The 57,671-nt window shown below is 45.1% G+C and carries 48 protein-coding genes and 1 other RNA gene (1 of these 49 running past the window's edge); 37 read left to right on the top strand and 12 right to left on the bottom strand.

The annotated features are described in order from the left end of the window. Nucleotides 1-1,311 carry the 3' portion of an ExeA family protein gene (locus L3V33_RS21360; protein ID WP_186733150.1) on the top strand. Its footprint begins 360 nt before the window's first position, so only the last 1,311 of its 1,671 coding nucleotides appear in the window; the start codon falls outside the window, past its left edge; it ends in the stop codon at nt 1,309-1,311. Then, nucleotides 1,311-2,294 carry a general secretion pathway protein GspB gene (locus L3V33_RS21355; RefSeq protein ID WP_237291159.1) on the top strand — a complete coding sequence of 328 codons (984 nt, stop codon included), beginning with the start codon at nt 1,311-1,313 and terminating at the stop codon, nt 2,292-2,294. The genes L3V33_RS21360 and L3V33_RS21355 overlap by 1 nt, the downstream gene beginning before the upstream one ends. A gap of 129 nt (nt 2,295-2,423) precedes the next feature. Here L3V33_RS21355 and L3V33_RS21350 read toward each other — a convergent pair whose 3' ends face one another. The 3 genes from L3V33_RS21350 to L3V33_RS21340 form a co-directional block, all read right to left on the bottom strand. Beyond that, on the bottom strand, nt 2,424-3,035 hold the full coding sequence (locus tag L3V33_RS21350; RefSeq protein WP_054547835.1) for a TIGR04211 family SH3 domain-containing protein: 612 nt from the start codon (nt 3,033-3,035) through the stop codon (nt 2,424-2,426). Between the two features lie 205 nt (nt 3,036-3,240). Further along, the gene (locus L3V33_RS21345) at nt 3,241-4,503 is read right to left on the bottom strand and encodes an inorganic phosphate transporter (protein ID WP_017077661.1); all 1,263 of its coding nucleotides are present in this window, start codon (nt 4,501-4,503) and stop codon (nt 3,241-3,243) included. Nucleotides 4,504-4,631: 128 nt separating this feature from the next. Continuing rightward, nucleotides 4,632-5,312, bottom strand: coding sequence for a TIGR00153 family protein (locus L3V33_RS21340; protein WP_004735960.1), 681 nt, complete (start codon nt 5,310-5,312; stop codon nt 4,632-4,634). A 207-nt stretch (nt 5,313-5,519) separates the two neighbouring features. Between L3V33_RS21340 and L3V33_RS21335 the strand changes: the two genes are divergently transcribed. Further along, entirely contained in the window at nt 5,520-7,037 is a 1,518-nt protein-coding gene (locus tag L3V33_RS21335) for an inorganic triphosphatase (RefSeq protein WP_237291158.1), read from the top strand. Between the two features lie 51 nt (nt 7,038-7,088). On the opposite strand, the gene L3V33_RS21330 is transcribed toward L3V33_RS21335, so the two are convergent. After that, nucleotides 7,089-7,838 carry a potassium channel family protein gene (locus L3V33_RS21330; protein ID WP_237291157.1) on the bottom strand — a complete coding sequence of 250 codons (750 nt, stop codon included), beginning with the start codon at nt 7,836-7,838 and terminating at the stop codon, nt 7,089-7,091. 97 nt (nt 7,839-7,935) lie between these two features. Here L3V33_RS21330 and L3V33_RS21325 point away from each other — a divergent pair, with 97 nt between their 5' ends. The 3 genes from L3V33_RS21325 (at nt 7,936) to hldE (ending at nt 13,847) form a co-directional block, all read left to right on the top strand. Further along, nucleotides 7,936-9,192 carry a methyl-accepting chemotaxis protein gene (locus L3V33_RS21325; protein WP_237291156.1) on the top strand — a complete coding sequence of 419 codons (1,257 nt, stop codon included), beginning with the start codon at nt 7,936-7,938 and terminating at the stop codon, nt 9,190-9,192. A 253-nt stretch (nt 9,193-9,445) separates the two neighbouring features. Then, nucleotides 9,446-12,295 carry a bifunctional [glutamate--ammonia ligase]-adenylyl-L-tyrosine phosphorylase/[glutamate--ammonia-ligase] adenylyltransferase gene (gene glnE / locus L3V33_RS21320; protein WP_237291155.1) on the top strand — a complete coding sequence of 950 codons (2,850 nt, stop codon included), beginning with the start codon at nt 9,446-9,448 and terminating at the stop codon, nt 12,293-12,295. Nucleotides 12,296-12,416: 121 nt separating this feature from the next. Then, nucleotides 12,417-13,847, top strand: a complete 1,431-nt coding sequence (gene hldE, locus L3V33_RS21315; protein WP_114632966.1) for a bifunctional D-glycero-beta-D-manno-heptose-7-phosphate kinase/D-glycero-beta-D-manno-heptose 1-phosphate adenylyltransferase HldE — start codon at nt 12,417-12,419, stop codon at nt 13,845-13,847. A 129-nt stretch (nt 13,848-13,976) separates the two neighbouring features. Here the strand turns inward: hldE and tolC are convergent, their stop codons facing one another. Continuing rightward, nucleotides 13,977-15,287, bottom strand: coding sequence for an outer membrane channel protein TolC (tolC, locus tag L3V33_RS21310; RefSeq protein WP_065207219.1), 1,311 nt, complete (start codon nt 15,285-15,287; stop codon nt 13,977-13,979). Between the two features lie 227 nt (nt 15,288-15,514). Here tolC and nudF point away from each other — a divergent pair, with 227 nt between their 5' ends. The 6 genes from nudF to parC all read left to right on the top strand — a co-directional run bounded on the left by nudF (nt 15,515) and on the right by parC (nt 22,463). Then, a complete protein-coding gene (gene nudF, locus L3V33_RS21305; RefSeq protein ID WP_065207220.1) occupies nt 15,515-16,144 on the top strand; it encodes an ADP-ribose diphosphatase in 630 nt (209 codons plus the stop codon). Between the two features lie 4 nt (nt 16,145-16,148). Further along, nucleotides 16,149-16,589: a DUF1249 family protein gene (locus L3V33_RS21300; protein ID WP_008222561.1), complete on the top strand. Its 441-nt coding sequence runs from the start codon at nt 16,149-16,151 to the stop codon at nt 16,587-16,589. Between the two features lie 60 nt (nt 16,590-16,649). After that, nucleotides 16,650-17,474 carry a 3',5'-cyclic-AMP phosphodiesterase gene (gene cpdA / locus L3V33_RS21295; protein WP_102573282.1) on the top strand — a complete coding sequence of 275 codons (825 nt, stop codon included), beginning with the start codon at nt 16,650-16,652 and terminating at the stop codon, nt 17,472-17,474. 1 nt (nt 17,475) lies between these two features. Next, nucleotides 17,476-18,081 carry an esterase YqiA gene (yqiA, locus tag L3V33_RS21290; RefSeq protein ID WP_237291154.1) on the top strand — a complete coding sequence of 202 codons (606 nt, stop codon included), beginning with the start codon at nt 17,476-17,478 and terminating at the stop codon, nt 18,079-18,081. Between the two features lie 239 nt (nt 18,082-18,320). After that, the gene (parE, locus tag L3V33_RS21285) at nt 18,321-20,201 is read left to right on the top strand and encodes a DNA topoisomerase IV subunit B (RefSeq protein WP_009848965.1); all 1,881 of its coding nucleotides are present in this window, start codon (nt 18,321-18,323) and stop codon (nt 20,199-20,201) included. A 3-nt stretch (nt 20,202-20,204) separates the two neighbouring features. Further along, the gene (gene parC / locus L3V33_RS21280; RefSeq protein WP_237291153.1) at nt 20,205-22,463 is read left to right on the top strand and encodes a DNA topoisomerase IV subunit A; all 2,259 of its coding nucleotides are present in this window, start codon (nt 20,205-20,207) and stop codon (nt 22,461-22,463) included. A 137-nt stretch (nt 22,464-22,600) separates the two neighbouring features. Here parC and degS read toward each other — a convergent pair whose 3' ends face one another. The 3 genes from degS to zapG all read right to left on the bottom strand — a co-directional run bounded on the left by degS (nt 22,601) and on the right by zapG (nt 25,762). Continuing rightward, a complete protein-coding gene (degS, locus tag L3V33_RS21275) occupies nt 22,601-23,665 on the bottom strand; it encodes an outer membrane-stress sensor serine endopeptidase DegS (protein WP_086050091.1) in 1,065 nt (354 codons plus the stop codon). Between the two features lie 158 nt (nt 23,666-23,823). Continuing rightward, nucleotides 23,824-25,179 carry a DegQ family serine endoprotease gene (locus tag L3V33_RS21270; protein WP_237291152.1) on the bottom strand — a complete coding sequence of 452 codons (1,356 nt, stop codon included), beginning with the start codon at nt 25,177-25,179 and terminating at the stop codon, nt 23,824-23,826. Between the two features lie 127 nt (nt 25,180-25,306). Beyond that, nucleotides 25,307-25,762, bottom strand: a complete 456-nt coding sequence (zapG, locus tag L3V33_RS21265) for a Z-ring associated protein ZapG (protein ID WP_102539550.1) — start codon at nt 25,760-25,762, stop codon at nt 25,307-25,309. Between the two features lie 219 nt (nt 25,763-25,981). Here zapG and zapE point away from each other — a divergent pair, with 219 nt between their 5' ends. The 8 genes from zapE (at nt 25,982) to sspB (ending at nt 32,323) form a co-directional block, all read left to right on the top strand. Then, entirely contained in the window at nt 25,982-27,085 is a 1,104-nt protein-coding gene (gene zapE, locus L3V33_RS21260) for a cell division protein ZapE (protein WP_017077674.1), read from the top strand. 246 nt (nt 27,086-27,331) lie between these two features. Further along, entirely contained in the window at nt 27,332-27,760 is a 429-nt protein-coding gene (gene rplM, locus L3V33_RS21255; protein ID WP_010434689.1) for a 50S ribosomal protein L13, read from the top strand. A gap of 15 nt (nt 27,761-27,775) precedes the next feature. Continuing rightward, nucleotides 27,776-28,168, top strand: coding sequence for a 30S ribosomal protein S9 (rpsI, locus tag L3V33_RS21250; protein ID WP_004740758.1), 393 nt, complete (start codon nt 27,776-27,778; stop codon nt 28,166-28,168). A gap of 331 nt (nt 28,169-28,499) precedes the next feature. After that, nucleotides 28,500-29,090 carry a ubiquinol-cytochrome c reductase iron-sulfur subunit gene (gene petA / locus L3V33_RS21245; protein WP_017072804.1) on the top strand — a complete coding sequence of 197 codons (591 nt, stop codon included), beginning with the start codon at nt 28,500-28,502 and terminating at the stop codon, nt 29,088-29,090. After that, nucleotides 29,090-30,355 (top strand): cytochrome bc complex cytochrome b subunit, encoded by a 1,266-nt coding sequence (locus L3V33_RS21240; protein WP_004729830.1) that lies wholly within the window; start codon nt 29,090-29,092, stop codon nt 30,353-30,355. The genes petA and L3V33_RS21240 overlap by 1 nt, the downstream gene beginning before the upstream one ends. Further along, complete coding sequence (locus L3V33_RS21235; protein ID WP_054547824.1) at nt 30,352-31,089, top strand: cytochrome c1; 738 nt, start codon at nt 30,352-30,354, stop codon at nt 31,087-31,089. The genes L3V33_RS21240 and L3V33_RS21235 overlap by 4 nt, the downstream gene beginning before the upstream one ends. Nucleotides 31,090-31,186: 97 nt before the next feature. Beyond that, nucleotides 31,187-31,822 (top strand): stringent starvation protein SspA, encoded by a 636-nt coding sequence (gene sspA, locus L3V33_RS21230; RefSeq protein WP_010434700.1) that lies wholly within the window; start codon nt 31,187-31,189, stop codon nt 31,820-31,822. A 6-nt stretch (nt 31,823-31,828) separates the two neighbouring features. After that, nucleotides 31,829-32,323 (top strand): ClpXP protease specificity-enhancing factor, encoded by a 495-nt coding sequence (gene sspB / locus L3V33_RS21225; protein WP_017087501.1) that lies wholly within the window; start codon nt 31,829-31,831, stop codon nt 32,321-32,323. A 91-nt stretch (nt 32,324-32,414) separates the two neighbouring features. Here the strand turns inward: sspB and L3V33_RS21220 are convergent, their stop codons facing one another. The 4 genes from L3V33_RS21220 to L3V33_RS21205 are packed head-to-tail and all read right to left on the bottom strand — an operon-like array spanning nt 32,415 to nt 35,832. Further along, entirely contained in the window at nt 32,415-33,020 is a 606-nt protein-coding gene (locus tag L3V33_RS21220; protein WP_004729818.1) for a BON domain-containing protein, read from the bottom strand. 16 nt (nt 33,021-33,036) lie between these two features. Beyond that, on the bottom strand, nt 33,037-33,627 hold the full coding sequence (locus L3V33_RS21215; RefSeq protein ID WP_004729817.1) for a phosphoheptose isomerase: 591 nt from the start codon (nt 33,625-33,627) through the stop codon (nt 33,037-33,039). A 2-nt stretch (nt 33,628-33,629) separates the two neighbouring features. Continuing rightward, the gene (locus tag L3V33_RS21210) at nt 33,630-34,028 is read right to left on the bottom strand and encodes a YraN family protein (protein ID WP_017084761.1); all 399 of its coding nucleotides are present in this window, start codon (nt 34,026-34,028) and stop codon (nt 33,630-33,632) included. Beyond that, nucleotides 34,015-35,832 (bottom strand): penicillin-binding protein activator, encoded by a 1,818-nt coding sequence (locus tag L3V33_RS21205; protein ID WP_146457931.1) that lies wholly within the window; start codon nt 35,830-35,832, stop codon nt 34,015-34,017. Before L3V33_RS21205 ends, L3V33_RS21210 begins: the two co-directional genes overlap by 14 nt. A gap of 61 nt (nt 35,833-35,893) precedes the next feature. On the opposite strand from L3V33_RS21205, the gene rsmI reads away from it, so the two are divergent. The 17 genes from rsmI to secA all read left to right on the top strand — a co-directional run bounded on the left by rsmI (nt 35,894) and on the right by secA (nt 57,365). Beyond that, nucleotides 35,894-36,760: a 16S rRNA (cytidine(1402)-2'-O)-methyltransferase gene (gene rsmI / locus L3V33_RS21200; RefSeq protein WP_004735998.1), complete on the top strand. Its 867-nt coding sequence runs from the start codon at nt 35,894-35,896 to the stop codon at nt 36,758-36,760. Nucleotides 36,761-36,953: 193 nt separating this feature from the next. Next, an RNA gene (gene rnpB / locus L3V33_RS21195) (RNase P RNA component class A) lies at nt 36,954-37,393 on the top strand. Between the two features lie 228 nt (nt 37,394-37,621). Next, nucleotides 37,622-38,572, top strand: coding sequence for a 16S rRNA (cytosine(1402)-N(4))-methyltransferase RsmH (rsmH, locus tag L3V33_RS21190; protein WP_054547822.1), 951 nt, complete (start codon nt 37,622-37,624; stop codon nt 38,570-38,572). A 3-nt stretch (nt 38,573-38,575) separates the two neighbouring features. Then, nucleotides 38,576-38,893, top strand: a complete 318-nt coding sequence (ftsL, locus tag L3V33_RS21185; RefSeq protein WP_004735995.1) for a cell division protein FtsL — start codon at nt 38,576-38,578, stop codon at nt 38,891-38,893. Next, nucleotides 38,890-40,647 (top strand): penicillin-binding transpeptidase domain-containing protein, encoded by a 1,758-nt coding sequence (locus L3V33_RS21180; protein ID WP_237291151.1) that lies wholly within the window; start codon nt 38,890-38,892, stop codon nt 40,645-40,647. The genes ftsL and L3V33_RS21180 overlap by 4 nt, the downstream gene beginning before the upstream one ends. Before the next feature lie 18 nt (nt 40,648-40,665). Continuing rightward, nucleotides 40,666-42,150, top strand: a complete 1,485-nt coding sequence (murE, locus tag L3V33_RS21175) for a UDP-N-acetylmuramoyl-L-alanyl-D-glutamate--2,6-diaminopimelate ligase (RefSeq protein ID WP_237291150.1) — start codon at nt 40,666-40,668, stop codon at nt 42,148-42,150. Continuing rightward, complete coding sequence (gene murF, locus L3V33_RS21170; RefSeq protein ID WP_237291149.1) at nt 42,150-43,523, top strand: UDP-N-acetylmuramoyl-tripeptide--D-alanyl-D-alanine ligase; 1,374 nt, start codon at nt 42,150-42,152, stop codon at nt 43,521-43,523. Before murE ends, murF begins: the two co-directional genes overlap by 1 nt. After that, nucleotides 43,520-44,602 carry a phospho-N-acetylmuramoyl-pentapeptide-transferase gene (mraY, locus tag L3V33_RS21165; RefSeq protein WP_054547819.1) on the top strand — a complete coding sequence of 361 codons (1,083 nt, stop codon included), beginning with the start codon at nt 43,520-43,522 and terminating at the stop codon, nt 44,600-44,602. The genes murF and mraY overlap by 4 nt, the downstream gene beginning before the upstream one ends. A gap of 57 nt (nt 44,603-44,659) precedes the next feature. Then, a complete protein-coding gene (gene murD, locus L3V33_RS21160; protein WP_237291148.1) occupies nt 44,660-45,976 on the top strand; it encodes a UDP-N-acetylmuramoyl-L-alanine--D-glutamate ligase in 1,317 nt (438 codons plus the stop codon). A 22-nt stretch (nt 45,977-45,998) separates the two neighbouring features. After that, nucleotides 45,999-47,195, top strand: a complete 1,197-nt coding sequence (ftsW, locus tag L3V33_RS21155; RefSeq protein ID WP_102513244.1) for a cell division protein FtsW — start codon at nt 45,999-46,001, stop codon at nt 47,193-47,195. A gap of 12 nt (nt 47,196-47,207) precedes the next feature. After that, entirely contained in the window at nt 47,208-48,269 is a 1,062-nt protein-coding gene (murG, locus tag L3V33_RS21150; RefSeq protein WP_237291147.1) for an undecaprenyldiphospho-muramoylpentapeptide beta-N-acetylglucosaminyltransferase, read from the top strand. 13 nt (nt 48,270-48,282) lie between these two features. Next, a complete protein-coding gene (murC, locus tag L3V33_RS21145; protein WP_017084769.1) occupies nt 48,283-49,743 on the top strand; it encodes a UDP-N-acetylmuramate--L-alanine ligase in 1,461 nt (486 codons plus the stop codon). A gap of 191 nt (nt 49,744-49,934) precedes the next feature. After that, nucleotides 49,935-50,714, top strand: a complete 780-nt coding sequence (locus L3V33_RS21140) for a cell division protein FtsQ/DivIB (RefSeq protein ID WP_017087509.1) — start codon at nt 49,935-49,937, stop codon at nt 50,712-50,714. Continuing rightward, on the top strand, nt 50,707-51,975 hold the full coding sequence (gene ftsA, locus L3V33_RS21135) for a cell division protein FtsA (RefSeq protein WP_004729844.1): 1,269 nt from the start codon (nt 50,707-50,709) through the stop codon (nt 51,973-51,975). Before L3V33_RS21140 ends, ftsA begins: the two co-directional genes overlap by 8 nt. A gap of 31 nt (nt 51,976-52,006) precedes the next feature. After that, nucleotides 52,007-53,236 carry a cell division protein FtsZ gene (gene ftsZ / locus L3V33_RS21130; RefSeq protein ID WP_017084771.1) on the top strand — a complete coding sequence of 410 codons (1,230 nt, stop codon included), beginning with the start codon at nt 52,007-52,009 and terminating at the stop codon, nt 53,234-53,236. A gap of 96 nt (nt 53,237-53,332) precedes the next feature. After that, a complete protein-coding gene (gene lpxC / locus L3V33_RS21125; protein ID WP_017087510.1) occupies nt 53,333-54,250 on the top strand; it encodes a UDP-3-O-acyl-N-acetylglucosamine deacetylase in 918 nt (305 codons plus the stop codon). Nucleotides 54,251-54,638: 388 nt separating this feature from the next. After that, nucleotides 54,639-57,365 carry a preprotein translocase subunit SecA gene (secA, locus tag L3V33_RS21120; RefSeq protein ID WP_017077687.1) on the top strand — a complete coding sequence of 909 codons (2,727 nt, stop codon included), beginning with the start codon at nt 54,639-54,641 and terminating at the stop codon, nt 57,363-57,365. Nucleotides 57,366-57,671 lie beyond the last annotated feature (306 nt).

Here is a 57,671-nt window from a genome sequence, read left to right as displayed (position 1 = left end):
GAAGGCATTCAAACCTTATTGGTGATTGATGAAGCCCAACATCTCGCAGCTGATGTGCTGGAGCAGCTGCGCCTTCTGACCAATTTAGAAACCGACAGTCGCAAGCTGTTAAAAGTACTGTTGGTCGGCCAGCCGGAATTACAACAGCACTTACAAACCACTCAATTACGTCAGCTAGCACAGCGTATTACAGGTCGCTATCACTTACTGCCTCTTAATACTGAAGAGACAGGCAAGTACATCGCGTTTCGTTTAGAAACGGCGGGTGGCGAGCAGATGCTGTTTTCGAATCGTTCAATCAAGTTGATCGCTCAATATACTCATGGTATTCCAAGGCTCATTAACTTGGTGTGTGACAAAGCCCTGCAATTGGCTTTTCATGATGGTGAGCCATTACCGAACAATGAAACGGTTAACCGAGCGTGTCAGCAGGTTATGTCGTTTCAGGCCGATGTGTATCATGTCGAAAAGCCTCGAGCTTCTCTCGTCGTACCCAAGTTATTCCAATACGCAGGGATTGCTACATTAAGTGTCGGCCTTGCAATCGCGACCTTTAATTTTGCTCCAAGCTATATCAATTCATGGCAGTCGGTTGAGACTTCAAGTGAAATGAAAACAGAAGTGTCTGCACAGACTCAGCGCTCTTTGGTGGCGAATGAACCTCAGTTGGTTGCTGAGCCAAAACCTTCCAAGTTTGCTTTACCACAAGATATTCAACAGCACTTGATGCAGGGAACCAATCGTTCTCTCGCTATTAAGGACTTGTATACGCTCTGGGGATATCAGTCTTCACTGCGTGATGGCTTGTGCTTAAGTGAGCCGCAAAGTGTATTTGTGTGCGAGCAACAACAGTCAAATTTGGATACATTGTTAGATCTTGGCGTACCCGTGGTCCTTAATCTGGATATCGTTCAAGAGCCAGTGTTTGCTGTGCTTTATGGTGCGTCTGAGGAGTCTGTCGAGCTCCTCGTTAACGAAAAGCTTTTGGTGATGCCTAAGCGTACCTTAAAGAAAATCTGGCAAGGTGATTATGTCGCGATTTGGAAACAGCCACTCAGAGAGACGCTCAAAGAGGGTTATCAAGGTGAGGCGATTGCACTACTTGATCTGCTATTGTCTGAAGTTTTGGGTGAAGACGTATCGGGCAGTGATGTATTTGACTATGAGTTAAAAATGAAAATTGAAGCGTTTCAAATGTGGCAAGGCATGTCAGTCGATGGCATTGCAGGAAAACGCACGCTGGCAAGATTACAAAGATTGGCTCAACTCGACTCGCCTAAGTTGATGTCACTCGATGGAGGCGCAAGTTAATGTCACGCATTATGCATGAGCTTAATCAGTCGTCTGCTAAGCAGCCGCCTCTTAACCAAGCGTCTCTTAAACAATCATCTTTTAATAGCCCCAGCTTCAAAGGCTACCAAAATCATCATGTGCCAAGTTCTGTTAAAGGGATTAGCAATAAACGAGGCTCATCGTTAGCCATGGGGCTACTCCTTATCTTGGTGCCTTCTTTGTTGGTGGGTGGTGTTCTGGCTTATCAATCGTATAACCAACAAAAAAATTCGGCTAGCCAAGCTACCTATGTCGCTCTGCCTGAATCAAAATCTCAATCAGACCTTGAGCCTCAAATCGCTGATGCTGATATAGCCAATGTGGATGCTGTGTCAGTGGATGCAGAAGATGAAGTATTATTCGCAGTTCGCCCAGCACCAGTAAGCCAACCTTTGAAAGCACTGCCACGCCAAGAGGTGTATGCGCAGATTGGCTCTGAAAGTACGAATGTCGCTGGTGGAGCTATTGTGCCTGTGGCTAGTTCAGAGAGTAGTGCGCGAACATCAGAAGAGTCAGAGTTATCACTAGCTCAGCAAGAGATTCAGCCAGGTGTAAGCAATGAGAATACGGCTCTGCAATCGGACAGTGATTTACTGCAAGGGCTAGATCTCAGTGAGTTACCACCTGATTTGGCCTTAAAGCTTGAATCAATGATGGGTGAGCAACAAAGCGCACTTGAGCCAATGGACTCACGTCCAGCAGGGCAGGTAGGGTCTCAGGTCATAGAGTTAGAGTCTCACAGCAATAGTTTATCTGGGGTATTACCTAAGCTAGACCTGCAAACTCACATGTATTCGAGTAGTGAAACCAAGCGTTGGGTAAAAGTGAATGGCCAAGAAGTGGCGCAAGGAGATTGGATTGGACAAGACATTCAATTACTGGAGATTAAGCCACAATCAGTGATTATCGAGTTCAATCAACAGAAAATAGAAATCCCCGCTCTGTACGAGTGGAAAGGCTAAAAGCTAGATAGCCCCAGAGACTTAGAGAACAGACAAATAAAAAGGAGCACCGAGGTGCTCCTTTTTGATATTCGATACTGAATTTACTCTGTTTAGCGCAAGATAAGCCAAACAGGTAAAGTGACCAGCTTACGACCAGCCGTTTGGTGACTTTCTGCGACGAGGTATAATGTGTGGCAGGACAAGACCAAGAAGTAGACCAATACCAGCAACACCACCACCATACATAAAGTATTTCAGTAGTAGATCATCTTTTTGAGTGTCTAGCTTAGCGCGTAGCTCACGGTTCTCTGTTTGAGAACTCGTAAGTTGTTGGCTAATCTCGCTGTAGTTTTGCTCAAGTTCAGAAATTTGCTTGTTACGAGAGTCTAGAGAGCTCGCTAGGCCAGCTTTTTCGCTGTCAGCACTTTGACGAGCATTCGCTAGCTTGCCTTTAACTTCAGTCAGCTCTTTCTCTAGCTTAGGCATACGCAGAGCCATGCTTTCTTGAGTGCTTACAAACTTACTTTCTACCCAGCCTTTACGGCCGCGGCTGTCTTGAACCTGGGTGTAACCCGTGCTCTTGTTAGTTTGTAGGTAAGTAATCTTTTCACCAGCATCAACACTACCGATGATACGGAATGTGTTGTTTGGGCCAGAATGCATATAAGTAAATAGTTTGTCAGCAATATAACGGTCTTGTGCAAAGGCAGCTGGAGCCGCAAGCATTGCGAGCAAAACTAAGCTAATCAGTTTTTTCACAGTAAATCCCTTAACGATTCAAATTGGGTAGGCGTATGAGTCAGCCTCAATGAGCAAATAATATTTAGTTTCTTTATGCGGTGCAACAAAGAAGGGAGGCAAAGCCTCCCTTTCTGTGCGTTTGAGTCAATAATGACATGGTATTTACATATCATTACCGAAGCTCACCGTTTTCTGACGCTAATATTTACTAACGCCAGGGCTATTACATAGTAAACATAGCCTGAATTGCGTAGAAGAACACAACAGCAAGTAGAGCACCTGCAGGTAGCGTTACAATCCACGAAGCAACGATGTTACGCACAACGCCTAGGTTGAGTGCTGCGATACCACGAGCAAAACCGACACCTAAAACCGCACCAACCAATGTTTGCGTGGTTGAAATCGGAAGGCCAGTACCAGAAGCCAGTACAACCGTACATGCCGTTGCTAGTTGAGCGGCAAAGCCACGGCTAGGTGTTAGTTCTGTAATACCAGTACCCACGGTTGCCATTACTTTATGACCCATGGTAGCAAGACCAACAACGATACCAATACCACCTAGTGGAAGAATCCACCATGCGATAGTGCTCTTACCTGAGATTTCACCCATGTGCTCAACCGTTGAAACAACAGCAGACAGTGGACCAATCGCATTCGCAACGTCATTTGAACCGTGTGCGAATGCCATCGCACAAGCTGTGATAACCATTAGTACGCTGAAGATACCTTCAACGCCAGCAAAGCCATGGTCTTCTTCGCGATTAGCAAATTTCTTTTGAATGTATAAGTAACCGCCAACCATGACTAGAGCAGAAACACCAGCTGCCCATAACCAGGCTTCAGTGCCGCTTAGGTGAAGGCCAACGTGCTTAAGACCTTTCTTAATTGTTACAAGTGCAATGACCATTGTCGTAATGAACATGTACACAGGCACAAAACGCTTAGCGTTAAACAACGGATTTTCTGTATCGAATATCAGTCGTTGGGCACTGACAAAAATAAGATAGGCGAAGATGCCGGAAATCAACGGTGTGACAATCCAACTACCCACAATACCTTGAACGCTGTTCCAATCTACAGCTTCTGTACCTACAGACACACAAGCAAAACCGATGATTGCACCGATGATCGAGTGAGTCGTTGATACTGGCCAGCCCATGTATGATGCTAGAAGCAACCATGTACCAGCAGCCAGTAGCGCCGACATCATGCCGTACACAAGTACGTCAGGTTGATGAGCGAATAGAGACGTTTCGATAACACCTTTACGGATCGTGTCAGTTACTTCGCCGCCCGCAAGGTAAGCACCTGCGAATTCAAAGATCATTGCGATAATGATCGCTTGTTTTACGGTTAGAGCTTTAGAGCCTACTGAAGTGCCCATTGCATTCGCAACGTCATTTGCACCAATACCAATAGCCATCAAGAAACCGAAAGCTGCTGCAACAATAATCAGGACAGTGCCGTAGTTAGCAAGGATATCCATCGTAATACCTAGTTGTTTGATAACAAGCGGAACAAATTTAGACGCAAAAAACCGCTCAGCGAGAGGAATACTCAGCGCATAAGTGGTTTGGTTAAAAAATGCTCTTCGTTATATAGTTAGCGTATGATTTAAGATCGAGAAAGCATTACTTCAAGACGAGCGCCTACACGCTGTGCTTGATCTGCAATACCACCAACCCATTCAAGAATTTTGTATAAGAACATGATGTCAACTGGATTCATATCGTCTTCAATCGCCATTAATTGTTGGCGTAATTCGATCTGCATCGCGTCCGTGTCATCTTCAATTACATCTAACTGATGAATCATTTCAGCAACGAGTGTTACTTCACGGCCCTTAAAGCCAGTCTCAAGTAATTCGTCTAATTCATTGATTACGTTTTGTGCTTGGTTCGCTGCATCTAGACAGCGTTTAACGTAAGCGATGAAGTTTTCTTGCATTGGAGCAGGAATGACAAGTTGACGACCATATACACGGCCAGCAATGTCTTTCGCTAGGTTTGCGAGTTTGTCTTGTTGAGTTAATAGCTCCAACATATCGGTGCGATCAACTGGCATAAACAAACCACGAGGAAGTTTAAGGCGAATTTCACGTTTTAGTACGTCAGCTTCTTTCTCAAGGTGAGAAATTTGAGCTCGAATTTCTGATGCTTTCTCCCAGTCACCCTTTGAAGAAACTTCAAAGAAATTAACTAGGTGAGAACAACATTCGTTCACGCATACTACGTGACGCTGCAAAGGTTTAATTGGGGACTTTGCAAATAACCCCATAATTGTATTTACTGGCATGGTCATCCAACCTAATAAATAATAACCTTAAAACAACATACACCATATTCATGGTGAAATGTTAAGCGATGGCTACAAAGTCGCGCATGTTAACCTAATCAATGTCTCATTAAAACTGTTTTAGATCATCATAAGGGCGATATTTCTGACTTGCTGAGTTTTCAAATTGGCAATATCCTGTCCCTATCTTCACAGAAAGGTATAACTATGGAAACCGAGATAGAACTGAAGTTTTTTGTTTCTCCTGATTTTTCAGAGACTTTACGCAATAAAATTGCTGAAACTAAAGTACTTCAGCACAGTTGTCGCGAGCTAGGTAACATCTACTTTGACACCCCTGACAACTGGCTACGTAAGCACGATATTGGCTTGCGTATTCGACGTTTTGATGACGTATTTGTACAAACCGTAAAGACGGCTGGTCGTGTGGTTGCTGGTCTGCATCAAAGGCCTGAATACAATGCAGAACACGATAGCAATGAACCTAAGCTAGCCCTACATCCAGAGGATATCTGGCCAGCGGGTAAAGACATCGAAACGTTGCAAGCTGAGCTGACTCCTCTGTTCTCTACCAACTTCACTCGTGAGCAGTGGTTGATTGGTATGCCAGATGGCAGCCAGGTTGAGGTTGCGTTCGACCAAGGCTTCGTTGAGTCAGGCGATCTGCAAGAACCGATTTGCGAAGTCGAATTAGAACTTAAATCGGGTCAAACGGATGCTCTATTTACATTGTCTCGTCAATTTTGCGAACAAGGTGGCATGCGTTTGGGGAATCTCAGCAAAGCCGCTAAGGGTTACCGCCTTGCTCAAGGTTATCAAGGAGATGAAGTCACTCCTTTGACCTTAGTTGATACTGACAAAAGTGATACTGTTGAATCGTGTTTCATTCAATCTTTAGAGCATGCTCTCGCTCATTGGCACTCTCACGAGCAGATCTTCACCGAGCGTCAATCGATTGAAGCGTTACATGAGATAAGCCATTCGCTAAGTTTTATTCGTCAAACCTTCACTATCTATGGTGACATTGTTCCAAGACGTGCGAGTGCTATTTTACGCCAAGAACTTAAGTGGCTTGAGCAAGAACTTGATTGGCTAAAAAGTTATGACCACTTCGAAGATTTGCTCGAAGATAAAGGCCACGTGCTGCGTAAGCTAGATGCACGTAAGTTCTTGGTCGCTGAGCTTAAAGAGATGCAACAGCAACTGCCAGATCGTGAAGATCTTCTGACCTTGCTGAGTTCTGCTCGATACACCGGTTTATTATTAGATCTGAGTCGTTGGATCTTGTCTCGTGGCTGGCAACCTTTCTTAGATGAAAAGGCACGTGAGCAAATGGCTCGTGGTATCGAATGGTTTTCCGTGCAGCAACTCGATCGCACATGGGCCGATTTGATGGAAGCTTTCCCGCCAGAGCGAGTGATGACCAGCCAAGCGTATATTGATCAGCAATACCGTTTGATGCGTAATCTGTATTCTGGCGTTGGTTTCGCGAGCTTGTATGATGACGATGAACGAAACAGCTTCCGTTTGCCATGGGCCGATATGGTGCAAGGCATTGATGACTTGCTGGCACTTAAAACATTGGAGCCTTTGACTGAGAAGTTGGAAGGCGATGAGAAAGTTCAGCTAGAGCGTTGGTTGGCTCGCCAAGAAGTGTCTATTCTGCATGCGATGGAGCAGACACGACAAATCAGCGTTGAGGTTGAGCCATACTGGCAAGACTAAACTCAATACCGATATCAGTATAAGTATGAATTTGAAAATAGGGCTTCGGCCCTATTTTTTTGTTTGTTGCTCGAGCTTTTCTAGTCGCTCTAGTATTTTCTGTTGTTGCTCTATAATCTTTTCAAGATGCTTCTCTTTGTTTTCTGCTCGTTGATTCTCATGGTGAGTGGGGGAGGTGATCAGAGAAGTAATCAAGCCTGAAATCATACCAAAAACACCCACACCGCAAATGATCACCAGAGAGGCGACTAATTTCCCTGAGTTCGTCACGGGGTAATGATCACCGTACCCTACGGTACTGATGGTAACGAAAGCCCACCACAAAGCATCTTGGCCAGTGGTAATGTTGGCATTGGGATCTTTGTGTTCTAACAGCAGGATTGTTCCTGCTCCTATGGTTAGGAGAATAACCAGCAGCAGAATAATTGAGGCGAGTGTGGTTTCTTTGCGATTACGAAACAGCTCTCTAAAAACACGTTTACCCGAGCGGAGCACAAGAATGACACGCAGGATCTGAAAAATGCGAGCGAAACGAAGTGGTTCGATCATTGGGATGCTTGCTAAGAAATCGATCCAGTGTACTTTTAGATATTCTTTCTTATTTTGAGATCTCAATAGATCAATCGTGAGCTGAAAAAGAAAAACACTACAGATTATAAAATCGAGGCCGATAAGAACTTGTTTTGATTCTTTATCAATCGGTGCAAACAATAAGCCTGAGATCACAAATAACGCTAAGAAAGAGAGAATCAGTGATAATAAGCTCATCGGCTTGGTTGTGTCTTTGATACTATTTAACATTCATACGAGGCTCAAAATAAATCGCGAACTTTGACTGACATAGCCACCTCGCGGATATAGAAGCCATCAATATATAAGAATTAATGGAGAACTGACAATGACTAAACTGTCATTCAAGCCGTGGGAAAGGATAATCTCTGACGTTCGTCTCGTTCCAAAAATGGTCATGCTGATGATATTCAGCACTATCTTGATCATTTCGAAGCAGTTATGGGACGCAAGTACGTTTTACGATTCATTGCTTGCTGTAACCAATAATGCGCAAGTTGCACAGCAGCATTATGAGACTTACCTAGTTCAAGTGGCTTGGCAAACAGCCATGATGATCATTGTGTTTGTGGTTCTTCTATTAGCGGCGGCGCGCGTTATGCTTCGCCAAACTCAGTACCTTAATGACGCCATTAAAACCATGGCCGATAAGAATCTATCAATGCCGATTGAAATGGACTGTAAAGATGAATACGGCGATGTGGCACGCGAACTTGAAAAAACTCGCGTCCAACTGAACGACATGATCAAAACTCAAGTGGCCTCTTCAGACGAGTTATTTGCTCTGACAGAAGTGATGACCATTAGCATGTCAGAGACCAAAGATTCGGCTCAAGAAGAGTTCAACGAGATCGATCAGCTAGCGACAGCAATGAGTGAGATGACGTCTACCGTGCAAACTGTCGCTGAGCATGCGCAAAGTGCTTCTTCATTGACTGAACAGGCATCAGGCCAAGCCTTGACCGGTCAGAAGTTCGTTCAAGGCTCAGTTTCTAAGATGAGTGAGTTATCTTCAGATATCGCAGCATCTGCAGCAGCGGTAAACCAAGTAGAAGAGCGCGTTGACTCAATTGGTAGCGTTGTGGGTACTATCCAAGGTATTTCAGAACAAACGAACCTGTTAGCACTGAACGCAGCGATTGAAGCCGCGCGTGCCGGTGAAGCGGGACGTGGTTTTGCGGTTGTTGCCGATGAGGTTCGTAACCTTGCGCAGCGTACTCAACAAGCGACAGTCGAGATTCAAGACATGATCAGTCACCTACAAAGCAGCGCTAACTCTGCCGTAGAGCTGATGGAGAAGAGTGTTGTAGAAGCGGCTGAAGGCGTTGACCTGGTAACCAATGCTGGTTCAGAGCTAGATGGCATCGTAAGCCAAGTCAACCAAATTAATGATATGAACTTCCAGATCGCGACCGCTGCAGGCCAACAGAGCAGTGTTGCTGAAGAGATGAGTGTTAACCTAACGAATGTTCGTGAGCTTGTTGAAGCGTCTGTAGTGGTCGTTGGTGAACTGTTAGAGACTTCTCAGCTCATGGAAACCAACGCACAAGAACTGGACGGTAAGATTAAACAATTTAAGGTTTAATCATGGGGTCTTGGCCTTTACTCCTCAGAGGTACTTCTAGTATTCGATAGCTAGGAAAGACCCGATTCGATAAGTTAACCGATAAAACGCCCACATTGCTAATGTGGGCGTTTTTTATTGGCGTAACTTTGGTATAACTTATCCTTAGATATTAAAACAGGTTCTCAAAGCTCGTTGTTAAACTTGCCTGTTAAAACTATTTACTAAAGAACAGAACCAATTGTTCGGCGCGCAGCTTACACAAGGAAGAAACATGCCATTGCCTTCTCAACTCACCACGCATTCCCAGTCTGCTTTTGAGCAATTATTAGAGCATCAAAGTGAAGCCATCAATGCTTGGCCAGAGCCAATGATTGAAGATCTTAAACGTGTACTCGGTTTAAGTTGTTTTGTTGCTGATTGTTTACAGCGTGATACGGTTTTATCCAACTCTCTACCTGATATGCTGGCATGTGAAGAGCGTGCTGAAGGGTATCGTCAGCGATTAGCCGAGTTACTTTCAGGTTGTGCCGATGAAATGAGTGGCCAGCGTGTGCTGCGTCAATTCCGTAATCGAGAAATGACCTACATTGCTTGGCGTGATTTTTTAGGCGAGTGGGAGCTAGAGCAGAGCTTAATCCATCTATCGATGTTGGCAGAGGCGATGATCTTCGAGACCTATCAGTGGCAGTACGATATTTGTTGTAAAGAGTGGGGCACACCTTGCAATGAGCAAGGTGAAGCGCAGCCAATGTTGATCATTGGCATGGGCAAGCTCGGTGGTGGTGAGCTTAACTTCTCTTCTGATATCGATCTGATTTTTACTTACCCTGAAAATGGTGAAACCCAAGGGGCACGACGAAGTATCGCCAACGCCCAATTTTTCACGCGTTTAGGGCAACGGATTATCAAGGCGCTTGATCAGCAAACCTTTGATGGATTCTGTTATCGAGTAGACATGCGTCTGCGTCCATTCGGTGAGAGTGGTCCACTGGTCATGAGTTACGCTGCGCTAGAAGATTACTATCAAGAACAAGGCCGAGATTGGGAGCGCTACGCGATGGTTAAGGCGCGAGTGATGGGTAGTGAAATGTACCCTGAATATCAAGAGCTTCGCCAGATGCTGCGCCCGTTTGTGTTTCGTCGTTATATCGATTTCAGTGCCATTCAATCTCTGCGTCGAATGAAGTCGATGATCAGCAGTGAAGTTCGCCGTCGTGGCCTCTCCAATAACATCAAGCTTGGTTCTGGTGGTATTCGTGAAGTTGAATTTATTGCGCAAGTTTTTCAATTGATTCGTGGCGGGCGCGAGCCTAGTTTGCGTGGTCGAGGGTTACTAGAAACGTTAAGTGCTATTGAGTCTCTCAATTTATTAGAGACCAAAGAAGTCGGTCATTTACGTGAGGCTTACCTGTTTTTACGTCGCCTTGAAAACCTATTGCAAGCGATGTCTGACAAGCAAACTCAAACCTTACCAGATGGTGAGCTTGAGCAACTGCAGCTCGCTGTCGCAATGCAGTTTGCTGATTGGGATAGTTTGATTACGGCAACTCGTGTTCATATGGCGAATGTACATACTGTGTTCGAAGATCTGATTGGTGTCGATGAAGACGACGCCAATCCAATCGCGAGTCACTTTAGTGAATTGTGGGATATGGCCCATAAGCAAGACGTGATTGAGCAGGTTCTTGAGCATGACATCGCGATTGCTAACCCGATGGAAGCGGCGAAAACCATTATCCAATTTAAAGCGGATTTAGCGAAGAAAACCCTTGGCCCACGTGGGCGGGAGGTTTTAAATCGCTTGATGCCTAAAGTGTTCCAAGCGTTGTACACCGCCAAGGATGCAGAGTTTGGTTTATCTCGGGTGTTGCACCTTCTCCATAAAATAGTCACGCGTACCACTTACCTTGAGCTATTGGATGAGCACCCAGCCGCGTTAACTCAGTTAGTTCGTTTATGTACTGCGAGCCCGATGATTTCGGAGCAGCTTGGCCGTTATCCAATTCTATTAGATGAACTTATTGACCCTCAACAACTCTATAATCCAGTACCTTTAGAGTCTTACAAGACTGAGTTGAGAGATTACCTAGCTCGAATTCCTGAAGATGATATGGAGCAACAGATGGAAGGTCTGCGTCAGTTTAAGCAGACTTGTATCTTGAGGATTGCAGCCGCGGATATTGCGGGCGCATTACCTGTTATGAAGGTCAGTGATCACCTTACCTATTTAGCCGAAGCGATTGTTGAGGCGGGTATTAACCAAGCTTGGTTACAAGTATCGGCCAAGTTTGGTGAACCGACTCATGTAAAAGATCGTGAAGGCCGCGGCTTCGCAGTTGTTGGTTATGGCAAAGTTGGCGGCTGGGAGCTGGGCTACAACTCCGATCTCGATATCGTGTTCATGCACGACTGCCCGGTACACATCTATACTGACGGTAAGAAAGAGATTGATGGACGCCAGTTCTATTTAAGGTTGGCACAGCGAATTATTCATATTTTCTCAACGAGAACCGCTTCCGGTATTTTGTATGAGGTCGATACTCGTCTACGCCCTTCTGGTGCCTCTGGTCTATTGGTTAGTCCAACGGATGCATTTGACGAGTATCAGCACAATGATGCGTGGACTTGGGAGCACCAAGCTCTAACTCGCGCTCGCATGATCTACGGTGATGACTTATTGGCTTCTGCATTTAACAAAACTCGCCATGAGGTTCTGTGCTTGGCTCGTGATGAGGCAACGCTCAAAAAGTCCGTTGTGGATATGCGTGAAAAAATGCGCGGTCATTTAGGCGGTAAAAAAGCCGATCGATTCATGTTGAAACAAGATGCGGGCGGTATTACTGATATTGAGTTCTTGGCGCAATACTTAGTGCTGAGATACAGCAACGAAAAACCTAAGCTCACCCGTTGGTGTGACAATGTACGAATCTTTGAAAGCTTGTTGTCACAGGGGATTATGGATGAGCAGCAAGGCATCGCATTAACCAACGTCTATACGACGTTAAGAGATGAGATCCATCACCGTAATCTACTCAACCTTGATGCGGATGTGGCGATTGAGAAGTTTGAGATGGAAAGGGAACATGTTGTTCAAGCATGGAAGCAATGGATGGAAGCATAACCAAGTCATAGCGTAGTGACTGATGTGTCTATCTTGATAGGCTTTTACTCATTTTTATATGGTTTAGCCACTGTAATCAGTGTGCTAGACTCTAGCCAGATTCGATTTTTGGAGATCCATAATGAAACCAATTCTACCTGACTACAGCCAATCAGGCGTTCTTGTTGTCGGTGACGTAATGCTTGACCGTTACTGGTATGGCCCAACTGGCCGTATTTCACCAGAAGCACCTGTACCCGTTGTGAAAGTAGAAAATAACGAAGAGCGTCCTGGTGGTGCTGCCAACGTAGCAATGAATATTGCCTCTCTTGGTGGGCATGCTCATATCGTTGGTTTGACTGGAAAAGATGAGCCTGCTGAGGTGTTAAAAAACACCCTAGGTGCATTAAAAGTTAAATGTGATTTCGTTGAGTTAGAGGATTATCCAACCATCACTAAATTGCGAGTGATGAGCCGAGGACAACAGCTAATCCGCCTTGATTTTGAAGACAAATTTGAGAACACGGATCCCGAGCTTGTTTTGTCTCGCATGGAGCAAGCGCTTCCTAATGTACGTTCGGTAATCCTATCTGATTACGCAAAAGGTGCCTTGGAGCATGTGCAGAGCTTCATTCAAAAAGCACGTGCGGCAAAGGTTCCTGTATTCATTGACCCGAAAGGCGCAGACTTTGAACGTTACCGTGGTGCGACTTTGCTTACGCCAAATATGGCTGAGTTCGAGTTGGTTGCGGGTAAAGTAAAATCTGAAGATGAAATGATCGAAAAAGGACTCGCGTTAATCGAAGAGTTTGATTTCGAGGCTTTGTTGGTAACGCGCAGCGAACATGGTATGACTTTGCTTCGCAAAGGTTTAGAGCCATTCCACTTGCCGACTCAAGCGAAAGAAGTGTATGACGTGACAGGCGCGGGTGATACGGTGATCTCGGTACTCGCGGCTTCTGTTGCTGCTGGTAAGCCACTGGATGAAGCGTGTGCATTAGCGAACGCTGCGGCTGGTGTGGTAGTTGGCAAACTTGGTACATCGACGTTGTCTACGATTGAATTAGCGGAAGCGATTCATGGTAGCCAAGACACTGACTACGGCGTGATCTCTGAAGCGGCACTGGTTGAAGCGGTGAAGCGTGCTCGTGCGAAAGGCGAGACAGTGGTTATGACCAATGGCTGCTTTGATATTCTGCATGCCGGCCATGTTTCTTACATGAACCACGCGGCTGAGCTGGGTGATCGTTTGATCGTTGCAGTGAATACCGATGAATCAGTCAAACGTTTGAAAGGTCCAGGTCGCCCTGTGAACCCAACTGATCGTCGTATGGCGGTATTGGCTGGCTTAGGCGCTGTTGATTGGGTGGTTCCGTTTTCTGAAGATACACCTCAACGTTTGATCTCTGAGGTTCTACCAAGCATTCTAGTGAAAGGTGGTGATTACAAACCTGAAGAGATAGCTGGTGGTGAAGAAGTGATTGCGGCTGGTGGTGAAGTGAAAGTACTTAACTTTGAAGATGGTTGCTCTACGACTGAAATCATTAAAGCGATTAAAGGTGGTCGAGGCTAACTTTTAGCCTTCTCGTTTTCTAGTCTCAAGGCTTAACCTTTGAGTTAGGCTGAGAATTAGCTTTCAATAGATAATAAAAATGCCGCTCAATGAGCGGCATTTTTGTAACGGTAACTGAGTAATTAAGAATTACTTACTTGCTACTTTTAGACCTGCGTTTACATCAACGATGTCTTGTTCGCTTAGCGTACCGACGGCTTGACGAAGCTGAAGCACACTTAGGATGTAGTTGTAACGAGCATCTGAAAGGTTTTTGTTCGCATCGTATAGACGACGAGTCGAATCTAGTACGTCAACGATAGTACGAGTACCGACATCAAAACCTGCTTCTGTTGCTTCTAGAGCAGACTGAGCAGAGACAACAGACTGTTCGTAAGCACGTAGAGCGCCGATCGAAGCTGTGATGTTGTTATTGAATGCACGAACGTCTTTTACAACGCTACGATAAGTGGCTTCTAGATCTTCACTTGCTGCAACGTAGTTGTATTCAGCCTGTTTAGTCAAAGAAGTTGTATTACCACCCGTATATAGAGGTACAACTAAGTTCAAACCTAGGTTTAGGTTATCTTGGTCGTAATTATTTGAGCTATTTGATTGATCCGCAAGAGAGTAACTACCATCTAACGTCAAGCTTGGTAGGTGACCAGAACTTGCTAGTGTGATGTTATCTTTCGCTACATCTTGAGAAATACGAGATGCTAAAAGGCTCAGGTTCTTTTGCTCTGCTTGTTCAACAAGTGCTGCTGCAGATTCAGAAGATTTGCTTGCTGAGAAACGATCAGTGTCTAGGATGCTTAGGTTAGAGTGTTCCTGACCTGTAATCTCACGTAGACCTTCGTAGTTATTAATCAGAGTGTTCTCTGCTAAAACTTCATCAGCTAAAACGCCATCGTACTGAGCTTGCGCATCATGTACATCGGTGATTGCTGAAAGACCTACTTCAAAGCGCTGCTTTGTTTGTTCTAGTTGACGAGCAACAGCGGCTTTCTCTGCACGAACAAATTCTAGGTTATCTTGAGCTCGAAGTACTTCAAAGTATGCCGTTGCTACACGTAGGATCAAAGCTTGTTGCTCTGCCGCGTACGCTGAATCAGATTGACGAGCAGTTTTCTCTGCCGTATCTAGCGTGATCCATGAAGAGCGTTGGTAGAGCTCTTGAGAAAAGTAAATCCCAGCTCCCCATTGGTTATTGTCATTGTTTTTATCGCTTAAATCACCACGGTTGATATCGTAGTTAGCTCTTAAATCAATTTGTGGTAGCAAATCACTACGGCTTGACGTTACTGCTTCAAAAGCGGCATCGCGCTGCGCTGCGGAACGAAGAAGTTGTGGATCGTTCTGTTTTGCTTGGTCGTAAACTTCAGCTAGCGTATCAGCAAAAGCTGATGAACTCAGGCTGCCGATTGCTGCACTGATAAATAGTGGAAGCAGTTTTTTCATTTTCCTATTCCTGCCTTTAATGGAATTTTCTTCAAAAGAGTTTAACCCAGTTTGGTGGTAATTTACTCGAAACTTTGCACTTTTTTACATTTAACTATCCACTTGTGCAATATTTATTTTTTAAAACTTAACTTTAATTATAAATTTTATATAAAAAGTTGAACCTTATCCTTGGTAGTTAACTCGGACAATGAGTAAACTATAAAGATCACTTAGTGAGGTACCAAATGCAACAGTATGACAATCAACGACATGAGTTTACTCCTCAAGATGTGGAAATAGTCTCAAAAGAGACGCTGTTTCGTGGTTTTTTCAAAATGGTTAAATACACATTTAAACATAAGCTGTTTGAGGGGGGCTGGAGCCAACCAATAGAGCGCGAGATGTTTGAACGTGGACATGCTGCCGCTTTGTTACCTTATGATCCTATTCGTGATGAAGTGGTGATCGTTGAACAGATCCGTGTTGGTGCTCTAGAGCATGAGAACCCATGGCAATACGAAATTGTTGCTGGGATTATTGATACCGATGAATCACCACAAGATGTCGCCCGACGTGAAGCGATGGAAGAAGCGGGCGTTGAAGTCGGATCTGTATTGCCTATCACTTCGTATTACCCTTCATCTGGCGGTTGTTCAGAAAAGCTCGACGTATTTGTTGGCTGTGTTGATGCAACGACAGCCAAAGGGGTACACGGATTGGACTACGAAGGTGAGGACATTCGTGTGCAAGTGATGAGTCGCGAAGCGGCTTATCAGTTGGTAAAAGACGGTGTGTTTGAAAATGGCGCCACGATCATTGCACTACAGTGGCTACAATTGAACTACCAAGAATTACAGTCAGAGTGGATAGATTAACGTCATGCCAAATATAGCAGTCAAAAAACCGTATCATGTTGATCTTGCTGAATTGATGCGAGTTTACGAGACTAACTATGCCAAACTTAACGCTCTGTTACCGGTTGGGCATGAGGTTGGTGACGTTCGCTGTTACCAAGCCGTTAATATGGTGTATCAATTGACAGTGAATGAGGTCACAAAATACACCACTTTAATAGATATATGTCAGAGTGACGCGATGCCAGTGTTTCCTTTGCCAAAAATGTCTGTCAGGCTATATCACGACGCTCGAGTTGCAGAAGTGTGCGCTAGCGGGGATTTTTCGCGAGTCAAAGCGAAATATGACTACCCCAACACTAAGCTTTTGCAAAAGGACGAGAAATTTCAATTGAATAAATTTCTTGGGGAATGGTTAACGTTTTGTTTAAAAACGGGTATCAGCCGAACCCCAATTGCCTTTTAATTGAACCTACTTAAACAACACTTTTAAAGTCTAAACAGTAACGTATCTGGATTTGTTATTTTGGAATTATCACACACTTCAAAATTTGATGAGAGCACTATTAAGCTTGTGCAGCTAACGGACACGCATTTATTTGCGCCGAGCAATGGCAGCTTATTAAGCATCAACACTCAAGATAGCTTTCGTGCTGTAGTCGATGGCATTGTTAGTCAGGGCTTTGACTATCAAGCGATTCTAGCAACTGGTGATATCTCTCAAGATCACAGTGCTGAGTCGTACCAGAAATTTGAGTCAGGGATAGAGCCTTTGGAAAAGCCATGTTACTGGCTACCCGGGAACCATGACTTCAAACCTAATATGGGCAGTGTTTTACCATCTCCACAAATACAGTGTGTTGAGCATGTCTTGCTAGGCGATAACTGGCAGATGGTTATGCTGGACTCGCAAGTGGTAGGTGTACCTCACGGGCGCCTTAGTGATCAACAACTTGATCTACTAGAACAAAAGCTGACTGCATTCCCTGAGCGTAACACCTTGGTTTTGCTGCACCACCACCCTTTACTGGTCGGTAGTGCGTGGCTTGATCAACATAACCTGAAAGATGCTGAGCAGTTTTGGGATGTGGTTCAACAGCACACCAATGTGAAAGCGGTACTTTGTGGTCACGTTCATCAAGATATGAATCGCAATCATCATGGTGTACAAGTCATGGCAACTCCATCGACTTGTGTTCAATTCAAACCAAACTCGAACGACTTTGCGGTTGATACTTTATCTCCAGGCTGGCGAGAGATTGAATTGCACCAAGATGGAACGGTAACTACGCAGGTTCGCCGCTTGCCTAATGGGCAGTTCTCGCCAGACTTTGATGCAGGTGGTTACTAATATGCCGGACTTTAATCAACAAGCCGCTAAGCCATCGCTGCTTCTCTATATTCACGGTTTTAACAGTTCATCACGTTCTCACAAAGCGAATGTGATGGCAGATTACTGTGCGAAGCATCGCGCTGATATTAAAGTCATAACGCCTCAACTACCGAGCTTCCCTCAGCAAGCAGCTCTGCATTTACAGCAGCTGGTGGAGCAATATAAAGATCAATATCAGATAGCGTTGGTTGGTAGCTCATTGGGTGGCTATCTTTCAACATGGCTGAATAGTCATTATGGTTTTAAAGCCGTGGTTGTGAACCCAGCTGTTAAGCCGTATGAGCTTCTTGCTGACTATTTAGGTGAACAAGTTAATCCATACACAGATGAGCGATATGTGCTGGAAACAAAGCATATCAATGAACTGAAGGCGTTAGAGGTTCCGGCTATTGCTCAGCCGAGTGACTTCTGGTTACTTCAGCAAACGGAAGACGAAGTTCTGGATTACCGACAAGCGGTAGAGAAGTACCAAGGTGCAGTACAGACAGTAGAAGAGGGGGGGGATCATAGCTTTGTTAATTTTGAACGCTACCCCCAACAAATCATCACCTTCCTGAATCTTTAATCTGTTTCACTAATCAAGTAATTTTCTCTTGTTTGACTGTTATTTCATCTATCAGTGGTGAAATATCATAGTTTGATGCCTTAGTTTTTGAACTAGCTTGACATCATTACTCAGCTTCCAGACTATATTCCCCAATACTTCGCTCGTTCGCTCTACTATGACGGTTCATAGTAATGATTTCGCTTTAGTTAAACTAGAGCCAGCGAACTGACGCAAACTTTTTGAGTAAACTCCGTATTATGACTGAACAATATAATGCAAAAGACCTCGAGGTACTTGAAGGTCTCGACCCCGTGCGACACCGCCCGGGAATGTATACCGAGACAGAAAGACCAAACCACCTTGCCCAAGAAGTCATTGATAACTCGGTTGATGAAGCACTAGCGGGACACGCTAAGAAGATTAAAGTCGTGTTGCATGCTGACCAATCGTTAGAAGTGACGGATGATGGCCGTGGTATGCCGGTTGATATTCACCCTGAAAAAGGGATCTCAGGTGTTGAGCTGATTTTAACTAAGCTCCACTCTGGCGGTAAGTTCTCGAACAATAACTACAAGTTTTCAGGTGGTTTGCACGGGGTAGGTATCTCGGTGGTAAACGCGTTGTCAAAACGTGTTGAAGTGACGGTTCGCCGTGACGGTCAGGTACATGAAATTGCCCTTGAAGGTGGTCATGCCGTAACGGATCTTACGGTTACGGGTACTTGTGGTCACCGCAATACCGGTACGACGGTGCATTTCTGGCCAGATCCTAAATACTTCGATAGCTCTAAGTTCTCTGTTTTACGTCTTATCAATAATTTGCGCGCTAAAGCCGTACTTTGTCCAGGTTTAGAAATCACCTTTGTCGACAAAGTTGGTGGTGAAGAGCATAAGTGGTTCTATGAAGATGGTCTGAAAGACTACCTTGCCGAAGGTGTGAAAGGTTACACCTTACTGCCTGAGGAACCTTATGTTGGCGAATTCGTTGCTGAAACGGAAATGGCGAACTGGGCGATCATTTGGCAGCCAGAAGGCGGTGATATGATCACCGAGAGTTACGTGAACTTAGTACCAACTAAGCAAGGTGGTACACACGTAAACGGTCTTCGCCAAGGTCTGCTTGATGCAATGCGTGAGTTCTGTGAATTCCGTAACCTTCTGCCGCGTGGCGTTAAGTTAACGGGTGACGATATTTTCGATCGTTGTTCGTACGTACTATCGGTGAAGATGCAAGATCCGCAATTTGCTGGTCAAACAAAAGAACGTCTTTCTTCTCGTCAAACCGCAGCGTTTGTATCTGGTGTGGTAAAAGATGCCTTTAGCCTGTGGTTGAACGAAAAACCGCAACTGGCAGAGCAGTTAGCTGAAGCTTGTATTGCCAATGCTCACCGCCGTATGCGCGCAAGCAAAAAGGTTGTGCGTAAGAAGATCGCTTCAGGCCCAGCATTGCCGGGTAAGCTAACCGACTGTTCAGTTCAAGATTTAAGCCGTACCGAAATCTTCTTCGTGGAAGGGGACTCGGCGGGTGGTTCTGCTAAACAAGCACGTGATCGTGAGTTCCAAGCGGTTATGCCACTTCGCGGTAAGATCCTAAATACTTGGGAAGTGTCAGCAGACCAAGTATTGGCTTCACAAGAAGTACACGATATTTCGGTTGCTCTGGGTATCGACCCTGATAACGATGACTTGTCAGGCCTGCGTTACGGTAAGATCTGTATCCTTGCCGATGCGGACTCGGATGGTCTTCATATCGCGACGCTGTTGTGTGCACTGTTTACTCGCCACTTCCATGCTTTGGTTGAAGCGGGTCATATCTATGTGGCAATGCCTCCTCTGTATCGTATCGATTGCGGTAAAGAAGTGTTCTACGCACTCGATGACGCAGAGAAAGATGGTGTGCTTGAGCGACTATCGCAGAAGAAAGCCAAGATCAACGTGCAACGATTCAAAGGTCTGGGTGAAATGAACCCACTTCAGTTACGTGAAACCACCATGGATCCGAACACTCGTCGTCTTGTTCAATTAACGATTGATGACAACGAAGCGACCAACGAGATGATGGACATGCTGCTTGGTAAAAAACGTGCAGATGATCGCCGTACATGGCTACAGACTAACGGTGATATGGCCGAGGTATAATGGATGTCTAACGAAATTACATATGATGGCGTTGAACAGTTGCCAATGCGCAAGTTCACCGAAGATGCCTACTTAAATTACTCAATGTACGTGATCATGGATCGTGCATTACCGTATATCGGTGATGGCTTGAAGCCAGTACAGCGTCGTATTATTTACGCGATGTCTGAGCTGGGCTTATCCGCTGCATCGAAATACAAAAAATCAGCACGTACCGTTGGTGACGTATTAGGTAAGTATCACCCACACGGTGATTCTGCTTGTTATGAAGCGATGGTATTGATGGCGCAACCATTTTCTTACCGCTACCCATTGGTAGATGGTCAAGGTAACTGGGGTGCACCGGATGACCCGAAATCGTTCGCTGCGATGCGTTATACCGAAGCAAAACTGTCTAAGTTTGCGGAAGTCCTGCTTGGTGAATTAGGTCAGGGAACCGTTGATTGGCAACCCAACTTTGATGGCACCATGAAAGAGCCTCAGATGTTGCCAGCACGCCTTCCTCATATCTTACTTAACGGTATTACTGGTATCGCGGTAGGTATGGCGACTGACATCCCACCTCACAATGTCCGTGAAGTGGCAAACGCAGCGATTCACTTGATTGATACGCCGAAAGCTGAACTTCCAGATGTGATGGGTTTCATTCAAGGCCCTGATTACCCGACAGAGGCTGAGATTATTTCGCCGAAGTCGGACATCGAAAAGATCTACCGTACAGGCCGTGGCAGCATCAAGATGCGCGCGGTATGGCACAAGGAAGGCTCTGATATTGTTATCACGTCTTTACCTCACCAAGTGTCAGGTGCGAAGTTACTTGAGCAAATTGCGAACCAGATGCGAGCTAAGAAGCTGCCAATGGTTGACGACTTGCGTGATGAATCGGATCACGAGAACCCAACGCGTATCGTTGTGGTTCCTCGTTCAAACCGTATCGACTGTGACCAACTGATGAGCCACCTGTTCGCGTCGACGGATCTAGAGAAAAACTTCCGCGTTAACTTGAACATGATTGGTTTAGACAATCGTCCTCAAGTTAAAGGCTTAGTTCAAATTCTGAAAGAGTGGATTGAGTTCCGTCGCTCGACCGTTCGTCGTCGTTTGCAGTACCGTTTAGATAAAGTACTGGCACGTTTGCACATCTTAGAAGGCTTACTTGCTGCTTATCTTAATATCGATGAAGTAATTGAGATCATTCGTACAGAAGACGAACCATGTCCTGTTCTAATGAGCCGTTTCAATATTTCTGAAATTCAAGCCAATGCGATTCTTGATATTAAACTTCGTAACTTAGCTAAGTTAGAAGAATTTAAAATTCGAGCTGAGCAAGAAGAGCTTGAAGCTGAACGTGAAAAGCTTGAAAAGCTACTCGGTTCAGAGCGTCGCTTGAATACGTTGATCAAGAAAGAAATCCAAGCAGATGCTGATAAATACGGCGATGATCGTCGTTCACCTCTGATTGAGCGTGCTGAAGCGAAAGCGCTAACAGAACGCGACTTAGTACCAAGCGAACCAATCACGGTTGTGTTGTCTGAAAAAGGTTGGATTCGTCATGCTAAAGGGCATGAAGTTGACGCTGAAGGCTTGAACTACAAATCTGGTGATAAATTCTTAGCAAGCGCTAAGGGTAAGAGTAACCAACAAGCGGTGTTCCTTGGCAGTGATGGCCGAAGCTACTCCCTTGAGTCACATTCACTACCGTCGGCGCGAAGCCAAGGTGAGCCAATTACAGGCCGCTTGAACGTTAGCCCAGGTACTTCTATTCGCCAAGTGGTGATGGGAGAGAATGAACAATTATGGTTAGTCGGCTCTGATGCGGGTTATGGCTTTGTTTGTAAGGGCAGTGATTTACTGTCTAAGAATAAGAGCGGTAAAGCGTTGGTTAACTTGCCACAAGCTTCTGAAGTGATGTTACCAAGCCCGATTGCTGACTTGGACAGTAACCAGATTCTGGCGATTACGAACCAAGGACGTATGTTGTTGTTCCCGATTAAAGACCTACCTCAGCTGAGCAAAGGTAAAGGCAACAAAATCATCAACATTCCTTCTGCGAAAGCAAAAGAGCGTGAAGAGTTTGTATCGCATCTGATGGCTATACCAGAGAATGCAACGCTGACTATTTACGCGGGCAAACGTAAACTTGGCTTGAAACCTGCGGACCTTGAAAACTTCCGAGGTGAGCGTGGTCGTCGTGGTGGCCTACTCCCAAGAGGTTTACAGCGTGTGACGCGCATCGATATCGATGAACCTAGTGACGCATAGTTTTGATTAAGTTTATCATTAGCTTTGATTAATAAAAGAAAACCCAGCTTAAGAGCTGGGTTTTTTGTGTCTGTACTTTTTGTATCTGTACATGGCGGTTTGAATTGCTAGCTATTAGCGATCAAACTAAATAAAGACTACAGGCGCGTGTCTTCGGTAATGGTGACCTTGAGTGTCTTGTTTTCACCTTTGCGCAACACACCAACATCAATGACAGTACCTGGTCGAAGGTCAGTAACAATGTCCATTACGCTTTGTCGTCCGCTAATTTGGGTATTGTTGATGCTGATAATGATATCTTGTGCTTCAAAGCCGGCATCGGCTGCAGGGCCATTCGGGTCAATGCCTAAGACAACAATACCACCGATGTTCTTAGTGCCCAGCAAGCGTGAAGTCACCGAATTGATGTCTTGTCCGTCGACACCAATATAACCACGAATGACACGACCATCGGCGATGATCTTCTCCATGATTTTATTAGCAAGTGAGTAGGGGATTGCAAATGAGATCCCGTAGGTTTCCATGTCAGTAGCTTGCTGGAAAGACGCGGTATTGATACCGACTAGTTCGCCTTGTGAGTTAACCAGAGCACCACCTGAGTTACCTTCATTGATCGCCGCATCGGTCTGGATAAAGGCTTGATGACCATCGGCACTGATTGAAGAGCGACCGGTCGCCGAAATAATACCAAAGGTCGTGGTTTGCCCTAGGTTGTATGGGTTACCGATAGCTAATACCACGTCGCCGACATTTGCTGTGTAATCTTGATTCAGTGGAATCACGGGTAAGTTGTCACCGCTGACTCTGAGTATCGCGATATCGGTGCGTTTGTCTGAACCGACAAGCTGTGCGGCGGCTACTCGTCCGTCTTGAAGCGCCACTACTATTTGGTCGGCTTGAGCCACAACGTGGAAGTTGGTAATGATGTAGCCTTTCTCGCTAACAATGACCCCTGAACCTAGTCCTTGAGTGAGTAGCTTGTTGCGATCGCTTTCTGCGTATTTACGACTATAAATATTAACCACCGCGGGTGCAGCACGTCGTACCGCTTGGTTAAATGAGATCTGAAGAGATCCAATATTATCGACTTGAGGGTTCGTGACGTCTGCAACAATAGCTGGCCTTAAACTCGGGAATGCGAGAAGAATAAGTGCCGCAGAAACGAGTCCAAGGGAAATAGAACGAAATAGAAAGGACAGCATGTTTCCCTCTTCAACAAGTAAGGTATGGAGCATCCGTCAATGGATGACTGACTTGATTACGAGTGAAGCATAGCATTTTGATTGATCTAAAGAAAAGGGAGACTGAGTAAGTTTAAAGCAAACTTACTGAGCCTCCCTGTAATTACGCTGACGTATGACTATCGAATAACTAGATAGATAGTCCTGTCGCCTCTTTGGATATTAAGCGCCAAAACGCCAGGTTGTTTTTCAAGAATCTGCCTAAATTCAGCAAGGTTTTTAACGGATTGACGGTTTACCCCGATGATGATGTCCTCTTTAAGGAGTTGATAGGCTTCTGCTGGCGAACCTTGAGCGACACTTGATACTTTGACGCCTGTTGCTGAGTCGCTGTCGGTAGTGTTGGTGAGTTCAGCACCGGCAAGTCCTTCATGGAGCTTTTCAGCTTGTGTTTTACTATTGGTGGATTCACCCAGAGTCACATCAAAGGTCTTATTCTTACCGTCACGAACCACGCCTAACTCGATCTGTTTACCTGCACCTAGGGTTGCCACTTTGGCTCTTAACTCGCTAAAGGTGTCAATGCGCTTGCCATTAATCGAAACGATAACATCGCCCGCTTTTAGTCCGGCTTTATCCGCTGCACTGTCGGGTACAATTTGGCTAACAAAGGCACCTTTACTGGATTCGTAACCAAGCGCTTCCGCTAATTCAGAGGTGACCTCTCCGCCTTGAACGCCAAGCATGCCACGTTTTACTTCACCAAAGTCTAGAATCTGTTCTGTCAGATTTGTCATCATATTGGAAGGAATTGCAAAGCCGATACCGACATTGCCTCCGTTAGGGCCTAGGATAGCCGTGTTGATACCAATCAGTTCACCGTTGAGATTCACTAACGCACCACCAGAGTTACCACTGTTGATAGCGGCATCGGTTTGAATGAAGTTTTCAAAGTTCTCTAGATTCAGGCCGCTACGGCCGAGTGCAGATACGATGCCGGATGTTACTGTTTGCCCAAGTCCGAATGGGTTACCGATAGCGACACTAAAGTCACCAACTCTTAGTTTGTCGGAGTCTGCGACTTTTATCTGGGTAAGGTTCTTGGCTTCTTCTAATTTGAGCAGTGCGATATCAGACATTTGGTCTCCACCGATGAGCTCGGCATCGTACTCTCGACCATCGTGAAGTTTTACTTTGATATCGTCGGCACCATTGATGACATGGTAATTGGTGACAATATGGCCTTTCTTGGCATCAATGATCACACCAGAGCCTAGCCCGCGAAATGGACGCTCTCGTGTTTGTTCTGGACCAAAAAAGAATTGAAACTGTTCAGGGATTTGCTGACGTTGTACCTGTTTGCCTTCTACGGCAATACTAACTACAGCGGGGGTCACTTGTTCAAGCATAGGTGCGAGGCTTGGTAATTGTTCATTACCCACACTTAATGGCAGTGCGGCCGTTGCTTGGATGGGGGTGATGATTGAACTTAAGCTTAAAGTCAGTATTGATAAAGCAAGCAAAGGTTTTTTCATCATAAACTCCTCTCTAGTTAAGGTCTTGTTCTTCTCACTACGTGTAATAAATAGGATAAGTTTCAAATGACCTGAGTGAAAGTTATGACTCAAAAACCTTTGTAAAGTTCACAGAAGTGTTAAATGTTTACGATGCTTTTGCTGTTACAACATCGGGAGCATCCATGATTTCTTTCTTCTGCTCTGTAAATAAACCCGTTGCGCCATTAGCGTAATCTTTCGGTTGTTCTTCAAGTGTCGCCTCTTTAACTGAAGGCTTGTCTTGTGATTTGTCCGAATGGGCTGCGGCTGTTTTCACAAATGGATTATCTTGCTCTGGCAAATTAGGGATCAGCTCTGAGCTTGTTTTTTCCATGTGTTGGTACAGTTTTGTGTAGTCCTTACCTAAGGTGTCCAACATTTCTGCTGATTTCGCAAAGTGGTCAGCTAGCTCTTGTCGCTGCTGTTCAAGGGCAAACTTTGCGCTATCTAATTCTTTCTGTACGTTCTTTTGTTTTTTGTATTCAGGTGTCATGAGACGAGAAACAGCGACCCCTAAAATAACTCCGACTAGTAAACCGGCAACGGCATACATCCAAGGCATAACAGCTCCTTATTATTGTTTTTTAACATGTTTGTTACTGCTTAGTTACACGTGATACGGCTCCATGGTACTATGAGAAAGCCGCAGTATAAAGAGAAATGCGTGTGCGCTAGTTAGCAGTTTGATGCTGCATTTTTCACCGCATAGCGACATATCTCGTACTGTTTGGGCTCATTTTTATTTGCTGTCTGATATTGCTTTCATTGTGGAAATGTCGTCATGAATCCCATTAAAAAATACGAACAAGATATAAAAGAACATGGATTTCAAAGAGATCCAGCACAAGAGCAAGCCGTTAAATCTTTAGATGAACTCTTTCATCAATTCCAAGATTACATGAATACGCCTATTCCTCAACTGACTCGATTCCAGAAATTAATGGGCAAAAAGCCAGAACTGCCAGAGCCACCAAAAGGCCTCTATTTTTGGGGTGGCGTCGGGCGCGGTAAAACGTACTTAATGGATACGTTCTACGATGCCTTACCGACCACAAAAAAAATGCGTGTTCATTTTCACCGCTTTATGTATCGAGTCCATGATGAGCTAAGGGCGCTAGGTAATGTTAGCGACCCGTTGCCTTTAGTCGCAGATAAGTTGAAAGAAGAAGCGGATATTATCTGTTTTGATGAATTCTTTGTTTCAGACATCACGGATGCCATGATCTTAGGAACTTTGTTCCAAGAGTTATTCGCTCGCAACGTTATCTTAGTCGCGACCTCTAATATTCCACCTGCGGATTTGTATCGTAATGGGTTGCAGCGAGCTCGCTTCTTACCCGCTATTAAGCTTATTCAAGGCAATTGCCATATTCTTAATGTCGATAGCGGAATCGATTATCGTCTTCGTACGTTAGAACAGGCTGAGATCTATCATTACCCGCTGGATAGCCAAGCGAACATCAACCTCGAAACATATTACGCGCAGCTCGTTGGTGAAGATAAAGAGAAACTCAAACAGATTGAGGTCAATCACCGTCAACTTGATGTAGTCGAAGCAAGCGATGGTGTATTACACGGCACGTTTGCTCAGCTTTGTCAGTCGGCTCGCAGCCAGAATGACTATATTGAACTGTCTAGGGTTTATCACACGGTTCTGCTGGCTGATGTGTTGCAAATGGGCGCGACTTCAGATGACGCAGCAAGACGCTTTATTGCTTTAGTTGATGAGTTCTATGAGCGTAACGTGAAATTGATTATTTCAGCGGAAGTGGAGCTAGAAAAGCTGTATACCCATGGTCAGTTAGAATTTGAGTTTAAACGTTGTCAGTCGCGTTTAATCGAAATGCAGAGCCATGAATATTTGGCAAAAGAACACTTAAGTTAGCTTTGATTATCTCGAATAAGAAAGAGAATTAAAAAAATCGTGATTTTGTTCAAAAAGAGGTGATTTTTTCTTCGCTCTTCTCTATAATCCTGCGACCTACCGTTACTGCGGGCCTCTAGCGATGAGTAAAATCACGTTATGCCAAGAGTTTTCCAACACTCGAAGGGGTGATGATGGTAACTCTTAGACAGTGGGAATACGCGAGTATTCCTTAAGTGTAAATTTTTTAAATAGGTAATTATTAGCATGAAAACTTTCGTTGCTAAACCAGAAACTGTAAAACGCGACTGGTATGTTGTAGACGCTGAAGGCAAAACTCTTGGCCGTCTAGCAAGTGAAATCGCTTCTCGCCTACGCGGCAAGCACAAAGCAGAATACACTCCTCACGTAGACACTGGTGATTACATCATCGTTGTTAACGCTGAGAAAGTAGCTGTGACTGGTAACAAAGCTAAGGGTAAGGTTTACTACCGTCACTCTGAGTTCCCAGGTGGTCTTAAGACTATCACTTTTGAAAAGCTAATTGCTAAGAAACCAGAAATGGTTCTTGAACTAGCAGTTAAAGGTATGCTTCCACGTGGTCCTCTAGGCCGCGCGATGTACCGTAAGCTTAAAGTATACGCTGGTACTGAGCACAACCATGTTGCTCAACAACCACAAGTACTAGACATCTAATTGGGGATTAAGACAATGGCAGAGAATCAATACTACGGCACTGGTCGTCGCAAAAGCTCAGCAGCTCGTGTTTTCATCAAACCAGGCTCTGGTGAGATCGTAATCAACAAGCGTAGCCTTGATGTTTACTTCGGTCGTCCAACTTCTCGTATGGTTGTTAAACAACCTCTTGAGCTAGTTGAACTAACTGAGAAACTTGACCTTTACATCACTGTTTCTGGTGGTGGTATTTCAGGTCAAGCTGGCGCAATCCGCCACGGTATCACTCGTGCTCTTATGGAATACGATGAAACTCTACGTCCTGCTCTACGTGCAGCTGGCTATGTTACGCGTGACGCTCGTTGCGTTGAACGTAAGAAAGTTGGTCTACGTAAAGCACGTCGTAAACCTCAATTCTCTAAGCGTTAATTTTTCCTTACCGAAAAATACACGCGACCAGTTTTATTACTGGAATTGTGGTTCAAAGCTCGGCTATATGCCGGGCTTTTTGTCTTTCTGGCTCCCGCTAAACGCTTCCCCCTCCTCGTTTTATTCCTAAATTCTTATATTTTGAAAGCTTTTGTAACCCAATGTGCGCTTTGCCTCATGATTGTTACAAAAAGGTAGCTTTATCTTGTCAAAAAGTAGGGTTTTATTTATCATTTGCCGTCAATAAATAGAACTAAATACATATTTTGTTAGCCATGCTCTTTAATCGGAATTATTTCAATCCATAAGGAGCAAATGGGAGAATGTTTGGATGAGCAACGCGCCTTTAAATAACGGTCGCAGGCGTTTCTTAACCGCAACAACAGCCGTTGTTGGTGGTTTGGGAGCAGCTGCTGTAGCCGTGCCTTTTATTAAATCATGGAACCCGAGTGCCAAAGCGAAAGCTGCGGGCGCGCCGGTGGAAGTGGAAGTCAGTAAGTTAGAACCGGGACAAATGGTTCGTGTCGAGTGGCAAGGTAAACCTGTATGGGTTGTACGCCGTGCTGAGTCGGTACTAGAGAACCTAAAAGCGATCGGTGGTCAACTTCGTGACCCTCAATCTGAAACTGAACAACAACCAGACTACGCACAGAACGAGTTTCGTTCAATTAAGCCGGAGTTCTTCATTGCTGTTGGTTTCTGTACGCACTTAGGTTGTTCTCCAACTTACCTGCCAGATTCTTTTGCAGAACAAGTTCAGGGCGTTAAGTCTGGTTTCTTCTGTCCTTGTCATGGTTCAAAGTTTGATATGGCAGGTCGAGTATTCCAAGGCGTACCAGCCCCATTGAACCTTGTAGTGCCAAAGCATATGTATTTGAGTGACACTAAGATCATGATCGGTGTGGACGAGGGAGACGCATAATGCAAGGATTGCTTGATTGGGTAGAAAAACGTCTACCCGCAATGAATGCTTATAAAAAGCATTTATCTGAATACCCAATGCCTAAGAACTTTAACTTTTGGTACCTTTTCGGTTCTTTGGCAATGTTGGTACTGGTTAACCAAATCCTTACAGGTATTTGGCTAACAATGAACTACGTTCCGTCTGGTGATGGCGCATTTGCATCTGTTGAATACATCATGCGTGATGTGGAATACGGCTGGTTACTGCGTTACATGCACTCGACAGGTGCTTCGGCATTCTTCGTGGTTATCTACCTGCATATGTTCCGTGGTCTAATCTACGGTTCTTACCAAAAGCCTCGTGAGCTACTTTGGCTCTTCGGTATGTTGATCTTCTTAGTGCTTATGGCTGAGGCTTTCATGGGTTACTTACTACCATGGGGTCAAATGTCTTACTGGGGTGCTCAGGTAATCATTTCTCTGTTTGGGGCGATTCCTGTTATTGGTGATGACCTAACGCTTTGGATCCGTGGTGATTACATCATCTCAGGTGCAACGCTGAACCGTTTCTTCGCACTGCACGTTATTGCTCTACCAATTGTACTTCTGCTGCTTATCGTACTTCACGTACTAGCACTGCACGAAGTGGGTTCGAATAACCCAGACGGTATCGAGACTAAGCTTCCTAAAGGCACTATGGGCGACGACTACAAAACTCAGTTCCCATTCCACAAGGATTACACTAAGAAATACGACATCATTGACTCTGTTCCTTTCCACCCATACGGGACGGTGAAAGATATGGTCGGTGTTGCTGGTTTCCTATTCTTGTTCTGTTACGTGCTGTTCTTTAACCCAGAGATGGGTGGGTACTTCCTTGAGCCGCCTAACTTTGAAGCTGCTAACCCACTGAAAACACCTGAGCATATTGCTCCAGTTTGGTACTTCACGCCGTTCTACGCTGTACTTCGTGCTGTTCCTGATAAGCTGATAGGTGTAGTTGCAATGGGTGCATCTATTGTTGTGCTATTCCTACTGCCATGGTTCGACCGTTGTAAAGTGCGTTCTTACCGTTACCGTAGCAAACTGCATTTGATTAACATCATCCAATTCACAATAAGCTTTATTGCGCTTGGTGTACTTGGTGCGCTTCCAGCAACGCCAACGTATACGCTACTGGCTCAGATCTTTAGCTTAGGTTATTTCATGTTCTTCGTTCTACTGTGGTTCTACAGTAAAAATGAAGCAACGAAACCATTACCAGAAAGGGTGACATTCAAATGAAAAAGTGGATTGTAATTTTATTTGCTATGTTGCCGTCACTGGCGATGGCAGCGGGTGCAAGCGTACCATTAGACAAAGCAAACAATGATTTAACAGATAAAGCCTCATTGCAAAATGGCGCTAAGATGTTCATGAACTACTGTTTTGCTTGTCACTCAACGCAGTACCAGCGTTATGAACGTGTTGCGAATGATTTAGAGATCCCTGTAGATCTAATGAAGGAAAACCTGATTTTCGACCCTGAAGCGAAAATCGGTAGCTTGATGGTTAATGCTATGCCCTCTGATCAAGCGGCAAGTTGGTTTGGTGCTCCGCCACCAGATCTAACTTTGGTTGCTCGTGTTCGTGGCGCAGATTGGCTATACACGTACCTTCGTACCTTCTATGAAGACCCATCTCGTCCGTTTGGCGTGAACAACATTGTTTTCCCAAGTGTCGGTATGCCGCACGTTCTTGAAGAGCTGCAAGGTATTCCAACACCAATCTACGATACTCATATGGTAGATGGCGAGGAAGTGACTACTGTTGTTGGCACTGAAACTGACGGTTCTGGTGAATTAAGTGCTGGTGAATACGACGAAGCAGTTCGTGACCTTGTTAACTTTTTGGTTTACTCGGGCGACCCAGTTCAACTTGAGCGTCATGCAATGGGTTGGTGGGTAATGGCCTTCTTAGTAATCTTCACTATCATCGTGATTTTGCTGAAGAAAGAGTATTGGCGTGATGTGCACTAATTATGCTATAATACCGTGCTAATTCCCAAATTATGTTAATGTTCAATGGAGGCTTTAGGCCTCCATTGTTTTTATTTAAAGTGTACTGGAGGGCTCCATGGCTGTAGCTGCCAATAAACGTTCTGTAATGACTCTTTTCTCAAGTGCTTCTGATATGTATAGCCATCAGGTGCGCATTGTTCTTGCTGAAAAAGGCGTAAGTGTTGAAGTTGAGTTGGTTGATGAAAAAAATCTACCAGCAGAGCTTGTTGAACTGAACCCGTACAAATCAGTACCTACTCTTATTGATCGTGAGCTTGCTTTATATGACTCAAAGATCATTATGGAGTACTTAGATGAGCGTTTCCCTCATCCACCGTTGATGCCTGTATACCCGGTTGCTCGTGGTAATAGTCGTCTAATGATGTACCGCATTGAGCGTAACTGGTATTCAGTTGCAGAGAAGATCGTTAAAGGCAACGCTGAAGAGTCTGAAGCAGCTCGCGTTAAACTGCGCAACGACCTACTGACTCTTGCTCCTATCTTCGCTGAGTATGAATACTTCATGAGCGAAGAATTTAGCCTAATTGATTGTTACCTAGCTCCGCTACTATGGCGTTTACCTGAGCTTGGTATCGAATTAATTGGCCCTGGTTCTAAAGAGCTTAAGATTTACATGAACCGCGTATTCGAACGTGATTCATTCCTAGCTTCTCTAACTGAAGCTGAGCGTGAGATGCGACTCGTTCGCTAAGCGTTTATGGATATTTCAAATATGACTCCACGCCGACCATATATGCTTCGTGCATTTTATGAATGGCTGGTTGATAACGAATTAACTCCACACCTTGTTGTTGAAGCAACATTACCGGGTGTAAGAGTTCCAGAAGAGTTTGTTCAAGATGGTCAGATCATTCTGAACATCGCGCCTCGTGCGGTTGGACAACTTGAACTGGGTAACGAAGCTGTGACGTTTAGTGCTCGCTTTAGTGGTCGTCCACACTCTGTGATCGTGCCGCTTTACGCAGTACAAGCGATTTATGCTCGTGAGAATGGTGCTGGTACCATGTTTGAACCTGAAGAGGCTTACATGGAATCTTTTGAAGAAGGGATTGAAGAAAGTCCTTTTGAAGAACAAGAGAAAGGCCCATCTTTGAGCGTAGCAACGGCAGACGTAGATGCTGAAGAGCCTGACTCAGATCCTGAGCCTCCTCGTCCAGCAAAAGGTCGCCCAAGCCTTCGTGTTATCAAATAACGTTAGCTAAATAACGACTCAAATAAAAAAGCAGCGACTCGTCGCTGCTTTTTCTTTTCTGCTAAATAGCATTTAATTGGTTGGCTTAAGGCTAGTTAACGGCCGTCTCTTCTTCGCCATATTCAAACGCTCGAATCACCTGCTTTACGCCTGAAACATTACGCGCAACTTCTGTCGCGATATCAGCATGCTCTCGAGAGACTAACCCAAGTAAAAACACCTCTGAATCTTCAGTGATGACTTTAACCTTGATACCGTTGAGATCAGCGTTTGCTAGAAGGGCTGACTTCACCTTGGTAGTAATCCAGCTGTCATTACTAATGGCACTGATGGTCAATGGCTCTTTTACTCGCACCTGATTGTGGATGCTTTCTACGCCTGCCACTTCTTTGGCTTGGTTTTCAAACGCGCGACGCTCTGAGTCAGTGGTTGCTTGCCCCATCAATACAACCGAACCTCGGTAAGAGCTCGCTGTGATACGAACGTTGCCACGATATGGCTGCTTGTTGGTGATGGCTGCGACTTCAAATTCGATATTGTTATCGTTCCAGATTTGTTTGGTGGTTCGTGTGTCAGTGACTAAGTTCGCTGTGGTTGCAGCACCAGCAATGAAAATGCCAGCACAACCAGACAGGGACAGTGTAAGTAGCGAAACACTAATCAGCTTAAACAGCCTCATAGAGGTTAATGATTTCATTGTGATGCTCCGTATATCACTCTTCGTGAGCAGGGAAGAGTACTTGATCGATTAGGTCACATAGGCAATGCAGTGTCACCATGTGTACTTCATGAATGCGTGCTGTACGGTGTGAAGGGATACGAATTTCTACATCGTGTTCGCCAAGTAAGCCTGCCATTTCACCACCATCTTTACCCGTAAAGGCGATGATCGTCATGTCACGTGTTACCGCTGCTTCCATCGCTTTGATGATGTTTTTGCTGTTACCGCTAGTAGAGATAGCCAGTAAAATATCGCCAGTTTGACCAAACGCACGTACCTGCTTAGAGAAGATCTCTTCGTAGTGATAGTCGTTGGCTACTGCCGTTAGCGTGGTGTTGTCTGCTGTGAGAGCCATTGCTGGGAGGCTAGGGCGCTCTGTTTCAAAGCGATTAAGTAGGCACGATACAAATTGCTGAGCATTCGACGCCGAACCACCATTACCACAACAAAGAATTTTGTTTCCGTTAAGCAAGGTCGCAACCATGGCTTGAGCGGCATGCGTGATTGCGTCTGGCAGTGCTTCTGCAGCCGCAATTTGGATCTGAATACTTTCTGTAAAACTTTCTTTAATGCTGTCTAGCATGTTTATCCTTGGGTAATCGCGTTTTGAATCCAGTCGATATTGTCATTCGGCCCTTCTATGGCAACGATATCAAACCTGAAATCTGTAGAGTGCACCGACAAGCCTTGCTGCATAAGCCAAACATTGGCTGTTTTGAGCAGCTTCTGTGACTTCTTTGCTGTCACCATTTCGGCGGCATGTCCGTAGCGGGTTTGCTTGCGGTATTTTACCTCAGCAAACACAACCGTATTGTTATGGCGCATTATAAGATCAATCTCGCCACATTTAGCTATGAAGTTTTCTTGAATTAACGATAATCCGTGGCCAACTAAATAATTTTTAGCCACGGTCTCGTATTTATCACCCACTTGTTTGTGGGTGATTGTTGGTTTGGACAGGAACTTTCGGCTAAAAAGCCCCATGCTCTGCCCAGCTGATTTCACGTTGAACAACACAGTTGTTGTCGATGGTTAACACGCCGGTTTCACCTGGAATGCTGTAACCCTGTACGGCTTTCATCTGTGGCAATGCATCCATTAGGTAGTAGGCATCCATCCCCAGTGCTTGCAGACGTTTTTGGCCGTTTGAATGTGCAGGCCATAGGTCGTTTAGCTCTTTGTTAAGCTCGTTCTTGCTCTCAACCAATAGTGGGATGTCACTGTAGAACACACCCGTTAGATCTTCGTACTGCTTGTCACCGCTGTTGCTGCGTGAGTTTGAGAACAAGGCTGGTTGGTCAGCATCTGGGTTAATTGCGACTTCAATGAAAGGTTTAATCAACGTAAGCTCTGAGTTCTTCGCCACAATGTAAACAGAGTCGATATCACGACGGCTGCGTGGTTCTGTTTCTAGGTCTAGGTTAAGTAGCCCATCCATTTGAGCGATACGCTGTTGGCTCTCTTGTAAGCCGAATACCTGATTCACATTACGCTGAAGTTGGCGCTTGTCAGAGAATAAGGTAATCGCGACTTCGTTGTTGCTGTATTTTTTCCACTCTTTCTCAAACGCTTGCTTAACGCGGTCACCTAAACGCCCTTTTGGCGCAAGAATAAGCGGGTACTTGTAGCCTTGAGCAAAAAGGTGTTTCGCTGCCTGAGCGACTTCTTGCTCTGGCGATAGAGCGAGATAGCAAATATTGGTATCAGGTTCTAGCTGCGTCGGAATATTTAGAGCTAAAGCTGGAATCGAATTTTCGTGGTTTTTCTGCGCTTGCTGAAGCTTGGTAATATTGCTCTTAATCAGCGGGCCAACGATGAAATCTACCTTGTTCTCTTCCAGTGTCGCTTTAATTTCAGCAGCACTTTGTACGTTGGTGTCCATAACCGTTAGCGTTGCGTTTTCTTCGCGCTCTTTGTCATTCATCATCGCAAAGATGAAACCATCACGCACAAGCTGTGCTTGCTTGCCGTACTTACCCGTGAGCGGCAGTAATAGCGCAGTGCTGGTTGGTTTGCTGATCTCTAGCGCCAATATGTCAGTGATCGCCTGAGGTGTGTAGGTTGCTGCAGGGTGACGAGGGTTCTCAGCCAGCCAATCAGACAGGGTTTTCTGTAGGTCTGGAAGGTTAGAGTTCAGCGTCTTCATATAAATAGCCAGCTGTAACCAACCTGCTAGAATGTCTTCTGTCGGAGAAGTCTTAAGCTCTAGAATCTCATATTGAGAGTAGCTATTCAGATTCTGCCAAATACGGTCGGCAGTTTGCTGTTGAAGTTCGTCGTCAGTGTCTAGGTACTCTGAATAGAGCACTAACTCACGACTTGCCTCGAAATACTCACTCTTCATCTCTGAGATGTTCGCGCGTAGCTCGTGATAATCTTTCCACTGTTCGTCAGGTAGCTTCCACCAAGGCTGAAAGTTCAGTTGGCTATAAGCTTGATCAGGCTGTGAGTTATTCACCAGCAGCTGAGCGCGAGCTAATTGCCATTCCGCTTGTTGAACTTCACTTAGTTCTTGTTTTGCTAAGCGTTTGATAAGCAGTGTTGCTTGATCGGTTTTTCCAGCTTGCACAGAAGATTTAAGCGCCATGATTAACCAGTCGTTTTGTAGACTTCCTTTACTACTATCCGCCTGCATCATGTAACTTTCAGTTGATTGCGCTGGATCTAGTGTAATATCAACGCTCGTTGGTGCTTGAGGACCTGAAGAACAAGCCGCCAATGTAATTGCTAATGCAATTGGAGTTAGTAAGCGTGGTACACTGAGTCTCTTATGGTTCATCGTTGCCATGAGTTCTTTAAATTCCGTATAAATTTGTATCTATATTAATCGTTGAAGTGATGGTAAACAAATGACAGATAACAAAACCTTGCTCACAGAGAGCCCAACTCTCTACATTGTGCCAACCCCAATCGGAAATTTGGGAGATATCACTCAAAGAGCAATTGAAATTTTATCAAGTGTCGATGTTATTGCAGCCGAAGACACACGCCACACGGGTAAGCTGCTTGCTCACTTCAATATATCAACCAGAACGTTCGCTTTACATGATCATAATGAACAAACTAAAGCACAAGTTCTAGTCGAAAGGTTATTAGAAGGTCAGTCTATCGCATTAGTCTCTGATGCGGGTACTCCTTTAATCAGTGATCCAGGTTACCATCTTGTCTCACAATGTCGTCAAGCGGGTGTGAGAGTTGTGCCACTTCCTGGTGCTTGTGCTGTGATTACCGCACTAAGTGCGTCAGGTTTACCGTCGGATCGTTTCAGCTTTGAAGGCTTCTTGCCACCAAAGAGTAAGGGGCGCAAAGATAAGTTCTTAGAGATTGCAAAAGCAGAGCGCACATGTATTTTCTACGAATCACCGCACCGTATTACGGATTCTCTGCAGGACATGCTAGAGATCTTAGGACCAGACCGTGAGGTCGTGTTGGCTCGTGAGCTAACCAAGACATTTGAAACCATTCAAGGTTTACCATTAGGTGAGTTGATTGAGTGGATAGAAGAAGACTCGAACCGCAAACGTGGTGAGATGGTGTTGCTGATCCATGGTCACCGTGAAGAAGCGAGCACCGATCTGCCAGACGAAGCAACTCGCACCCTTGGTATTCTAACCAAAGAGTTACCCCTTAAAAAAGCGGCGGCGATGACAGCAGAAATCTACAATCTGAAAAAGAACGCTTTATACAAATGGGGCTTAGAGCATCTAGACAACTAGATACCTCTTTGTTGATATACCTCTTTATAGAGTAGATAACCTTTATTAAAAAAGCTTCTGAGGAATGATGGTATTACCGTTATTCCTCTTTTTTTGTCTAGATTGTGTAAAAATTATGCGTTCGATTAGAGGTTTGCAGCATATTTGTGATCTCGCTAGACACTGCTCACTAATCTCTATACAATCCGCCCTCGGAGTTGAACGGGTAATCGCTGCTTTGCTGATGTCCTTCGGGAGACTGACGTTGAGGTCCTTCGGGAAACTGACGTTGAAGTCCTTCGGGAGACTGGTAGAGGGGAGGAACGTCCGGGCTCCATAGAGCAGGGTGCCAGATAACGTCTGGGGGGCGCGAGCCCACGACAAGTGCAGCAGAGAGAAGACCGCCGATGGCCTCATTTCTTCGGAAGAGGCACAGGTAAGGCTGAAAGGGTGCGGTAAGAGCGCACCGTGCGGCTGGCAACAGTTCGTAGCAAGGTAAACTCCACCCGGAGCAAGATCAAATAGGCCCTCGCATTGCGCTGCTCGCGTATGGGGGCGGGTAGATTGCTTGAGCCTGTGAGCGATTGCAGGCCTAGACGAATGGTTACCGCCGCGCAAGCGGAACAGAACCCGGCGTATGTGTCAACTCCACCTATATAAAGAACCCATCATTACTTAACGGTAGTGATGGGTTTTTTGCTTTATATTGACGTAAATTATTTAGATTTCCTTAGAATCCTTCACCCTGATATGAGCTTGGGTCAAAAATTCCCAAAGCCTATACACAATATGGTGGAGATACGGCGTGAAATCAGTACACTAAAACGTTAATAGAACAAATTATTGCCGAACTAATGGCTCAATCCACTCACTGAGAAGACTATGACAGAAGCATTCAAACATATTTCAGTATTGCTTAACGAATCTATTGACGGACTTGCGATCAAACCTGACGGTACCTACATCGATGGTACTTTTGGCCGAGGTGGTCATAGCCGTACAATCCTGTCTAAACTGGGCGAGAATGGACGACTCTTTAGTATCGACCGCGATCCACAAGCGATTGCAGAAGCTCAGAAGATTGATGACCCTCGTTTTACGATTATTCACGGCCCATTCTCAGGTATGGCTGAATATGCAGAGCGTTATGACTTAGTCGGTCAAGTGGATGGTGTTTTACTGGATTTAGGTGTTTCTTCACCACAGCTAGATGATGCTGAACGTGGTTTTAGCTTCATGAAAGATGGCCCGCTAGACATGCGTATGGATCCAACAACGGGTATTCCGGTTTCTCAGTGGCTAGTTGATGCGGATCTTGATGACATTACATGGGTTATTCGTGAGTTCGGTGAAGACAAACACGCTCGTCGTATCGCGAAAGGCATCATCGCTTATCAAGAGAATGAAGAGAACGAACCGCTAACGCGTACTGGTCAACTGGCTAAGCTTATCTCTGACGTCGCTCCAAAGAGCTTCAAAGAGAAAAAGCACCCAGCGACACGTGCTTTCCAAGCATTCCGTATCTACATCAATAGCGAACTTGAAGAGATCGATACCGCACTGAAAGGTGCAGCAAGCATTCTTGCTCCTCAAGGTCGTATCTCTGTTATCAGCTTTCACTCTCTTGAAGACCGTATGGTTAAGCGCTTCATCCGTAAAGAGAGCCAAGGGCCACAAGTTCCTCACGGTTTACCGCTAACAGAAGATCAAATTAAAGCTTTAGGCAGTGCCGATCTAAAACCAATTGGTAAAGCGATCAAGCCTTCTAAAGATGAAGTGGATGAGAATACTCGTTCGCGTAGCTCAGTACTACGAATCGCAGAAAAGCTATAGTCAATGAAGACCTCCAAGCCTAACTTAGCCAAGATAATATTTTTTGATTTGATCTCCGTGGGCAAGGTTCCATTGGTACTTCTTATCTGTATCTTTGCGAGTGCGATGGGGGTCGTTCTTACGACACATAATTCACGTCAGGCGATCACGAAAAAAGACATGGCATTAGTGGAACGAGAACAGCTTGATGATGAGTGGCGAAATTTAATGCTTGAAGAGACGGCTTTGGCTGAACATAGCCGCGTTCAAGCATCGGCAAAACGAGAGCTAGACATGAAACGTCCAGACTCTGACAAAGAAGTTGTGATCACACTGAAATGACCGGTAAAAAGGAAAAAGCACCCGCTAAACCCGTTAAGAAATCAACGAAAGAGCGAGTGAAGAGCGAAAAGGATTCGGATCCAATTCTTATTAAATGGCGTTTCAACGTCGTTATTGCTTTCGTGTTTCTTGCCTTTACTGCACTCGTTGGTCGTGTGGCTTACATCCAAATTATTGAACCAGATAACTTAATCCGTCAGGGCGATCTTCGCTCGGTACGTGTTAAGGCTATTCCTTCCGCCCGCGGCATTATCTCAGACCGCAATGGCGAACCGCTTGCTGTGAGTGTTCCAGTTGAGGCGGTATGGGCCGACCCGAAAACGATTTTCGATAAAAATGGCATGGCCCAGATTGATCGTTGGTATGCGTTAGCTGATGTACTTGGCTTAGAACGACAATCGATGATCGACAAGATCTCTAGCAACAAATCCCGCCGATTTGTTTACCTACAAAGACAAGTTAGCCCAGCGATGGCTAAGTATATTCGTGAACTAAAGCTGGTGGGTGTTGGCCTGAAAGCGGAATCTCGACGTTACTACCCCGCAGGCGAAGTCAGTGCACACCTTATCGGTGTTACCGGAATTGACGGGCACGGTTTAGAAGGCGTTGAACGCAGCTATGACAAATGGCTCACGGGTGAAGCGGGTAAGCGGACGATTCGTAAAGATCGCTATGGACGCGTTGTTGAAAACATTGCTTTAGAAGAGCGTGAAGAAGGCAAACCACTCGAATTAACGATCGATCAACGATTACAAGCCATTGCTTATCGAGCGATTAAGCAGGCCGTGGCCGATCACAAGGCGACTTCAGGCTCTGCGGTATTACTCGATGTAAAAACGGGTGCCGTGTTAGCCATGGTTAATGCCCCTTCTTATAATCCGAACAACCGCGCTGATTTACAAAGCTTCAAAATGCGTAACCGCGTGCTCACCGATGCCATGGAACCTGGCTCGACCGTGAAACCTTTTGTGGTTTTGGCGGCGCTAGAGAACGGCACTGCAGACCCAGATATCGTGATTGATACTGGCAATGGCATTATGCAGATCGGTGGTAGTCGCGTACGAGATTCTTCTAAAGTTGGTAAGGCTGACTTAGCGCTGATCCTCAAGAAGTCGAGTAACATCGGTGTTGCTAAATTGGCGCTTAACATGCCACTTGAAGCTTTGCTTGGTATGTACAGTTCAGTTGGTCTAGGCGAGATGTCTGGGCTGAATTTGGTTGGTGAAACGAGCGGTATTTTCCCGAATCGCCGTCGTTGGTCAAAGTTTGAAATTGCGACCTTAGCGTTCGGTTATGGCTTGTCTGTTACGCCGATGCAGTTGGCACATGCCTATGCGACGTTAGCTAACAAAGGTTTGTATGAGCCGATTCATATTATTAAGAGTAACGACCAAGATTTTTCTAAGCAAATCATCAAGCGCGAGAACGCTGAACTGGTTTTGAATATGCTAGAAGGGGTGACTCAAAAAGGCGGTACGGCGACAAGAGCTGCCGTTCCGGGTTACCGCGTTGCAGCCAAAACGGGTACATCACGTAAGGCTGAAGCGGGCGGCTACAGTGATGAATACATCGCGGTTACCGCAGGCTTTGCTCCAGTTAGTGATCCAAGAGTGGCATTGGTTGTTGTGGTCAATGAACCTCAAGGCGACCTTTACTATGGTGGTTCAGTCGCAGCCCCCGTCTTTTCTGAAATCATGAAGGGCGCACTGCAAATAATGAACGTCCCTGCTGATGAAAATAAGTTTCAAGAATAGAGTTAATCAGGATTCAATATGAGTAATAGCCTCACGCTGTCATCTTTACTTTCTCCTTGGGGAGACTTTGGTTCACCTGAACTGGAATCGATTGCTGTTGAGCAATTGGAGCTAGATAGCCGAGCCATCAAGGAAGGTGATATTTTTGTTGCCGTAGTCGGACATGCTGTTGATGGCCGTCGTTTTATCGACAAAGCGGTCGCACTGGGAACTCATGCTGTTATTGCACAGGCCGATGCTGAAAAGCCTCATGGTCTGATTGAATGGTTGGATACTGTCCCTGTTATTTACATTAACAACCTTAACTTGGTGCTATCTGAGTTAGCTGGTCGTGTTTACTCGTGTCAAGCGACTAAGTTGATTGGTGTTACCGGCACCAATGGCAAAACCACCATCACCCAACTGATTGCTCAATGGCTTGATCTCGTCGGTCAACGCTCAGCGGTAATGGGTACGACAGGTAATGGTTTCTTAGATAATCTAAAAACCGCAGCGAATACCACAGGCAGTGCGATTGAAATACAGCGCACACTGAGTGAGTTAGCTGCAGAAAAAGCTGTCTACACGGCAATGGAAATATCTTCTCACGGTTTGGTGCAAGGTCGAGTAAAGGCTTTGGACTTTGAGGTAGGTGTATTTACTAACTTGAGTCGTGATCATCTTGATTACCATGGCACGATGGAAGAGTACGCATTGGCTAAGAAGAGCCTGTTTACTCAACATAAATGCAAGCACGCAGTGATCAATGTGGATGACGAAGTGGGTAAAGCTTGGATGCCGGACTTATCCAATGCTATTGCAGTCTCACTGTTACCGCTAACGGGCTATCAACAGTCGGTGTGGGCATCTGATGTCGGTTATGCAGAAACCGGTATTAAGCTCTCTTTCGATGGTAGTTGGGGACAAGGGAAGCTTTCTGCTCCACTGATTGGTCAGTTCAACGCATCAAACGTACTGGTTGCTTTTGCTACTTTGCTTTCTTTGGGTATCGAAAAGCAAACCTTGGTCGACACTGCGCCTCAGCTTCAACCTGTGATTGGCCGAATGGAGCTTTTCCAAGTTCCCAACAAAGCAAAAGTAGTTGTCGATTATGCTCATACGCCCGATGCGCTAGAGAAAGCATTGGCAGCACTGCGCGTGCATTGCTCAGGAAAACTGTGGGCAATCTTTGGTTGTGGTGGAGATCGAGACACTGGTAAGCGCCCAATGATGGCTGCGACCGCAGAGCAGTTCGCCGATAAAATCATTATTTCAGATGATAACCCTCGTAGCGAAGAACCGACACTGATTGTCAAAGACATGCTAGCTGGCTTAAGCAAACCTGAAGCTGCGTTTGTCGAACACGATCGCTACCAAGCGGTTAAGTTTGCGCTTGAGCAGGCAGGCAGCGATGACATTATTCTTCTGGCTGGTAAAGGCCATGAGGATTACCAAGTATTGAAAGATAAAACGGTACATTACTCAGACCGAGAGTCTGCGCTTCAACTTTTAGGTATTTCATAATGATTGATGTATCACTTGAGCAAATCTGCTCCGTGGTCAGTGGTGAGCTGATCAAAGCGGGCAACTCGAACAATAACGTAATCAATGCAGTTTCAACGGATACTCGTACCGTTGAAGAAGGCGCCTTGTTTGTCGCTATCGTTGGAGAGCGTTTCGACGCGCATGACTTTTGCCATCAAGCCGTTGAGGCAAACGCGAGCGCGTTGTTAGTCGAACGAAAACTTGACCTAAATATTACTCAAGTTGTTGTCGAAGACACTAAACTTGCTTTAGGTGAACTAAGTGCTTGGATTCACAAACAATGTGACGTGCCAACGATGGCGATTACAGGCAGCTGTGGCAAAACGACCGTTAAAGAGATGGTGGCGAGCATTTTACAGCAGCGTGGCAAGGTGCTGTTTACGGCGGGTAACTTCAATAATGATATTGGTGTGCCTTTGACCTTGTTACGCAGTGAACCCAATGATGACTATGCAGTGATCGAATTAGGCGCTAACCATATTGGTGAAATTGCCTACACCACTCAGCTAGTGAAGCCACAAGTTGCCTTAGTTAATAATGTAGCCGCGGCTCATTTAGAAGGCTTTGGTTCGATTGATGGTGTGAAGCAAGCGAAAGGTGAAATTTTTCAGGGGCTTGCTGCTGGTGATACTGCTATTGTTAATTTAGAGAGCAACGGTGGTGATTTTTGGAATGAAGTACTTGCGGATAAAGCGGTGCTGACATTTTCTGAAGGTAGTCGTGAAGCCGATTATTTTGCTGAAAATATCGAAATCAACGACCAAGGCGAAGCTTGCTTTGATATGCAAACACCACAAGGTGCTACGGCTGTTGAACTTGGTATTATTGGTCAGCATAACGTGGCGAACGCGTTGGCAGCTGCAGCGTTGAGCATTCAATTTGGTGCAACGCTTGATGAAATAAAAAGTGGTTTAGCGAATCTTATCTCGGTTAAAGGGCGAGTTGAGGTTCAACAATTAAGTCAGAATATCAAGCTGATAGATGACAGTTATAATGCCAGCGTACCCGCGATGAAGGCGGCAGCCAAACTGCTGTCGAGCTTCAAAGGTCAACGTTGGTTTATTTTAGGTAATATGGCTGAATTAGGCGACGAAAGTCTTGCACTTCACCGTCAAGTCGGTGAATATGCTGCCCCATTCGCTTTTGAGCATGTACTCACTTACGGTGATGATACCAAGGTGATTAGTGAGGTCTGTAACGGTACCCACTTTGCAACGCATCAAGCGATGATCGCGCACATAGAGCAGCACTTACGCTTGCCAGAAAACGCGTCACATACCTTGTTGGTAAAAGGCGCGAATAGTGCAGGAATGAGTAAAATAGCCGCTGCTTTAAAGGAGAATTTTTCATGATAATTTGGCTTGCAGAGCTACTACAGCCACACCTTTCTTTTTTCCGTTTGTTCGAATACCTATCGTTTCGTGCAATCGCGAGTATTTTGACGGCGCTATGTCTGTCGCTGTGGATGGGACCTCGTTTAATTGAGCGTCTGCAAATGCTACAAATTGGCCAAGTTGTTCGTAATGACGGCCCTGAATCTCACTTTAGCAAACGTGGTACACCAACCATGGGTGGCGTGATGATCCTAGCTGCCATTATTATTACAGTATTAATGTGGTCTGATCTTTCTAACCCTTACGTTTGGGCGGTATTAGTGGTACTTGCTGGTTATGGCGCGGTCGGTTTTGTTGATGACTACCGTAAAGTGGTTCGTAAAAACACCGATGGCTTGATTGCTCGCTGGAAGTACTTCTGGCAATCTGCGATTGCATTGGTTGTGGCATTTGCTCTGTATGCTCACGGGCACGATACTGCAGCAACTCAATTAGTGGTTCCTTTCTTTAAAGATGTGATGCCACAGCTTGGTTTATTGTACATCGTACTGACTTATTTTGTTATTGTGGGTACCAGTAACGCGGTAAACCTAACAGACGGCCTAGATGGTTTGGCCATTATGCCAACGGTGATGGTTGCTGCTGGTTTTGCTGTAATTGCATGGGCAACAGGTAATGTTAACTTTGCAGCATATCTACACATTCCATACATCCCATACACTTCTGAGCTTGTGGTTGTATGTACTGCTATCGTCGGTGCCGGACTTGGCTTCCTATGGTTCAACACTTACCCAGCGCAAGTATTCATGGGCGATGTTGGCTCACTAGCGCTTGGTGGTGCACTGGGTGTGATCGCGGTGTTAGTTCGCCAAGAGTTGGTACTGGTTATCATGGGCGGTGTGTTTGTAATGGAGACCTTGTCAGTTATTCTGCAGGTGGGCTCTTACAAATTGCGTGGTCAGCGTATTTTCCGCATGGCTCCGATTCACCACCACTATGAACTGAAAGGTTGGCCAGAGCCGCGCGTAATCGTGCGCTTTTGGATCATCTCAATGGTATTAGTACTGGTTGGTCTAGCGACACTGAAAGTTCGTTAATCTTATGTGAGCCTCTGATTAGAGGCTCTTTAAAACTATTAAGAGCATCTTGTTTAAATGGAACGTTGGCAAAATATTCAAAATGTAGTGGTTGTGGGGCTCGGTATTACCGGGCTCTCTGTCGTTAAACATCTCGTAAAATATCAGCCTCATACTCATGTGAAGGTGATTGATACTCGAGAGCTACCACCAGGAAAGAAATCTTTACCTGAATCGGTAGAACTGCATTCTGGAAGTTGGAATACCCAATGGTTGGCTGAGGCTGACTTGGTGATTGCTAACCCAGGTATCGCCTTAGCGACCCCTGAAATACAAGATGTTATTCAAGCGGGTGTTCCGGTTGTTGGTGATATTGAACTGTTTGGCTGGGCGGTAGACAAACCCGTTGTGGCTATCACGGGTTCCAACGGCAAGAGCACGGTGACCGATCTAACGGGTGTACTTGCTAAGGCTGCTGGTCTTAACGTTGGTGTTGGTGGCAACATCGGTATTCCTGCCTTAGACCTTCTTGAGCTTGATGCTGACTTATATGTCCTTGAGCTTTCAAGCTTTCAGCTAGAGACAACATCCAGTTTAAATCTTGCAGCGGCGGCCTTTTTGAACTTGTCAGAAGATCATATGGATCGCTACCAAGGCATGGCCGATTACCGCGATGCTAAATTAAGAATCTTTAACAATGCTCAGTGCGCGATTGTAAACCGCGACGACAAAGAAACTTATCCAGATCACGAGATGCAGGTAGTGACATTTGGTCTCGATGATCAAGAGTTTGGTGTGGCAACAATTGATGGCGCTGAATGGCTAATCGATAACGCTAAGCCAGTACTTCCTACCCAAGATTTGACATTGGTTGGACGTCATAATGTGGCGAATGCGTTAGTCTCGTTGGCACTACTTAAGCTAGTCGGTATCGATTACAACAAAAGCCTTGAAGCTTTGAAAACCTACAACGGTTTAACTCATCGTTGCCAAGTGGTGGCAGATAAACGCGCTATCAAATGGGTTAACGACTCGAAAGCAACCAATGTAGCCAGCACATTAGCTGCTTTGTCGGGGCTAGAGTACCAAGGTACTTTATATCTTTTGGTTGGTGGCGTGGGTAAAGGTGCCGATTTCAGTGAGCTTGAACCTGTGTTGTCACAGCTAGAACGTGTTCAACTGTGTTGCTTCGGTGAAGATGCTGCGCAATTTATGCCATTACATCCATCGGCGAAGACGTTTGATACCATGCGTGACATCATCGAGAGTATCTCTGCACAACTAGCCTCGGGTGACATGGTGATGTTGTCTCCTGCGTGTGCGAGCTTCGATCAATTTAATAACTTCATGGCGAGAGGTGATGCGTTCACTGACCTTGCTCATGAGTATGCCTAACGTGTTGAAGGACTAACATTCAGTGCAAAGAGTGAAAGAGATTAATCAATCCATTTGGCAATGGCTAAACCGTGCCACACCAGAGGCGCTCTACGATCGCCAGTTGGTTTGGATTGCTCTTGGACTGATGCTGACCGGATTGGTGATGGTGACGTCTGCTTCGTTCCCAATCAGTGCTCGTTTAACCGATCAGCCGTTTCACTTTATGTTCCGCCATGCCATTTTTCTTGTGTTGGCGTTAATCGTATCCAGCGTCATATTGCAAATTCCAATGAAGCGTTGGTTTCAATACAGTATGTACCTATTGGGCTTATCCTTCTTTTTACTGGTCGTGGTATTGGCTGTCGGTAAGTCAGTTAATGGTGCATCGCGCTGGATCCCTCTTGGATTATTTAACTTACAACCCGCTGAAGTCGCTAAGTTATCGCTGTTTATCTTTATGGCGGGTTATTTAGTTCGTAAACAAGACGAAGTGAGAAAAACCTTCTTCGGTGGCTTTGGTAAACCGATCATGGTATTCGGTGCTTTTGCTGTGTTACTACTTGGCCAGCCCGATTTAGGTACGGTAGTTGTAATGCTGGTGACCTTGTTCGGAATGTTATTTATCGCAGGCGCCAAGCTTTCACAGTTTATTGCCTTGATGGTGGCGGGTATTGCCGCGGTCGTTGGATTGATTGTAATAGAACCTTATCGTGTTCGACGTGTGACCTCATTCTGGGAACCTTGGAATGACCCGTTCGGCAGTGGTTACCAGTTAACCCAATCATTGATGGCGTTTGGCCGCGGTGATTGGATGGGGCAAGGCCTTGGTAACTCAGTTCAAAAGTTAGAATATTTGCCAGAAGCACATACCGATTTTGTATTTGCTGTATTAGCAGAAGAGCTAGGCTTTGTTGGCGTAACTTTAGTGCTGATTCTTATTTTTAGTTTGGTACTGAAAGCGATTTTAATTGGCAAGAAAGCATTCGAGAACGACCAGTTATTCAGCGGTTATCTTGCCTTTGGTATTGGTATTTGGTTTGCATTTCAGACGCTTGTTAACGTAGGTGCTGCTTCAGGTATTGTTCCAACTAAAGGTCTAACATTGCCGTTGATCAGTTACGGTGGATCAAGTCTCATCGTGATGTCTGTTGCGGTTTCAATGCTATTACGCATTGATCACGAATGTCGGGTGCAACAAAAAGAACAAGCCGATAATCAAAACGAATTAGTAGAATAAGAATCTAACGTGATGAAACAAAACAAAAAACTTTTAGTGATGGCTGGTGGTACTGGCGGTCATGTTTTCCCTGGTTTGGCGGTGGCTAAAAAGCTACAGCAACAAGGTTGGGACATTCGCTGGTTAGGAACTGCAGATAGAATGGAAGCGGATTTGGTGCCAAAGCATGGTATTGAGATCGACTTTATTAAAGTGAAAGGCCTGCGTGGTCAAGGCATTAGTAAATTAATTAAAGCTCCATTCCAGATTATTAATGCCATACTTCAAGCAAGACAACACATTAAAGCGTGGCAGCCGGATGTGGTACTTGGTATGGGTGGTTATGTCAGTGGTCCCGGTGGGATAGCGGCTTGGTTGTCTGGTATTCCAGTAGTTTTGCATGAACAAAACGCGGTGGCAGGTTTAACCAACCAATGGCTCTCCAAAATTGCTAAAAAGGTTTTCCAGGCTTTTCCAGGTGCTTTTCCTACTGCTGAGGTTGTGGGTAATCCAGTGCGTGAAGATGTGGTTAGCCTTCCTGAACCAGAACTTCGCCTTGCAAAACGTGAAGGCGATATTCGTATCTTGGTCATGGGCGGCAGTCAGGGCGCTAAAATTCTGAACGATACCTTGCCAGTTACCATGGCACAGCTTGGTGAGGGCTTCACGGTAATGCACCAAGCCGGAAAGAACAATCAACAACAAGTGATTGAACAATACAAATCACATTCTGTAGATAATGCTCAAGTAACTGAATTTATTGATGATGTGGCGCAAGCTTATGAATGGGCAGATCTATTAGTTTGTCGTTCAGGAGCATTGACCGTATCAGAAGTGTCTGCAGCTGGTGTGGGTTCTATCTTCGTTCCGTTTATGCATAAAGACAGACAACAAGCGTTGAATGCCGATCACCTAGTTGAATGTGGCGCAGCGTTAATGATTGAACAGCCTCAATTGACGGCTGATAAGCTAGCGAACACGATTGCTCAGCTTGATAGAAATGAATTAAAAATGATGGCAACAAAAGCTCGTCAAGCAGCCAAGCTTGATGCTGATGTGACCGTCGCTGAAGCGATTAAAGCTTTAGCAAAATAATGAGATTGAATTGATGACGATTGAACATACCCAAGACTTAGCGCAAATCCGTGCAATGGTGCCAGAGATGCGCCGTGTTAAATCTATCCACTTCATCGGTATTGGTGGCGCAGGAATGAGCGGGATTGCTGAAGTCTTGCTTAATGAAGGCTACCAGATCACGGGTTCTGATATTGCTCAAAACCCAGTGACCGATCGTTTAGTTAGCAAGGGTGCTACCGTTTACATCGGCCACCAAGCAAGTAACGTTGCTGATGCAAGTGTGGTGGTGGTTTCAACCGCTATCAACGAAGAAAACCCAGAGATTATTGCTGCTCGTGAAGCGCGTACACCTATCGTTCGTCGTGCAGAAATGCTGGCTGAGCTGATGCGTTTTCGTCATGGCATTGCTGTGGCAGGTACGCACGGTAAAACCACTACGACCGCGCTAGTGACACAAATATATTCGGAAGCGGGTTTAGATCCAACTTTCGTAAACGGTGGTTTGGTAAAAAGTGTTGGTACCAATGCTCGCTTAGGTTCGAGTCGTATTCTTATCGCTGAAGCCGATGAAAGTGACGCGTCATTCTTACACCTGCAACCAATGGTTAGTATTGTGACTAACATTGAAGCGGATCATATGGATACCTACGGCGGCGATTTTGAAACGCTAAAGCAGACGTTTATTGATTTCTTACACAATCTGCCATTCTACGGTCAGGCTGTGATGTGTGTTGATGATCCGGTAGTACGTGAGCTTATTCCTCAGGTTAGCCGTCAAGTGATTACCTACGGCTTCTCAGAAGACGCTGATATCCGCATTGAAAACTATGTACAACAAGGTCAGCAAGGCAAGTTTACGGTTGTTCGCAAAGGTAAAGCCAATCTCGATATTACGTTGAACATTCCCGGTCGCCATAACGCACTGAACGCATCAGCGGCGATTGCGGTTGCGACGGAAGATGACATCAGCGATGAAGCGATTCTAAAAGCGATGGCTGGAACGGAAGGTACTGGCCGTCGTTTCGATCACCTTGGTGAATATGAAACGGGTAAGGGTGTTGCAATGCTGGTCGATGATTACGGCCATCACCCAACCGAAGTTGATGTCACCATTCAAGCTGCACGAAGTGGTTGGACTGATAAACGTCTTGTGATGATCTTCCAACCGCACCGTTATAGCCGCACTCGCGATCTGTATGATGACTTCGCGAACGTTCTTGAGCAGGTTGATGTGCTTATTCTGTTAGATGTTTATTCTGCAGGTGAGAAACCTATTGCAGGGGCTGACGGACGCTCGTTAAGTCGAACTATTCGTGGGCGTGGTAAGATTGATCCCATCTTTGTTGCTGATATCAACACGCTGCCGTCGGTTTTAGCCAACGTTATTCAAGGCGGAGACCTTGTTTTAACACAGGGTGCTGGTGATGTTGGTCGTGTAGCGAAGCAACTTGAATCGCTACAATTAGACATTAATAAGATGCAAAACGCGTAACAGAATACTGTATACAGACTGTGGTTGATCGCTCACTTCTTGCGATTGACCTAAAATTGACCAAAAATCTTATTATCAACGTTTGATAGTTTGATTTTGCTCAGTATAATTCATAGGTTAAAGTAAGTGCTTTTACCTCTATTACGAAGATAGGGAATAGAATTGCGAACCAACGACAGGGAATGCGGGCTTTGGTAGAAAGTACTTTTAGCGAAAACCGCCACCTATTCAGTTTACCATCGCTAAAGAAACACGCTGTAGGCGGGTCTTTTTTTGTCATGGTACTGCTATTCATTGGATTTCTTTTCTATACCACACTGACTTGGATGTGGGATGATCAGCGATTGCCTCTCTCCAAAATAGTACTTCAAGGCGACTTAACTTACGTAACCGCTGGTGATGTTCAACATGCCTTTGGCGAGCTAGAGCATATTGGCACGTTCATGTCGCAAGACATCGGTGTTTTGCAAGACAGTTTAGAAGCGTTACCTTGGGTTTCAGTGGTGTCCATTCGTAAGCAGTGGCCAGACACAATAAAAGTATTTTTGACTGAGTATCATGCAGCAGCAATCTGGAACGGTAACATGCTGTTGAATGATAATGGTCAGGTGTTTAATGGTGATATTGGTCTTTTGAAGGGCGATAGAGTCAAGCTTTACGGCCCAGACGGCACCAGCCAAAAAGTGATAGAAAAGTGGCGACAAATAACTCCTTTGATTAACAATCTAGGGTTAACCGTTACTTCGCTCGTTCTCAATGAGCGTCGCGCTTGGCAAATAATCCTAGATAACGGTATCCGTTTAGAACTAGGTAAAGATTCTTTAGATGAGCGTGTTGAACGCTTCATTTCGCTTTACAACGAACTTGGTAGTAAAGCGAATCAAGTGAGCTACATCGACCTCAGGTATGATACGGGAGCCGCTGTAGGCTGGTTTCCAGAGCAAGAGTTAGAAGAGAGCACAGATGACTAAGACCGCAGATGACAACATAATCGTTGGTCTTGATATAGGCACTGCGACCATATCAGCTCTAGTTGGTGAAATATTGCCTGATGGTCAAATCAATATCATTGGTTCAGGGCAAAGCCCATCCAGAGGTATGGATAAAGGTGGTGTAAACGACCTAGAGTCGGTAGTGAAGTCAGTTCAGCGAGCCATTGATCAAGCAGAGCTGATGGCGGAATGCCAAATCAGCAATGTGTTTATCTCGCTATCGGGCAAACATATCGCAAGCCGAATTGAAAAAGGCATGGGCACTATTTCTGATGAAGAAGTGTCTCAAGACGATATGGATCGAGCGATCCATACCGCGAAATCAATTAAAATAGGTGATGAGCAGAGAATTCTGCACGTGATTCCACAAGAATTTACCATCGATTATCAAGAAGGGATCAAGAATCCACTTGGTTTATCTGGTGTTCGAATGGAAGTCAGTGTTCACCTAATTTCTTGCCATAGCGACATGGCGAGAAACATTATTAAAGCTGTTGAACGATGTGGTCTCACTGTAGAACAAATCGTGTTTTCAGGACTTGCCTCAAGCAATGCGGTAATTACTGACGACGAGAGAGAGCTTGGAGTATGTGTTGTTGATATTGGTGCTGGTACGATGGATATTTCCATTTGGACTGGCGGCGCATTGCGACACACAGAAGTCTTTTCCTACGCAGGAAATGCAGTAACCAGTGATATTGCCTTCGCTTTCGGCACGCCAGTGAGCGATGCTGAAGAGATAAAAGTAAACCACGGTTGCGCTCTGAGTGAACTCGTAAGCAAGGATGATTCTGTTAACGTCCCTAGTGTAGGTGGCCGTCCATCGAGAAGTTTGCAAAGACAAACTTTGTCGGAAGTGATTGAACCACGTTACACTGAACTTATGGGTCTCGTTAACCAAACTATTGATACGGTTCAATTACAGCTACGAGATGAAGGTATTAAACACCACCTTGCAGCTGGCGTCGTTCTCACTGGTGGAGCGGCACAAATTGACGGATTGGTAGAGTGTGCGGAACGTGTTTTCCGCAATCAAGTTCGAGTTGGTAAGCCGTTAGAAGTTAGTGGCTTAACTGACTATGTTAAAGAGCCGTATCATTCTACGGCGGTTGGTTTACTTCATTACGCAAGAGATTGTCAGATAAGTGATGAGGGTGATTACAGCGAACCTAAGCGTTCAGCACCTTCTATGTCAGGCTTGTTTGGTAAATTGCGTAATTGGATACAAAAAGAGTTTTAACCTGAGTTGCAGGAAAAAACGGAGATAACACATGTTTGAACCGATGATGGAAATGTCTGACGATGCAGTAATTAAAGTCGTTGGAGTTGGTGGCGGTGGCGGTAATGCTGTTGAGCACATGGTACGTGAATCGATCGAAGGCGTAGAGTTCATCAGTGTTAATACTGATGCTCAAGCCCTTCGTAAAACGAGCGTGAGCAGCGTGATCCAAATTGGTGGTGATATCACTAAAGGTTTGGGCGCTGGTGCAAATCCACAAGTAGGCCGTGATGCAGCTCTCGAAGATCGAGAAAGAATTAAAGAAGTTCTAACTGGCGCCGATATGGTATTTATCGCAGCTGGTATGGGCGGTGGTACAGGTACAGGTGCTGCTCCAGTTATTGCTGAAGTTGCGAAAGAGTTGGGTGTGCTAACGGTTGCTGTTGTAACTAAGCCATTTAGCTTTGAAGGCAAAAAGCGTTTAGCGTTTGCTGAGCAAGGTATCGAAGAGCTTTCTAAACATGTGGATTCTTTAATTACGATTCCAAATGAAAAGCTACTTAAAGTACTTGGCCGTGGCGTAACACTGCTAGAAGCTTTCGCAAGTGCAAATGATGTACTTAAAAACGCTGTACAAGGCATCGCTGAGCTAATTACTCGCCCTGGTATGATTAACGTCGATTTCGCGGATGTTCGCACTGTGATGTCGGAAATGGGTCATGCAATGATGGGTAGCGGTATCGCAAAAGGTGAAGACCGTGCTGAAGAAGCTGCTGAAACGGCAATTTCTAGCCCATTACTAGAAGACATCGACCTAGCTGGCGCGCGTGGCGTTCTTGTGAACATCACTGCAGGCCTAGATATGCGTTTAGATGAATTCGAGACTGTGGGCAATACAGTTAAGGCATTCGCTTCTGATAACGCAACGGTTGTTATTGGTACCTCTCTAGACCCTGATATGACGGATGAAATCCGTGTAACTGTTGTTGCAACAGGTATCGGCACAGAGAAAAAACCAGACATTACTCTAGTTGCTGGTGGTAAGGCAAAAGTAGCGCCAACGCCTCAACCTCAAGTTGCTGTTCAAACGGCAGCAAAAGTGGAAGAGAAAGTGGCACAGCCATTGCAGGAAAAAACTGAGGTAAAACCTCAAGTTAAACCACAGCCAACAACGTCACCTGTTTCTTCGGGTACAGGCGCTAGCCAGAGTGCAGCACCTAAAGCTGAGAAAGAGAGCGGATATTTAGATATTCCAGCATTTTTACGACGTCAGGCTGATTAACAAATACCCAAAATTTGACTATCGTCGAATTAATGGTAAAATTCGCGGTTGGTAAATACTGACCGTGATTTGTAGCACTGATAACGAGGCAAGCAGATGATCAGACAACGTACTCTGAAAGAAATTGTGAAAACAACTGGTGTGGGTCTCCACTCTGGTCGTAAAGTCACACTTACTCTTCGCCCGGCAGCTGCAAATACAGGTATTGTTTATCGTCGTACAGATGTCAATCCACCTGTAGATTTCCCAGCTGATCCAGCATCAGTTCGTGACACTATGTTATGTACTGCTCTTGTTAATGACGAAGGCGTACGTATCTCTACAGTGGAGCACCTTAACGCAGCTCTAGCGGGAATGGGTATCGACAACATTATTGTTGAAGTTGATGCTCCAGAAATTCCAATTATGGATGGTAGCGCAAGCCCATTCGTATACTTGCTACAGCAAGCGGGTGTAGAAACACTGAATGCAGCGAAGCGTTTTATTCGAATCAAAAAGCCTATCCGTTTTGAAGATGGCGATAAGTGGGCAGAGTTTGTTCCATTTAACGGCTTCCGTATGGACTTTGAGATCGACTTTAACCACCCTGCGATTGAATCGGATGAGCAACGTTTGTTGTTTGATTTCTCATCACAAGGTTTTGTGAAGCAGATTTCTCGCGCTCGTACTTTCGGTTTCATGCGCGATATTGAGTACCTTCAGTCTCAAAACCTAGTACTTGGCGGTAGCTTTGATAACGCTATCGTACTGGACGAATACCGAATTCTTAATGAAGAAGGCCTTCGTTTCGACAATGAGTTTGTAACTCATAAAGTATTGGATGCGATTGGTGACCTTTACATGTGTGGACACGCTATTATTGGTGAGTTCCGTGCATACAAGTCAGGTCACGGCCTAAATAACCAACTTTTACGTGCAGTTCTTGCTGACGCAGAGGCTTGGGAGTGGGCAACATTCGAAGAAGAAGCTGGCTCTCCAGTTGCTTTCGCAGAACCGGGTATGGTTCTAGCGTAATTGTTGTTTACAACAATATAAGATTTCAAAAACCAGGCCATTGGCCTGGTTTTTTTGTATCTATTTTCCAGATACAGTGTCGTTAACCTCCGGAAATTGCTGGCTAATGGGCTGCTGTCTGCTTAATCCATCAGCAATTAGAAAGAAAAGTTCCAAGCACATCAAACAAATGGTGTTCTAAATGGTCGTTAGTGTGAAAATTACTTACACTAAAGGGCATTAATTTTAACTCAAGCCTTGAAAACTCTACTCTCAAGTACAATATCAAAGATACTAGATTTATCTCAGTATCCTTGGTTAGTAACTGAAGACTAGTTCATAGCTAGTAGAGACTGACGGCATTTAAAATAGATCGCGGACGATCTGAGAACGAAGAGATTCCAAGCACATGATTACTAAGCTGCTGACAAAGGTAATTGGCAGTCGCAATGACAGAACACTGCGCCGCCTTAGAAAAATTGTAAAAGAAATTAATAACTACGAACCAACGTTTGAAGCACTTTCTGATGAAGAGCTAAAAGCAAAAACGGTTGAGTTTCGTGAGCGCTTAGATAAAGGTGAATCGTTAGATCAACTTCTACCTGAAGCTTTCGCTACGGTACGTGAAGCGTCTAAGCGTGTTTACGGCATGCGTCACTTTGACGTGCAAATGATTGGCGGCATGGTTCTAAATGCTGGCCAAATTGCAGAGATGCGTACTGGTGAAGGTAAGACACTTACCGCAACCCTACCAGCTTATCTAAACGCGCTACCAAGCAAAGGTGTTCACGTAATAACGGTGAACGATTACCTAGCGAAGCGTGATGCGGAAACAAACCGTCCATTATTTGAATTCCTTGGCATGACTGTTGGCGTGAATGTGGCAAACATGGCTCCGCCAGAGAAAAAAGAAGCGTACCAAGCGGATATCCTATACGGAACAAACAACGAGTTTGGTTTTGATTACCTGCGTGACAACATGGCTTTCCGTGCTGAAGACCGAGTTCAACGTGAGCGCTTCTTCGCAGTAGTCGATGAGGTTGACTCAATCTTAATTGATGAAGCTCGTACTCCGTTAATTATCTCTGGCCCAGCTGAAGATAGTTCTGACCTTTATACGCGCATTAACACTCTAATTCCTTCTCTAGAGCGTCAAGATAAAGAAGATTCAGAAGAGTACCGTGGTGAAGGTCACTACACCATGGACGAAAAATCAAAACAGGTTCACCTTACTGAAAACGGTCAAGAATTTGTAGAAGAACTAATGGTCAAAAACGGCTTGATGGAAGAGGGTGACACACTTTACTCTCCAACCAATATCAGCCTATTGCACCATGTGAATGCTGCGCTTCGTGCACACGTATTGTTTGAGAAAAACGTCGACTACATCGTTACTGAAGAAGGCGAAGTGGTTATCGTTGATGAACATACTGGTCGTACTATGCCAGGTCGTCGTTGGTCTGAAGGTTTACACCAAGCTGTTGAAGCTAAAGAAGGTGTGAAGATTCAAAATGAAAACCAAACGCTAGCATCGATTACATTCCAGAACTTCTTCCGACTGTACGAAAAACTGTCAGGCATGACAGGTACTGCTGATACTGAAGCTTTCGAATTCCAGTCTATCTACGGCCTAGAAACGGTGGTTATCCCAACCAACAAGCCTATGGTTCGTAACGATATGCCAGATGTGGTTTATCGTACTGAAGAAGACAAGTTCAATGCGATCATTGAAGACATCAAAGACCGTGTTGCGGCTGGTCAGCCATCACTGGTTGGTACGGTTTCTATCGAGAAATCTGAACTGCTGTCTAACGCACTGAAAAAAGCAAAAATTAAGCACAACGTACTAAATGCTAAGTTCCATGAGATGGAAGCTGAGATCGTTGCGCAAGCTGGTATGCCGAGTGCGGTAACTATCGCAACTAACATGGCAGGTCGTGGTACCGATATCGTGTTAGGTGGTAGCTGGCAGGCACAAATTGAGAAGCTAGATAATCCAACGAAAGAGCAGATCGACAAGATCAAAGCTGACTGGAGAGTTGTCCACGATACAGTTCTTGAGTCAGGTGGTCTGCACATCATTGGTACTGAGCGTCATGAATCTCGCCGTATCGATAACCAGCTACGTGGTCGTTCTGGTCGTCAAGGTGATGCAGGTTCTTCTCGTTTCTACCTATCAATGGAAGACTCTCTACTACGTATCTTTACATCTGATCGTATGGCTGGTCTTATCCAAAGTGGTATGGACGAAGGCGAAGCGATTGAATCTAAGATGTTATCTCGCTCAATTGAAAAAGCTCAACGTAAAGTGGAAGGTCGCAACTTCGACATCCGTAAGCAGCTTCTTGAGTACGATGACGTAGCCAATGACCAACGTAAGGTTGTTTATGAGCTACGTGATGAACTGATGAGTTCTGATGACATCAGCGAAATGATCGAACACAACCGCGAAGATGTACTTGCGTCAGTCATTGATGAATACATCGCTCCTCAATCTCTTGAAGACATGTGGGATATCGCGGGTCTGCAAGATCGTCTGAAGAATGACTTCGACCTAGACTTTGATATTCAAGGTTGGTTAGACGAAGACGACAAGCTTTATGAAGAAGCATTGCGTGAGCGTATTCTTGGTATGGCGGTAGATTCGTACAAACAGAAAGAAGAAGTGGTTGGTGCTCAAGTACTGCGTAACTTCGAGAAGTCTGTGATGCTACAAACGCTAGACGGTCTTTGGAAAGAGCACTTGGCTGCGATGGATCACCTTCGTCAAGGTATCCACTTACGTGGTTATGCTCAGAAGAACCCGAAACAAGAGTACAAGCGTGAGTCGTTTGAACTGTTTGAAGGCCTACTAGATGTACTGAAAACAGACGTTGTAACCATCCTTTCTAAAGTTCGCGTTCAGCAACAAGAAGAAGTTGAAAAGATGGAAGCTCAACGTCAAGCTCAAGCTGAACAAGCGGCGCGTCGTGCACAAGCACAACATGCAACGGCTGAAAACCAGCTAGCTGACGATGAAGCGGATGCGGCATCTCCACAAACGGTAGTACGCGATGAGCGTAAAGTGGGTCGTAACGAACCATGTCCATGTGGAAGCGGTAAGAAGTATAAACAGTGTCACGGTAAAATTGACTAAGTTTGGTGAATCTTCGCTGTAACGGATAATTGCAGTGTCGGACGTGCTCACTTACTAACGGTATTCACTTACTAACGTAAGCTCCGCGCCTCCTCCTTGCACTTAACACGTTACAACTTAGCTTCATAAAAACTTGCTGTTATTAAAAAGAGTCGCTTAGGCGGCTCTTTTTGTATGTATGTACCGTCCTAAATATGGTTGACACATTTCCAACATGAAATTGGAGAGTGTCATGAAAACAACAAGTAGACGTACTCAACGAGATTATTCTCTTGCCTTTAAATTGGCAGTCGTAAGCCAAGTTGA

The organism is Vibrio sp. A2-1 (assembly GCF_021728355.1).
In the GTDB taxonomy this organism is placed as follows: domain Bacteria; phylum Pseudomonadota; class Gammaproteobacteria; order Enterobacterales; family Vibrionaceae; genus Vibrio; species Vibrio splendidus_K.
The sequence above is the reverse complement of the archived record's forward strand: the minus strand, read 5'-3'. Positions and strand labels throughout refer to the sequence as shown.

Coding starts and splice junctions, on each gene's coding strand:
- L3V33_RS21270 (WP_237291152.1), bottom strand. CDS start 25,179: ATGAAAAAACCTTTGCTTGCTTTATCAATACTGACTTTAAGCTTAAGT.
- L3V33_RS21345 (WP_017077661.1), bottom strand. CDS start 4,503: ATGGATATCCTTGCTAACTACGGCACTGTCCTGATTATTGTTGCAGCA.
- nudF (WP_065207220.1), top strand. CDS start 15,515: ATGCAACAGTATGACAATCAACGACATGAGTTTACTCCTCAAGATGTG.
- sspB (WP_017087501.1), top strand. CDS start 31,829: ATGGATATTTCAAATATGACTCCACGCCGACCATATATGCTTCGTGCA.
- tolC (WP_065207219.1), bottom strand. CDS start 15,287: ATGAAAAAACTGCTTCCACTATTTATCAGTGCAGCAATCGGCAGCCTG.
- L3V33_RS21180 (WP_237291151.1), top strand. CDS start 38,890: ATGACCGGTAAAAAGGAAAAAGCACCCGCTAAACCCGTTAAGAAATCA.
- ftsZ (WP_017084771.1), top strand. CDS start 52,007: ATGTTTGAACCGATGATGGAAATGTCTGACGATGCAGTAATTAAAGTC.
- L3V33_RS21235 (WP_054547824.1), top strand. CDS start 30,352: ATGAAAAAGTGGATTGTAATTTTATTTGCTATGTTGCCGTCACTGGCG.
- petA (WP_017072804.1), top strand. CDS start 28,500: ATGAGCAACGCGCCTTTAAATAACGGTCGCAGGCGTTTCTTAACCGCA.
- L3V33_RS21210 (WP_017084761.1), bottom strand. CDS start 34,028: ATGGGGCTTTTTAGCCGAAAGTTCCTGTCCAAACCAACAATCACCCAC.
- rsmI (WP_004735998.1), top strand. CDS start 35,894: ATGACAGATAACAAAACCTTGCTCACAGAGAGCCCAACTCTCTACATT.
- zapG (WP_102539550.1), bottom strand. CDS start 25,762: ATGCCTTGGATGTATGCCGTTGCCGGTTTACTAGTCGGAGTTATTTTA.
- L3V33_RS21340 (WP_004735960.1), bottom strand. CDS start 5,312: ATGCCAGTAAATACAATTATGGGGTTATTTGCAAAGTCCCCAATTAAA.
- parE (WP_009848965.1), top strand. CDS start 18,321: ATGACTGAACAATATAATGCAAAAGACCTCGAGGTACTTGAAGGTCTC.
- murE (WP_237291150.1), top strand. CDS start 40,666: ATGAGTAATAGCCTCACGCTGTCATCTTTACTTTCTCCTTGGGGAGAC.
- murG (WP_237291147.1), top strand. CDS start 47,208: ATGAAACAAAACAAAAAACTTTTAGTGATGGCTGGTGGTACTGGCGGT.
- rplM (WP_010434689.1), top strand. CDS start 27,332: ATGAAAACTTTCGTTGCTAAACCAGAAACTGTAAAACGCGACTGGTAT.
- L3V33_RS21205 (WP_146457931.1), bottom strand. CDS start 35,832: ATGGCAACGATGAACCATAAGAGACTCAGTGTACCACGCTTACTAACT.
- yqiA (WP_237291154.1), top strand. CDS start 17,476: ATGCCGGACTTTAATCAACAAGCCGCTAAGCCATCGCTGCTTCTCTAT.
- L3V33_RS21325 (WP_237291156.1), top strand. CDS start 7,936: ATGACTAAACTGTCATTCAAGCCGTGGGAAAGGATAATCTCTGACGTT.
- mraY (WP_054547819.1), top strand. CDS start 43,520: ATGATAATTTGGCTTGCAGAGCTACTACAGCCACACCTTTCTTTTTTC.
- ftsA (WP_004729844.1), top strand. CDS start 50,707: ATGACTAAGACCGCAGATGACAACATAATCGTTGGTCTTGATATAGGC.
- L3V33_RS21330 (WP_237291157.1), bottom strand. CDS start 7,838: ATGTTAAATAGTATCAAAGACACAACCAAGCCGATGAGCTTATTATCA.
- murF (WP_237291149.1), top strand. CDS start 42,150: ATGATTGATGTATCACTTGAGCAAATCTGCTCCGTGGTCAGTGGTGAG.
- L3V33_RS21240 (WP_004729830.1), top strand. CDS start 29,090: ATGCAAGGATTGCTTGATTGGGTAGAAAAACGTCTACCCGCAATGAAT.
- murC (WP_017084769.1), top strand. CDS start 48,283: ATGACGATTGAACATACCCAAGACTTAGCGCAAATCCGTGCAATGGTG.
- L3V33_RS21215 (WP_004729817.1), bottom strand. CDS start 33,627: ATGCTAGACAGCATTAAAGAAAGTTTTACAGAAAGTATTCAGATCCAA.
- L3V33_RS21220 (WP_004729818.1), bottom strand. CDS start 33,020: ATGAAATCATTAACCTCTATGAGGCTGTTTAAGCTGATTAGTGTTTCG.
- zapE (WP_017077674.1), top strand. CDS start 25,982: ATGAATCCCATTAAAAAATACGAACAAGATATAAAAGAACATGGATTT.
- ftsL (WP_004735995.1), top strand. CDS start 38,576: ATGAAGACCTCCAAGCCTAACTTAGCCAAGATAATATTTTTTGATTTG.
- rpsI (WP_004740758.1), top strand. CDS start 27,776: ATGGCAGAGAATCAATACTACGGCACTGGTCGTCGCAAAAGCTCAGCA.
- L3V33_RS21355 (WP_237291159.1), top strand. CDS start 1,311: ATGTCACGCATTATGCATGAGCTTAATCAGTCGTCTGCTAAGCAGCCG.
- parC (WP_237291153.1), top strand. CDS start 20,205: ATGTCTAACGAAATTACATATGATGGCGTTGAACAGTTGCCAATGCGC.
- murD (WP_237291148.1), top strand. CDS start 44,660: ATGGAACGTTGGCAAAATATTCAAAATGTAGTGGTTGTGGGGCTCGGT.
- L3V33_RS21300 (WP_008222561.1), top strand. CDS start 16,149: ATGCCAAATATAGCAGTCAAAAAACCGTATCATGTTGATCTTGCTGAA.
- secA (WP_017077687.1), top strand. CDS start 54,639: ATGATTACTAAGCTGCTGACAAAGGTAATTGGCAGTCGCAATGACAGA.
- degS (WP_086050091.1), bottom strand. CDS start 23,665: ATGCTGTCCTTTCTATTTCGTTCTATTTCCCTTGGACTCGTTTCTGCG.
- sspA (WP_010434700.1), top strand. CDS start 31,187: ATGGCTGTAGCTGCCAATAAACGTTCTGTAATGACTCTTTTCTCAAGT.
- lpxC (WP_017087510.1), top strand. CDS start 53,333: ATGATCAGACAACGTACTCTGAAAGAAATTGTGAAAACAACTGGTGTG.
- hldE (WP_114632966.1), top strand. CDS start 12,417: ATGAAACCAATTCTACCTGACTACAGCCAATCAGGCGTTCTTGTTGTC.
- L3V33_RS21335 (WP_237291158.1), top strand. CDS start 5,520: ATGGAAACCGAGATAGAACTGAAGTTTTTTGTTTCTCCTGATTTTTCA.
- rsmH (WP_054547822.1), top strand. CDS start 37,622: ATGACAGAAGCATTCAAACATATTTCAGTATTGCTTAACGAATCTATT.
- glnE (WP_237291155.1), top strand. CDS start 9,446: ATGCCATTGCCTTCTCAACTCACCACGCATTCCCAGTCTGCTTTTGAG.